Consider the following 45,466-nt stretch of genomic DNA (forward strand, 5'->3'; position numbering starts at 1 on the left):
GAATAAGGCATGGCCGCGATCAGGTGTGCGCCAAACGCGTAGAGCCACGCCCTGCGTGGCTGGGACGTTCCCGGTGCGCGCGCAGCCACGCAGGGCGTGGCTCTACGCTGCATGGATCAGCCAGCCACCGAACAGTGGGCCAGCGGTATCGCCATGCTGGGGCTCGAACCGGAACCTCAATGGCTGCCCCCCACGCGTAAGCGCATGGGGCAACACGTAGTCGTGGTCCACAAAATCCAGCACCTGCCCGCGCTCGACCTCCACCTTCACGGCAAGGGCACCGTTCACCAGGATGTTGAAGCGCCCCTTGTCGCTGCCCCAGAAGCGCAGGCGCAGCGCCAGCGGCTGGGGGCTGCCCTGCATCACGAATTCCACGAAGCCCTTGCCGCGTACGTCCCGGCACTGCTGTCGCCGGTAGGCCGCTGAGAAAGAGGTGTCACTGGTCAGGCCGTGTGCCTTCTCGGAGGCCTCGTTGCCGAACTGGATCATATCCACCGCACTGGCCTGCAGCTGCGCGCGCTTCGCGATCACCTGTTCGCGGCGTTGCGCTTCAGCGGTCCATTGGGCGGCATCCATGCGCTTGAAGTACAGCGCGCTGCGTCGGTCGTGCTGGGCGAAGAAGGGAGAGAACTCCAGCGCCTGCGGTCGCGTCGTGCTGGCAAGGTAGCGGCCCGGCTCAGGCAACGCGGTGAAGCCACCCAGCGGCGACGTATCGGCGACCAGTGCGGGATCGGGCGCGTCCCAGGGATCGCTGACCGGGCCAAGATCGGCCGCAAGCGCCAGCGGACCGCGCATCACCACCACGGTATCGGTGTCGCCGGCGGCGTGTTCCAGGCGCAACGGCGTGGCCAGGTCCAGCTCAACGACATCGCCGGTCTTCCACCGACGCTCCAGCAACGCGTAACCGTCCTGCAGGGTGCCTGATGCCTTTCGGCCGTTTACCTTCAGCGCGAAGCGTCCTTCCGTCCAGGCCGGAATCCGCAGCAGCAGCCGCTGCGGTGCAGCGGCGTCCGCGCGCGTCACCTGCAGGCGCACCTGTCCATTGAGCGGGACGCCGCTGTCCAGAGTGAGAGCGAGCCCGCCCTGCTTCCAGTCCAGCGTGGACGGGATATAGAGATTGACGTACAGCGACTGCCCATCCTGCCAGTAGATGGAATCGCCGAACTGGGCATGCGCCTCCATGCCGCTGCCCACGCAGCACCAGAACGAATCGAACTTGTCGGAGAAGCCGCGCTCGCCCCCCGTGATCATGGGCGTCATGTAGGTGAACATGCCCGTTTCCGGATGCTGCGCTGACATCGTGTGATTGAGCAGGGTCCGCTCGTAGTAGTCGAAATACCGCGCTTGCGGCGTCCATTGGTACAGGTGCCGGGTCAGCTTGAGCATGTTGTAGCTGTTGCAGTGCTCGCAGGTCTGTTCGGTGAGGAACGCCGCAATGGTGTCGGGCTGCTGGAAGTACTCGCGGTCGGCATTGCCGCCGATGACATAGCTGTAGTGCGCGGTCACCGTTTCCCAGAAGAAGCGCGCCGCAGCGGCGGAATCGAGATCGCCGGTAACCTCGAACTGGCGGGCCTCGCCAATGAATTTGGGCACCTGGGTGTTGGCGTGATGGTGCGGCAGGTTGTCCCGGGCAGCGATGGCCGGGTCGACGATGCCTTCGTGGCGCAGCCGCTTGCCGATGGCGATCCAGCGCGGGTTGTCCGTGCGCGCGCCGAGCTCGATGTACGATTCGTTGAGGCCGCCGAACTCGGTGGCCAGCAGGGACTGCATCTGATCGTGATCGAGCGCGTCGAAGACATCGGCCAGGTAGCTCGCCAGCGGCAGCAGCACCGGTAGCGCCTGCGTGTTGCCTGCCAGCGCGTCGGCATCGAGCAGGCCCGCGAACAGCTTGTGCACCGTGTACAGCGGTGACCAGCTGCCATTGATGTTGAACTTGCTTCCGGTCACCGCGCCCGCGCGGATCTGTTCGAAGACCTGCTTGCCCCCTTCGATGTTGCCAGCATCGGTCTTGCGGGTCAGGCCGCCGACGTAGCCATCCTTGTCCTGGGCCTGCGCACGGGCCAGCTCGGAGACGATGTAGTCGATGCGTTGCCGGACCTGCACATCGCGGGTCTGCGCGTACAGCTTGGACAGTGCGCTGAGGTAGTGCCCCAGCGTGTGGCCGGCGATGGTGTCGCCTTCCCACCCGCCGTACACCGCACCCTTGGGCGGCAGACCGGCCTGCTGCAGGAAGTTGTGCAGCAGGCGATCCGGCTCCAGCTCGAACAGATAGCGGCGGTTGACCTGCAGCGAATCCAGGAACATCGAGGGTTTGAGCGTCACATCCTGCAAGGGCAGCGCGGTGACCCGGCCGGCGGTGGACGCGGCCACGTCCAGCGGGAAGCGCAGCATGCCGGCGGCGATAGCCAGTGCGCTCCACTGCAGGAAACGACGGCGGGACGGGTCAGTCATCAAAACCTCCTCGATGGATTCAGCCATAGCGGGCCTGCACGTGCACGGTGGCTCCGGCGGCAAAGGGCAGCGGCACGCGATCGTGGTGGGGGCCGCCAAGCTTGGCCGCCTTGCCATTCACCGATACGTCCAGCAGCCGGGTGCCCGCCGGTACCCGCAGAGTCAGCCACGTGTTGGCGGGTTGATTCGGAGGCAAGGTCACCTCGGCCTCGATGCGCTGCTGCGCCGGCTCCGCCCACAACCTCAGGCCAACCCGGCCCCAGGGCGTAGGCGCGTCCTGCAGCACGATCGGCTGCCCGGTGGCCAACCAGTCGCGCGGCACCGCGCGGGCTAGATGCAGATCCTGTTCCTCGTCGAAGACCAGCATCCAGCGCAGCAACAGCGGTACCGTCATCTGCGCGGGCATGCAGAACAACGGCATGCCGCCGGTGATGCCGGCCACTTCGCCTGCGGTCCAGCTGCCGCGCGTATGTGCCTGGTAACGGTGGGCATACAGGAACAGCAGATATTCCTCGATCCGATCGAGCCGCAGCAGCTGCTGGGCGTAGCCATAGGAAATGAAGCCGAGGATGTCGCGCCCCTCCGGCGTGGGCTTCCAGATGTTGGAGACGATGCCCAGCGTGGTGCCACCATGGCCGCGCAGGCAGTCGATCACCAGGTTGGCAAGATCCGGCGGCAGCACGTCGGCCTGCAGCAGTTCGGCATAGGAACGATGCGACCACAGCTGTTCGCTCTTGCTGGGATCTTCCTGCGACATCGCCTGGCGGAAGGTTTCGGTGGTGCCCGGCAGCGGGCCCAGGTAGGCCGGCTGCAGGTCCTGTCGGATATCCGCACGGATGCTTTCCAGCAGGCGCTGGCGCAATTGCCGGGCGCGGCGTTGCCAGTGGCGGCCGGTTCCATCGTTGCCGGTCAGCGTCGGCCACACCGCGGCGATGTCCTCCCAGCCCCGGATCGTCAGCGCGCTGTTGCCGAAATACGGCTTCCACCACAGTGTGGGATCGGGATACAGGCAAGCGTCCGACTCACTCCAGCCGTGGATGAGACCGTAGCCTCGATCACTGCGCGGCAACGCCAGGCTTGCGTCGTGCAGTTCGACCAGCAGCGCGGCGGTCGCTTCGACCTTGCTCTGGTGCCGACGCAGCAACGCCATGTCCCCGGTGTAGCGGACGTAGCGCGCCAACAGTGACAAGGTCAGACCGAACTGCCCGACCTGTGGGCCGCGCATGTTCACCAGACCGTCGTCCTGGGTGTACTCGCTCAGATAGTTGTCCAGCACCGCCCTCGCCTGCGCGAAGCGGCCCCACTCCAGGTTGGCATACAGCGAACTGGTGAAGGTGTCCTGGAAGCCGTCGTACTCGTTGCCGGCGTAGTCCCGGTCCACCGCGCCGTATTTCGGATACACCCCGCCCGGACGCACCACCAGCTCACGCGCGAACGCGAAGCGGGCCAGATCGGACCAGCTCGCATCGGGGAGCGTTGCGGGGCTGGCTTCGGCCAGCTGCGCCTGCCAGCTCGCCGCGAAGTCGATCAGCCCACGGTAAAAGTCCTCGGCGCTGGCACCGTGGCGGCGCGGTGGGAAATCGGGGTAGCTGTAGCCCGTGACCGTACGCACCGCCTTGCCGTGCTCGACCAGCACGGTGCGATGCCAGGTCTGCACGATGAAGCGGTCGTGCGCGTTGACATCGGCGAACACCGACACGTCATACCAGCGCCCCTCACCGGCATGCACCACTTTGTGCACGGCCGGCATCCAGCCGCCCAGCAGCCCCTCGTCGCGATGCGCCACCTTGTCCGCGTCGGCCAGCTCCGGGAACGCGTGAATCGGCCGGTAGGTACGGCTGCGCCCGTCAGGGTAGATCTGCATGGTGTCATTACCCTGCACCGTGCCGACGAAGGTGGTCCAGGGCAGTCGCCCGTTGTGGTCTTTTGGATCCAGCCGGGACCCGGGCGGCGGGGCGACATCGCGCACGGCGGCCTCATTCGGGTCTCCCCCGCGCAGCAACCGGTCGGCCAGCAGGTCCGCCTCGGCCATCGCCAGCTCGGCCAGCGGCAGCCCGAGGTACGGCGGTGCCTCGCTGCCCCACACCGCCTCGGTGCGCTTGCTGAGATTCAGCACGCCCGCTGCGCAGGTCAGCACCAACGCCCCCTGCGACGTGCGCAGATCTTCATGTACGGTCCAGCGCGCACCACGATGCTCGAACGTGGTCAGCGCCGTGAAGCCGCTGAGATCAACCGTCGCCGCAGGCTCCAGCAACGGTGCCGGTGGCGCGGCCACGGCCGGGGTGGAATCTCCCGGGGCAACAGCGCTGGCAAGGGACGGCAGCAGGCTCATGCCGGCGGTAGCCACCGCGCCCTGACGCAGGAATGTTCTGCGATCCATTCAACCCCACCTGTGGTGACGAGTCTCCATGCTGCGCGGTGCGACCTTTGCCGTCTTGTTGCCGAGCGATGACATCGATGCGGCTTTCCGCATACTTTCAAGCGTTCAGTAGGTGCCCACGGTCACGCGCAGCACCGGAGGATCCTCGCGTACGAAGTTGAGGCCGTAGTCGGTCTGGTCGCCATTGAGCAGCCGCTCGAACTGCCACTTTCCGTCTACGTAGTGGCCCTGTTCCACCCGCAACAGCTGCCCATGCAGCGCATCGTTGGCGACGCGCACGAACTCCGCGCGGGCAGAGAAACCGGTCAGCAGGAACTGGTCCGCGGCCGTCTGCACGACCAGCAAGCGGCCACCATGGTCGGCATTGCCGGGCAGAATCGGATCGGCATCGCCCCAGTACGGCGCGCCGTAGGACACACGCACCTCCCAGTCGCCGAAACGCAGGGTGCGCCGGGGTTGACCCGGCTGCTCGGCCACGGCCTGCAGCCGGCCCTCGAAAGCGGCCTTCGCAATCAGCCGCTGCAAGGGCGCGAGCTGGCCGAAGTTGGCGGCATGCACGGTGGTCGCCGCGCGCTTTTCCGGCGAATCCAGCCCGTCCATGCCGAACACCGAGAAGCCGATCCCGCCCTGCCCCAGCACGTGGAACAGGTAGGGGGCGGTGCCCGGCTCGAAGCCGGTTTCCGACACCCAGGCCGGATTGTCCGGGCGCGCAAATTGGCCGATGACCTTGGTGTACTCGGTGTAGTCGGTGGTGTAGATGTCGGTGCCGATGAAGTCGATCGACGGGGTGGCCGCACGCCACAGGTCGAATACGTTGACCGTTGCCCCGCCGGAGGGATAGTCCACACCCGGATAGCGCTTGCCCTTGTAGCGCAACCACGTGTTCACATACATCGGCATGTCGTAGGCGCGCTTGCCAGCCGCCGCCACCTGTTCGATGTAGTGAGCGGTGGCGTATGCGTTGAACGCTTCATCGGCCTCCGGTCCGAACACCTCCCGCCAGCTGCCGGTCGGCTTACCCAACCGGGTGGTGATGGCCGCCGGCACCGGCTGGGCGAACGCGGCGTTGGCGGCAGCGCCGTGGTCGCGCACCGCGCCGATCGCGCCCGGTTCATTCTCCACCTGGACCAGGATCACGGTGTGGCGCTGGCCGTCGACCTTGCGAAGATGCTGCATCAATGCAGTGAATGCGCGCGCATCCGCCTCGACATTCGCGCGAACGTGTGGCGACAGCACATCCACGGGCTCGCCACGCTCGTCCAGAGTTCGCGGGTACGTCACTGCATCACGCTTGATCCACTCGGGCACGTAGTGCATCTGTCCGTTCTTCCAGCTGCCGAACCACAGCAGCGCGACCCGCAGGTTGCGCCGGCGGGCCTGCTCGATCAGCGCGTCCACATTGGTCGTGTCGTACTGACCCGGTGCCGGCTCGAACTGCTCCCAGTAGATCGGGGCCTCCACGGTATTGGCGTTCAGTGCCACCACCTGGTCCAGCGCCCCGGGCAGGACGGCGGGCCAAGCGCTGGAGTTGTGCAACTGGGCGGCCAGCACGGTATACGGTTCACTGTCGACCAGCAGCGCGTGCCGCCCGTTCTCGGTGACGAAGCGTGGCATCTGTTCAGCCGCGAGCGCAGGCAGGCACAGGCACGCCAGTAGCAGGCCGATCACGCGCAACGCCAGGTGCCGGCGCAAGGAGATCAGGGAGACGGTCATCGCGGTGCGTCCTTTTCTGCATTCCAGCGCGGCGTGGGCGCGCGCATCAGGTGGCGTACGAAGAAATCAAACTGGCGCCGGGTGACGTAGTCGATGGGCCCCGTGGAACGGCCCACGGAATGCTCGCCACCGGGGACGTTCAACAGGTCGAAGTCCTTACCGGCCTTGATCAGCGCATCAACCACCTGTGCAGTCGAGGCCGGATCGACATTGCTGTCCTGCTCGCCGACCACCAGCAGCAGGTCGCCACGCAGGTTGGCTGCATGGGTCACGCCGGAGGCGCGCTCGTAGCTGGCATCCACCGGCCAGCCCATCCACTGCTCGTTCCAGCTGATCTTGTCCATGCGGTTGTCGAAGCAGCCGGCCAAGGCCACACCGACCGTGTACAGCTCGGGATGCCGCTCCAGCGCGCCCAGCGTGCTCTGCCCTCCGGCCGATGCGCCATAGATGCCCACACCGCCGGAGATGTCATAGGACGGATCTTTGGCCGCCAGCGCCTTGTGCCAGGCGATGCGGTCGGGGAAGCCGGAATCGCCCAGGTTCTTCCAGGCCACGTCATGGAAGGACTTCGACCGGTGCGCGGTGCCCATGCCGTCGATCTGCACCACGATGAAGCCGAGGTCGGCCAGCGCCTGCATGCCGATCTGCTTGTCGCCACCGGAGTGGTAGCCGAACGGCCAGAACGTCGTGGGCACGAAGGCGTCGTGCGGGCCGGCGTAGATGTTCTCGATCACCGGGTAGCGGCGCTTCGGATCGTAGTCACGCGGCCGCACCACCATGCCCCAGATGTCGGTGCGGCCGTCGCGGCCCTTGGCCACGAAGCTTTCCGGTGCTTTCCAGCCGGCCGCAAGCAGCCGCGAGATGTCGCCGCGCGCCAGCTCGCGGACCGGTGTGCCGTCGATCCGGTGCAGCGCCGCGACCGGGGCAATGTCCGGGCGCGAGTACACGTCGATGTAATAGCGCCCATCCGAGGAGATGGAAACATCGTGGTCAGCCGGTGCGTGGGTCAGACGGGTCAGGTTGCGGCCGTCGAAGTCCACGCTGAACAGATGCCGCTGGTACGGGTCCTGGCCCGCGTCCATGCCACTGGCGCTGAACCAGATCCGCCGTTGGGCATCGTCGACGTGCAGCACGTCACGTACCACCCAGTCGCCCCGGGTGATCTGCTGACGCACGCGTCCATCAGCGCCATCGATGAGGTACAGGTGCCGCCAGCCGTCGCGCTCGGAGATCCAGAGCAGCTCCCTGCCCTGCCCTCCAACGTCGTGCAGGAAGGTGCGATCGGCATACACAAAGGTGTCTGCCTTCTCTTCAACGGCCGCGTGCGCCTTGCCGGTGTCCGCCTCAACCGCGACCACGCGCACCGTCTGGAAGCCACGCGCTACGTACTCGAGACCGAAGCTGCTGCTGTCGGCGCGCCATTCAATGGGTGACAGCGAATATGGGTTCGACAGCAACGGCGTGTCGATGATCCTGCGATTGCCCGCCAGGTCGAACAGGACGGGTTGCTCGACATCGACCGCGTCCCCGGGCTTGGGATACAGCTGGGTCTTCAGCACAGGCTGCACCTGGCCGGCTGGTGCACTTTCAACACGTGTCACCAGGCGCGGGAATCCCGGCGTCACCCGGTACAACGCCAGATGCCGGGAGTCCGGCGACCACGCGATGGTTTCCGGATCGTAGAAGCCATCGCCGCGTCCATCGTGGGTCAGCCGTGTGATCTTGCCGTCGGCCACATGGCGCAACACCAGGTTGAAGCCCTCGGCATAGGCTTCCCACTGACCGTCCGGCGAACGACGCGGCGTGTTGTCGGCCGGCACGCGCAGATCGCGCACCACGCCGAAGCCACGCGGGCGGCCTGCACGCGTGACCGGCGCGCAGACGTAGTCGGTCAGGGTGCAACGCCACGCCGCATAGGTGCTGTCCAAAGTGAAGCGGATCGCACCATTGGGGTTGGAACCATCCGCCACATAGCTGAACTGCGAGAACGGCAGCTTCAAGGGCGTAACGACCTGGCCACTGGCGGTGGACAATCCCTGCGCCAGGCGCACCGCGTCGAAGGCCGGCTGCAGCTGCGGGCTGTCCGGCGTACCCAGCACGAATGCAAAGCCGCCTTCAACTGTGTGCCGATAGTAGAAGTGTCCATCGCCGCGCCACTGCGCCGGGAAGGCCACGTCGCGGGTCAGCCCGCTCCAGACGTCGCGCAGCCCCAGCGAGCGGCGATAGTCATCAACACCCGGAGCGGCCGCCACCGTGGCACTTGCGTAGACCAGGCCGACCAGCGTCAGCACCCGCACCACCCTATTCGCCATCGTCTTCGTCCAGCTTCAGTTCACCGGGGGTCAAGCCACTGCGCGCGCCCCATTGGTAGATGAAGAACGCAATCACCGCCACGCTCGCGGTGTCCCATGGATGGGTGATGGCGGCGATACCGCCGAAGGTACCCAGGTACGACACGGCCATCACCAGCACGAAGAATGTGATCAGCCATGCGGAGCTGCGTACCTGCCGCAGTACCCGTACCCGCCGCTGCGGATTGGGCAGCTGCGAGAGCACATAGACAACGTAGATCCCCACCTGCAGGCCCAGCAGCCACGACACCGTTTTCCAGGTCGACCAGTAGACGATCAAGGCTGCGATCATGAACGACAGCGGCCCCAGCACGCCCAACGCCTTTACCCGGAACGGACGCTCGAGATCGGGGGCACTGCGGCGCAGTGCGGCTACCGTCACCGGGGCGATGGCATAGCTCAGCACCAGCGCTGCCGACACCACACCGATCAGGGTTTCCCACGACGGGAACGGCAGGGTCCAGAACACCGAAAGCCCAAAGCTCAGCCACAACGCCGGACGGGGAATCCCCGATTTCGCATCCACGCGGGTCAGCGCCGGCAGGAAGCCGCCGCCACGGGCCCAGCCATACACCACACGCGGCGTGGCATTCATGTAGATGTTGCCGGTACCGCTGGGCGAAACCACCGCATCGGCCACCACCATCGTGGCCAGCCAGCCCATGCCGAGCGCCACCGCGATGTCGCGATACGGCAGCGAGTACAGCTTGTCCATGCCGGCCCACCCCTTGGCCAGCACGTCGCCCGGCACCGCGCCCAGGAAGGAGACCTGCAGCATCACGTAGATCACCGTGGACAGCGCAACCGACAGGATCAGCGCGAACGGAATGGTGCGCTGAGGGTTACGCACTTCGCTGGCGACCGAGACGATGGGGGTCAGACCGAGGTAGGCGAAGATGATGCCGCCGGCGGAGATCGCCGCTTCCACACCGGCCATGCCCGAAGGCGCGAAGCCCTGGCTGGTGAGGTTGTCCGGATTGAAGTGCGCGAGCAGCAGTACAATCACCAGCAGCGGCACCAGGAACTTGAACACGCTGATGATGTTGTTCGCCCGCGCGAAGGTCTTGACGCTGAAGTAATTCAGCAGGAAGAACACCACCAGCAGCGCGAACTGCAGCATCCAGCCCAGCAGCGTGGGATGCGTGCTGTTCGGTTGGGTGAGCGACGGGAACCAGGCCGCGGCGTACTGCCGGCAGGCTTCCACTTCGATCGCGATCAGGCTGGAGAATGCGATCAGGGTGATGAAGCCGGTCAACCACCCCAGCAGCGTGCCATGCGAGTACTCCGGATAGCGCACCACGCCGCCGGCACGCGGCAGCGCCGCGCCCAGCTCGCAGTACACCAGGCCGAGCAGGAACACCGCAATGCCGCCGATGATCCACGACAGGATGCCGGCCGGCCCGGCAATCGACGAGACGTGGCTGGCGGCGAACAACCAGCCCGAGCCGAAGATGGAGCCGAGACCGATGAAGGTGAGATCGGTCAGGCTCAGACGCTTCTGGAACTTTCCTGCAGATGCCATGGGGTTCCCCGGTTGGTGCATGGAAGGCAAGCCAAAGTGGTGCGAGTGGCCTCAGTGCTTGGTGTCGCTCCAGGGCGAGGCACCGCCTTCAGCGATGAAACGGTCGATCCGTGCCTCCAGCACCGGCAGCGGCACCGACCCCAGCGACAGCACCGCATCGTGGAAGTTGCGGATGTCGAACTTGTCCCCCAGCGCGGCCTCGGCCTTGCGGCGCAGCTTCAGGATCTCCAGTTCGCCCAGGTAGTACGAGAGTGCCTGGCCTGGCCACGCGATGTAGCGGTCCACCTCGGTGGTGATCTCGTGTTCGCTCAACGCGGCGTTGTCGCGCAGGTAGGCCAGTGCCTGCTCGCGGGTCCAGCCCTGGCTGTGCACGCCGGTATCGATCACCAGCCGCGCCGCCCGCCACATCTGGTAGGTCAGGTAGCCGAAGCGCTCATAGGGCGTGGTGTACATGCCCATCTCCAGCCCCAGGTATTCGCAGTACAGCGCCCAGCCTTCGCCGTAGGCCGAGATGTAGGTGTAGCGGCGGAAGTCAGGCAGCGCCGTATCTTCGGCCGCCATCGACATCTGCAGCGAGTGACCGGGGGAGGATTCATGCAGGGTCAGCGCCGGCAGCACGTACAGCGGCCGCGACGGCAGGTTGTAGGTATTCAGCCAGTAGGTGTCCAGCCCACCGCGGCCGCCGGTGTAGAACGGCGCGAGGTCATCCGGCACCGGCTTGATCGTGAAACGCTGGCGCGGCACGCGGCCGAAGTAGCGACCGAGGTTGCCATCCATGGTCTTGGAGATCCACGCGGCGCGGTCGAGCAGTTCCTGCGGGGTCTTCGCGTAGAACTGCGGATCGGTACGCAGGAAGGTAAGGAAATCCGCAAAGCTGCCCTTGTAGCCCACCTCGTCCATGACCTCCTGCATCTCGCGGCGCAGGCGGGCGACTTCGTCCAGGCCAATCTGGTGAATCTGCGCGGGCTCCATGTCGCGGGTGACGAACTCGCGGATCTGCGCGCGGTAGTAGGCCTTGCCATCGGGCAGTGCTTCGCCGGCCAGCGTGGTGCGGGCCTTGGGCAGGTACTCCTCACGCATGAAGTGCAGCAGCTTTTCGTATGCGGGAATGACGCTGGCATCAATCGCGGCCAGCGCCTGCCGACGCAGCTCCGCCTGCTGTGCGGCCGGGATGCTGGCCGGCATCTTTTTGAACGGCGTATAGAACAGGTTGGCCTCGCCCTTGGCCTCGGCCACATCGGCGATGGACTGGTCGCGGCCGGTCAACGTCACCCGCGGCTGGCTGAAGCCCCGCGCCAGGCCTGCGCGCATGTTGCGGGTCTGGTCGTCGAAGTAGCGCGGGATGTCGGCCAGCTGGGCCAGGTAGCGGCGGTAATCGTCGGCCGAGTGGAAGGTGCCGCGCGCCGTGAAGCCGAGGTTGGTCCAGAACGCCGTGTCGCTGTTGAACGGCATCTCCCAGGCGCGGTAGCGCTGCTGGTCCAGCAGCACTTCGATCTGCTGCCGGTACACCTGGTAGTTCACCTGGTCGGCGGCGGACAGCTTCGCCTCCGGCACCGTGTCGAGTTCCTTGAGCACCTGCGTCCAGTACGCGGTGCGCTGGTCCTGCGTGGCCGGGTCCACCTTGGGCAGGTGGTCAGCGGGTCGGCTACCGCCGTTCTCGTCATCGCCACCTGCGTTCTGCTGCGAGCGCCACGTCCATTCCCGCGTGTACAGCGCCTTGAACCGTGCACCGGCATCGGTATCGGCGGCGGAAGCGCCCGGACTGAGCAGACCGGTGGCGCTGATCCCGAGCATCAGGGCCAGAGAAAGGGGGGAGCGCAGGTTCATGGGGACTCCTTGGAAGTACTGGCGGCAGCGGCTGCCGGTGCGGCCTTGGCCTGGGCGATCCAGGCATCGATGCGAGCATTGAGCAGATCCAGCGGCATCGCACCGCCGCCCAGTACTGCGTCATGGAAGGCGCGGATGTCGAAGCGGTCGCCCAGTTCCTGCTCAGCCTTGGCACGCAGAGCCAGGATGTCGAGCTGGCCGATCTTGTAGCCCAGTGCCTGGCCCGGCCAGACGATGTAGCGGTCGGTCTCGGCCTGGATGCTGGGTTCGTCGTCGGACGGATGGGCGTGGAAGAAGTCCACCATCTGCTGCCGCGTCCAGCGCTTGTAGTGCACGCCGGTGTCGAGCACCAGGCGGTTCGCGCGCAGGAGTTCGCCTGCCAGATGCCCGTACCGGCTGTACGGGTCCTTGAAGAAACCCACCTCCCCGGCCAGCCGCTCGGCATACAGCGCCCAGCCTTCAATGAAGGCGTTGTAGCTGGCCTGCTGGCGGAACGGCGGCAGCGGCAGCGTCTGCGAGAGCGAGATCTGCAGATGATGCCCGGGCACGCCCTCGTGGTACGCAGTGGTTTCGATGTTGACCAGGGTGCGCTCGGTCGCGTCATTGGCGTTGACCATCACGATGGCCGGCTTGGTTCCCTCCGGATTGCTCTGCCAGTACTCCGCGCCTGGTGCCTCGCGGCGGAAGGCCGGCATGCCCTGCACCACCAGCGGTGTCTTGGGCAGGTGACCGAACAGCTTGGGCAGCTCCGGTTCCATGTCGGCGATGTAGCCGCGGTACAAGGACAGAATCTGCTCGCTGGAGGTGGCGAAATGGCGCTTGTCGGTGGCCACCGCCTTGCGGAAGCTGGCCAGGTCCGCGAAGCCCTGTTCCTTCGCGATCCGGGTCATCTCGCCTTCGATCCGGGTCACTTCGGCCAGGCCGATCTGATGGATCTCTTCCGGCGTCTTGTCCGTGGTGGTCTGGGTGCGCACGGCGAACTGGTAGCGCTTGTCGCCATCCGGCAGCGACCAGAGGCCTTCCTGCGCGCGGCCCTGTGCGGCGTACTCGTCCTTCACGAAGGCAGCCAGCTTGGTGTAGGCCGGACGCACCTGCTGGTCGATCGCCGCGATCAGCTGCTGGCGGATATCTGCCCGCTGCGCCGGGTCGGCCACGGCCGCGTCCAGCTTCTTCAACGGCGACGCGAACGCGCTGTCCGCCCCGGACGGCTCGGCAATCTTCGCAATCTGCGTCGGCAGCTTCTCCAGCAGATAGCGCGGCTGCACCAGTCCATCCTTCGCGCCCTGCCGTGACACCTCGACAATCTGGTCCAGCAGCGCCGGAACGGCGTTCAGGCGTGCGATGTAGTCCTGGTAGTCCTTGGCATTCTCGAAGGGGAACGCATCGCCCATGCCGGCCAGCGCCAGCTGGATGCCGCCGACTGGTTCCAGCGGCATCTCATGTGTTTTCAGATCGATTGACGTCAGCCTGTCACGCAGCTGGCGCAGCATCATCTGCAGACTGAGTTGCCGCTGCTCGTCCAACGCGTTGGCGTCCACCGCCTCGAAGCGCGTGAGCAGGTCGGCCGTGGCGGTGCGGTCTGCCGCGACCGCCGCCAGGCTGTAGTCGGTCCAGCGGTCGTTGTAGCGCTTGTCGCCGATGATGCTGGCGAACTCCGGACTGTGTTCCAGCTGGTATTGCCACTGCTCGTCCAGCAGCGCATCGAATGCCTGCGCGGCAGGGACCTGCGCTGCAGCGCCCGCCGATGCATCGGCAGCGCCCGACGTGGGCGTGGACGGCGAGCAGGCCGTGAACAGCGCTGCGGCAAACACGCCGATGACTAGGGGACGGAACGGGGCCATGCGCTTACTCCGGTAGGGGGCGTAGTGTCCTCAGGCGAACGGGCGGTCGATTGCCGGCGACGGCGGCGTGAACCACTGCGCGCCACTTTCGGTCACGTAGAAGTGGTCTTCCAGGCGCACACCGAACGCACCCGGGACCACGATCATGGGTTCATTGCTGCAGCACATGCCCGGCTGCAGGACGGTGTCGTTGCCGCGCACCAGGTACGGGGCTTCGTGGATGGCCAGACCACAGCCGTGGCCGGTGCGGTGCGGCAACCCGGGCAGACGGTAGTCCGGCCCCAGCCCGGCCGCTTCGAGTACCGTACGCGCTGCCGCATCAACGGAGGCACAGGTCACGCCCGGACGCACCGCGTCGAACGCCGCCGCCTGTGCAGCGTGCTCGAGATCCCAGATGCGGCGTTGCTCGTCACTGGGCTCACCGAAGATCCAGGTGCGGGTGATGTCGGAGTGGTAGCCCTGCACCGTGCAGCCGGTATCGATCAGGACCAGCTGACCCTTGCTCAGATGCTGCACACCCGGAATGCCATGCGGGAATGCCGTGGCGTGGCCGAACTGCACGATGCAGAAGGTGGATCCGTTGTCAGCCCCGAGCGCACGATGCGCCTGGTCGATGAACCGCACCAGTTCATCGGTGCCGATGCCCTCGCGTGCGAGGCCCGCCGCGAGCCGGTGCACGTGCAGGGTCATGTCGCAGGCCTGCTGCATCAACGCGAGCTCCGCCGGCGACTTGCACATGCGGCAACCGTCGATGATCGCCGTGGCGTCGCGGATGTCCGTCGCCGCAAGGTGCTTGGTCAGACCGGTGTGCACGCCGAAGGCGATGCCCGGGTCCAGCGCCAGCGTGCGTGCACCGCGCTCCGCCATCAAGGCGGCCACCAATGCGTGCGGGTCTTCGTGTTCTTCCCACAGGCGCTTGTCCGCCGGAATCTTCAGCACGGCGTCCAGCGAGCCCTCTTCGAACACCGGGCAGACCAGCAGCGGGTCGCCTTCCGGGGTGAGCAGCAGGCCGATCAGCCGTTCGGTCGCTCCCCACGGCACGCCGGCAAAGTAGCGCAGCGAGGTGCCGGCCCCCACCAACACTGCGTCCACGCCCTGTTCGCGCATCAGTGAACGCGCGTGCGCGATGCGCGCCTGATACTCCTCGGAAGTGATCGCGGGCGCACGGTGTTCCCACGGTTTGAGCAGCGCCTCGGCGTCGGCCAGGGTGAGCCCTCCAATCTGCCCGCTCACGCGCCAGCACCCACATCGGACGTGTCGGTCACCCCGTCAATCGTGCGCTGCACGTTGCCCGGGTTGCGGTCTCGCAGTTCCACCGGCAACAGCGCGTCAGGCACCGCGTCATAGCTGTGCAGCGCCGCGAAACGGTGGATGGCCGCCGGCATGCCGACCGAGGTGAAACCGGGGTGGCCGGTGCTCGGGAACGGTCCACCATGGTTCTGTGCCGCACTCACCGCCACACCGGTCGGCATGCGTGAATTGATCAGGCGTCCCACACGCGCGCGCAGTACCGGGGCGATACGCTGCCACGCGGCATCGTCGCTGCCGTCAGCCGCGCGGTACAGGGTGCCGGTAAGGTTGCCTTCGAAGGCGGCCGCCACCTGCACCATCGACTCCACATCCGCCACCCTCACAAGCAGGCTGACCGGCCCAAAGGCTTCGGTCTGCAGTGCCCGAGGCTGCGCGAGGAACGTATCGGCATCGACACCTAGCAGGGTGGGCGAATGGCGGAAGCCGCCCTCGCCCGCTGCGCCGCCGGCCAGCACGTCGGCACCGGCCGCGCGCAGGGTGGCGATGCCCTGGGTGAGGTGATCGAGCCCGCCCTGCGAGAACAGCACCATCGGGGCTGCGGCCGCGAAGTGGGCCGTGGCGGCGGCGACAAATGCATCGCCTTCCGCACCGTGCGGCACGACAACAACGCCAGGATTGGTGCAGAACTGCCCACTGCCCAGCGTGCACGATGCAAAGAATTCCTGCGCCAGCGCTTCACCGCGCTCGGCCAAAACACCGGGCAGCATGAAGACCGGATTGACGCTGGACAGCTCGGCGTAGAACGGAATGCCTGCGGCATCCGCAGCCGCCTTCAATGCGAGACCGCCACCGCGGCTGCCGGTGAAGCCGATCGCACCCAGCCGCGCATCGCCAGCCAGCTGCAATCCCAGCGCGTTATCGAACTGGTACAGCAGCTGCACCGTCGCCGCTGGCAGACCGGCTGCCAGCAGCGCGGTGTGCGCCAGCTGCGCCATGCGCTGGCTGGTTGCCGGATGCAGCGGATGCGCCTTGGCGATGACCGGATTGCGCGCGGCAATGGCCGATGCGAAATCACTGCCGGCGATGGCATTGAAGGCGAACGGGAAGTTGTTCGGACCGAACACCAGCACCGGCTTGGACAGCGGTGCCCGGTGTGAGCGCAGTCCGGCCGCTGTATCGATCACCGGCTGGGTCCAGCTGTAGCTGCGCACCGCTGCGGCGGCCTGGCGAAGCTGGCCGCTGGTACGCGGCAGTTCATTGCCGCGCAGCCGCGTGGGAGCGGGCAATGCGGTCTCGGCGTTGGCCAGCGCCACCAGCGTATCGGCGTCGGCATCGAGCGCATCGGCATACGCATCCAGGAACGCGGCGATGCGCTCGACCGGCACCGCCGCCAGCTCGGCAGCGACGGCACTGGCCGCCGCGACCGCCGCTTCAATGTCGTCCGCGCCGCTGACGGGGAATGCCGGTCCAATGGCGTCGCCCGTGGTGGGGTCCGCCGCGCGGAAGCTTCCCTGGGGTGACAAGCTGGGTTGCCAGCGTCCCGCCAGCAGGAGCGGTTCGACGTTGCTCATGTCAGGCCTTCTTGGTTGCAATGGCGTGGTCAATGATCTTCAGTGCCTCGGCACGCTCGGCACCTTCCACCACCAGGCGGGGCGCGCGCACGGTCTCGCTGCCCAGGCCGACCTTCGCCTGCACCAGCTTGATCAGCTGCACGAACTTGGGCACGGTGTCCAGGCGCAGCAGCGGCAGGAACCAGTTGTAGAGCTCGGCAGAGGCCGCATAGCCGCCGTCACGGGCCTGTTCGAACAGCTTCACCGATTCCACCGGGTACGCATTGACCAGGCCGGCGATCCAGCCTTCTGCTCCCATCGCCAGACCTTCAACGATGGCATCGTCCATGCCGACCAGCAGCACCAGGCGGTCGCCCAGCAGCTCCTTGATCGCGGCAAAGCGGCGGATCTCGCCTGAGGATTCCTTCACTGCCTGCAGGTTGGGGAATTCACCGGCCAGCTGGGCGATCTGCGCCGGCAGGATGTCGGTGCGATACGCCACCGGGTTGTTGTAGAGAATGCACGGCAGGTCGGTGGCACCGAGGACCGCGCGTGCATGCGCGGCCGCTTCATGCCAGTCCGAGGTATACACGTACACCGGCAGCACCATCAGGCCCTTGGCACCGGCGGCCTTCACCGCCTGCGCCAGCTTGACCGCTTCATCCGTGGACAGCGCGGCAATACCCGGCACCACCGGTACACGTGCGCCCACTGCCTTGACCAGCGTGGCGACGATGGCGACCTTCTCATCGAAGCTCAGCGTGGCCGCTTCACCCAGCGAACCCAGCGGCACGATGGCGGTGGAACCGGCATCGACCAGCTTCACTGCGTGCTCGGCAAGGAAGGCATGGTCGACGCTGCCGTCGGCATTGAACGGTGTGGTGATGGCGGGCAGCACGCCCTTCCAGAAAGATGCATTGCTCATGGATGGATCCCTTGCGAGTCGTCGGTGAAGGAGTCGGCCAGCGCCGCGAGGCGGACCGGGAACAACGGCGGCCGGCGGCCGCCATCGGTGGAGGATTCAGCGTGGCCAAGACCGAGCTCGGCCAAGGCGGTACCGCAGATACGGCCCTGGCAGGCCCCCATGCCGCAGCGTGAGGTCAACTTGGCGTCGCGGCTGTCGGTGAAGTCGCGCAGCGCGCCCAGCGGCACGTCTTCGCAGCGACACACCAGGGTGGTGTTCTGGGCCAGCGTGTGTACACGGCCGGCGAGTGCGAAGGTGTGTTGTAGCTGCTGGGCGAAGGCGCGCGCCCGTTGCCGCTGGCCCTGCAGCGCGGCGGCGGCCTTCGGGGCGTCGGCGGCCATGTGGCCAGCAAGGGCACCTTCGATCAAGGCACTGTCGCGCCCGCCGATGCCCAGCGCTTCACCCGCCGCAAAAATGTTCGGCACGCTGGTACGCAACTGGGCGTCCACCGCCACCTGCGGGTGTGCCCCATTCTTCACCAGCTGGCAGCCAAGCAGCTGCGCCAGTTCGGTGTTGGGCACCAGGCCATAGCCAACCGCGAGCTGGTCGCAGGCGATGGTGTGACGGCCACGTGGTCCTTCGATCTCAACTTCACGCAAGCGCGCATCGCCGTGAGCCGCCACCACCACACTCCCCGCGTGGTAGCCGACGCCGGCCAGCTGCAGTTGCAGCACCGCTGCCTGTACCGCCTTGGCGGGCCAGCGCGGCAGCTGCAACGCGAAGCGCGTCAGTGCACCGCGTGCGGCCTGCTCATGGATACCGAGTACCTGTGCGCCATGCCGACGCAGTGTGGCCGCACTGGCCAGCAGCAGCGGTCCGCTGCCGGCTACCACCACGCGTTTGCCATCCAATGGCCAGCCCTGCTTGGCCAGCGCCTGCGCGCCGCCTGCACCGGTGACGCCGGGCAGTGTCCAGCCCGGAAACGGCAACAGCAGCTCACGTGCACCGGTGGCCAGCACCAGATGCCGGTAGTGCAGTTGCCGTGCCCCTGATGGGCCATCGGCCAGCAGCCAACCCGGCTGCGCCAGCGTGACCTGGGTCTGCGCCAACCATTCAATCTCGCGCTGGTCGAGCACATCCAGCGCACGACGCGCGATGCCGGGTACGCCATGGGCCACGTCATGCCGCCACACCTGTCCGCCTGCGCGCGGCTGCGCGTCCACGATGCCCACCCGAACGCCGTGTGACGCAGCCGCGCGCGCCGCCGCCAGACCTGCCGGCCCCGCACCCACTACCAGAACATCGAAATGAAGGACGGACTCAGCCATCGGTGAGCACCTCCATGCCTTCGCGCGCGGGCACCATGCAGGCGCGCAACTGGGCCACGCCGTCAATGCGCACCCGACACTCGAAGCACACGCCCATGCCGCAGAGCGGCGCGCGCGGCTCGCCACCGCGCGAGGTCCGGAGGGCTGTGCCTGCCATCGCCACGGCCACCGCCACGGTCGCGCCCTCCGGCACGGACACCGGTTGTGCATTGACCGACAGGTTCAGGAACGCGCTCATGCCGCCCTCCCGGTAATCGCCCGGTCTGGCAGGTACGGCGCGGGATCAATGGCCGGCGTGCTCCCCAGCAGGCCGTCCACGATCAACCGCGCCGTACCGAGCGCGGTAGTGACACCCAGGCCTTCATGCCCGGCGGCCACCCATACATTGCGACGCCCCGGCACCGGTCCGATGTAGGGGCGGCCGTCCGGCGTGGCCGGGCGCAGTCCGGTCCAGATGCGGATCGCCTGCAGCTCGCGCAGCGCCGGCAGAAACGCAAACGCCTGTGCCAGCATCTGCCGCAGCAGCGGCAACGACACCTCGCGGTCGGACACATTGAACTGCCGCGACGACCCAATCAGGATCTGCCCGGTGGGCCGCGGCTGCACGTTGAAGGCCACGCTGGTGTCGGCGTCGCCATGTGCGGAATCGGCGTAATCCAGCGCCAGCAACTGGTGATTCACCACGCCAGGGTAACGATCGGTAATGACCAGCTGCCCCTTGCGCGGCCGCATCGGCAGTTCCGGCAGCAGCTGCGGCAGGTCCACGCCATTGGCCACCAGCACCGGACCGGACAGCGCGGTGCCGTCATCCAGGCGCACGCCGTCCGAGGTCAGCGCGGCCACCTTTCGACCCGCATGTAGATGGCCGCCGCGCTGGCAGGCTTGATGCACCAGGTACCGCGCCACGCGCGGCGGGTACACGACGGCTTCGCGCGCGACGCGCATGCCACCGGCAAGACCGCGCACAAGGTTCGGTTCCAGCTGATACAGCTGCGCGGCATCCACGTAGTCCGCGTGCAATCCGGCCGCCGCCAGCCGTTCAATCTTGGCCGGCACGGCGGCCAGCTCACGCGCGTTGCGCGCCACCCACAAGGTGCCGCACCGGCTGAATTCGGCATCGTCCAGCTGCGCGTACTGTTCCCAAAGCCGCAGCGAGTACGCAGACAGCGCCAACTCCGCCGGGTCATCATCCATTGCCACCAGGTGCCCCATCGCCGCCGCCGTCGCGCCGCCGCCGATCGGGCCTGGCTCGACCAGCGCCACGCGCAGGCCCGCGCCGCTGGCTGCTTCGGCGCAGGCCGCGCCGACAATGCCGGCCCCGACGATGATGAGGTCGTAGGTGGTCATCCGCGCGCGACAGCCTCCGCACCGATGCCCCAGGCAAACGGATCCGCCGGGTCGATCAACAACTGCGCGCGGGCGGTGATGTGGGCGGTGCCGGTAATGCGCGGCGCGATGCCGCGCCCACTCGCCCGGTAGCTGCCTTCGAAGGCGCTGCCCAGAATGCCCTGCTGCACCCAGCGTGCGCCCTCGGCCAGCTTGCCGTCGGCGGCCAGGCAGGCCAGCTTGGCACTGGTACCGGTGCCGCAGGGCGAGCGGTCGTAGGCCAGCCCCGGGCACAACACGAAATTGCGCGCCTGCCCGCTGCCGTCCGGTGCGGGACCGTTGACTTCAATATGGTCGATCTCGCCACCGTCGGCACCGGTGATACCGGCCGCCTCCAGCGCCTGGCGGATGGCTTCGGTATAGGCGGTCAGCTCGCGCTGGTTGGCCAGCTCCAGCGCGCACGGCGACTGGTCGGTGATGTAGAACCAGTTGCCGCCCCAGGCGATGTCGCCGCGCACCGTGCCATGGCCGGCCACCTCCACCTCAACGCCGGCGGCATGGCGGTAGCTTTCCACGTTGTCGACCGAGACGTTGCCGTCCGAGTCCAGCTCAACGCCGACATTCCCTACCGGCGTTTCAATCAGATGCTGCCCGGGGCCGATCTGCCCCAGCTCGGCCAGCGTACGAACAAGCCCGATGGTGCCGTGGCCGCACATGCCCAAGTAGCCCACATTGTTGAAGAAGATCACCCCGGCCACCGCGTTCGGGTCGCGCGGCGGCAGCAACAGGGCGCCGACCATGGTGTCTGAGCCCCGGGGCTCGCAGGCAATGGCGCTGCGCCAATGGTCGAACTCACGACGGAAACGCTCGCGCGAGGCGGCAAGGTCACCCTCGCCCAGGCTGGGGAAACCGGAAATCACGACACGGGTCGGTTCGCCGGCGGTGTGGGAGTCGATCACGTCGATGGTGTGCATGGCATCGATGCTCCCACCCGGTCCCTCCCGACGACTAGCGCGGAATGGCGGAAGCAAATGCGGAAATCCGCACAATGCCTCATTGCCGCAGGAGCCGTGCTTTGCGCTAGGATCGGACCTACGTGCCCTCCAGCAGATCGCCAGTGGATTCGATGGACGTCAACCTTTCCGGCAAAGAAATGCAGTCCCTGTTTGATGAACTCCCTGAAGTGGTGTTCTTCATCAAGGACCAGGAGGGACGCTACACCCACTGCAACATGACCCTGGTGAGACGCCTCGGGCGAAAGCAGCGCAGCGACGTAATCGGCAGAACGCCACTGGAACTTTTCCCATTGCCCCTGGGCGGCAGCTACACCATCCAGGATCGGCGCGTACTGTGTGGCGAGGTGATCGACAACCAGTTGGAAGTGCATCTTTATCCCAACCGCATGCCGGGTTGGTGCCTCACCTTCAAGCGGCCGGTATGTGACAGTGAAGAAGTGTCCGGCGTGATCGGCATTTCCCGCGACCTGGGACAGCCGGACAACAAGCACTCCGCGTTCGAGCGCCTGAACCGGGTGCTGGAGCACATGCAGAACCACTATGACGAGCAGCTGCGCGTGCAGTCCCTGGCCAATCTGGCCGAACTTTCCGTGGCGCAACTGGAGCGGCACTTCCGGCGCGTGTTCCAGGTGACGCCGCAGCAGCTGTTGACCAAACTAAGGATCGAGGCGGCGATGCGGTTGTTGCATGGCGAGGAAAGCATCGCCAGCATCGGCCAGCAGTGCGGGTTTGCGGACCAGAGCGCGTTTGCCAGGCAGTTCAAGGCGACGGTGGGGATGTCGCCGCGGGATTACCGAGGCATCAAAGGCAAGCTGTAACGAAGGATGCAGACCTCAACCGCGTAGGGACATGCCATGCGTGTCCACACTATCCTTGACCGGGCGTAGAGCCACGCCCTGCGTGGCTGAACCACCTCCCGCACGCGCCAAATCCCAAAACCCGCCATGAACCTTTCCCACCCCAACACCGACTACTCCATCAACACATGACAGGAGAGCGCAGGTGGATGCCCCGGGCCAAGCCCCCAACCCGCAAGACACTCTGGTCGTCGTCCGCTGCCAACTAGGCGAACGGGCAGCCTTCGATGATCTGATCGCCCGCTGGACTCCGTCCCTCCACCGCTACGCCCTGAAGCTGGCCCAGGACCGCGACTTGGCCGACGACCTGGTTCAAGACGTCTGGGTGAAGGTGCTTCGAGGCCTGGGTCGCCTCCGCGAACCCGAGCGCTTCCGCCCCTGGCTGTTCGGAATAGCACATCGCACCTTCGTTGACCGCCTCCGCATCCGTTACGCGCTACCTGAAGACGCGCAGGTAGACCTCAATGCCCTGCCCGATCCGCGCGCGGGTGAGGATCCGTTCGCATTGCAATTTGCAGTTCACCAAGGACTGGACGCGCTTCCCGTGATCGAGCGCGAAATTCTGACGTTGTTCTACCTCGAAGACATGCCACATGCCGACATTGCGACGGCGCTGGCCATACCGGTTGGCACCGTGAAGTCGCGACTGCATCGCGCCCGAACACTGTTGCGTCACCACCTCACTGCACTGGAGACCACGCCATGAATACCATGATCAACCATGCGGAACTGGAAGCTCGCCTTCGTTCGCTCACCCAGTGCACCCTGTCATCGCCCGCACGCTACTTCCATGTGGCGGTGCTGGTGCTCGCTTTGATCATGTGCTCGCTGCTGAGCGCGTTGCTGGTCACTGAAACTGCCCTGCCTGGGCGTACGCAGATGGCCTTCTCTGGCTTGCTGGCACTGGGAGCGGGTTGGGCGGTATATGCCGGATGGGCGCTGACCCACAGGAACACGCTGCTGGTGCATCAGCAGGTGGTGGCCGGATGGATGGCGGTGGGCGGAACCGGTGCGTTCTTCGTGTGTTGTGCGGTTGCTGCGTGGGTTACTAACGGCGCGTTGGCGATGGCAGCGCTGGTAACCGCTACAACTCTGCTGGGCGGGGCGGTATGGCTGCTGGCGCGCTCGACACATCGTCTGGGGCAGTTGAAAGCACTGCGCCGAACATTGGAGCGGGCGTGAGCGCATCGGTTGACACCTGAGCTGTGTGCCAGCGACGATGACGCATGAAATTTTCACCCAATGAAAGGCAACGTCTGCTGGCATTGAAAGGTGTAGGGCCTACCGTTGTCGCTCGACTGGAACAGCTGGGATTTTCGTCGCTGCACGCGTTGGGTGCGGCAGATGTCAGTTTGATTCTGGAGCAGGCTTCAGCTGCTGTGGGGTCTAGCTGCTGGAAGAACAGCCCGCAGGCTAGGGCGGCGATTGAGGCGGCGGTGGCGTTGGGTCGAATGTCTGCTCATCGACCGCCTGACGGCCCTCCCGCCCCGATCTGAACGGCAGTAGGAGAAACCAGAGAAGTTGATTAGAAGAACGGCCGCCGTTGGCGGCCATTCTTTCAGCGAACCTTATCCTTGGGTGGGCTAGGGTCGCTCCCATAGCTATCGGAATCGCGAATCTTTCCGTCGCGACCATGGATTACTACTTCGACTTTGTCTCGCCTTCCTTGGTCACGTGCCTGCTCCAATGCATCTGCCTGGGTTCGGTGAACGGAACTTGCCCGCTCTCCCCCTTCTTTCTTCACCGCCCAGCCTCCGGTATGGGGCACGACATGAATATCTTTCTTAGTCATAGCGCATTCCCTCAGATGACAGTGCGAGACCACGGCAAGATCGCTTCTTCGCGGCCAGAGCCAGCATAAACCCTGGCAGGCTACGCCTGCCAACGACACATTGTTCAGCATAGAGGTATCCGGCCAAGTTCGGCCTCCAGTGTCCAATGTCGACCCCAAGTTATCGGTGCGCCCCGTACGTGAATGCGGGGCTAGGACATCGCACAATCTCCAGCCTGAATGCGGAATCAGTCGCACTCATGGCCGGCAGACATAGTTAGTACTTGACTGTGAAAATTCTGCCACCCGGTCTACGCAACGACCACTCCACAGAGTGGCTTTGCCCAGTACCAGACTTGCAAAAGAGCGTCAACGGAGGAAGGACTGTCGCGCGAAAGCGACACGTCCGTTGAAGCTTTGTCAGACGCCGCTTGAATGGGTAACGAGGCTGGCTCGCAATGAAGTAGACGACGCCTCAAACCCATTCAAAGAGGCTTGAAGCGTTATGCAAAAGAAGCGAAAAAGAAGGCCATCCAACTGCCGTATTCGCGGGGCGTCCCCAGTGGAACGCCCAAAGAGAACCTCAGCAACAGAATGGCTTAAGACTATCCGCGCACTCGCTCCCGTTCTTGCTGAACTGCTGCGACTTATTTCATAGGATTACGAGGGTGTAGCCCCGCATGAATTTTTCGCGAACATCAAGACATCACTACTCGGATGCTAGTTCGACAGAAGCACCTGGAGCCGACGCTTCCGCTCCGGATTTTCCAGAGCTGGCACGAAGTGCGTTCCTGGCCGCTTTGGCGATCTTCTTACGCGCCTCATCTGCCTTCTCGCCTTCAGTGACTTCGCGCTTGATCACCTCATTCACCAGGACGGCCTTGATCTGATCAGCATCGATCCTGACATCTGGCGATACCCTCCGAAGCTCGCGTCGAATGACATCGAGTACGGGTTGCGTTTGAAGCAAGCATGGCCCCCACAAAAAAGCGAGAAAGCGCCTGCTTCTGGATGTGATACTCGCCCAGCACTGACCGCTGCCATCCCTCTTTGCACCAAAGGTAAAGCAACTCCACATCCCCTTCGGAACGCGGATTCAGCGCACAGAAATCAATCTCCAGCACCAATTCCTGATCGATCGGTTTCGCAAAGATAAGGTGGTAAACGCGCCACACGACACCATTAGTGAGCAGCACCCAATCCACACCTTGATTTGCAGCGTAGTCAATCGCCTGTTTGACGTGCTGATCCTTCAGCTCGATCCCAATCGCCTTTACCTCTATGAGGGTTTGCAGCTGTCCTTCTGCTTTAATCGCAAGATCGCAGTAGGTACCTCTGATTGCGTGTTCAGAAGTGACATCCGAGTACTTGTCGTAGCCGAATATGTCAGCGAGCATATCCTTGATGATTGTTACCGTATCTGCCTCACCCACATCTCTCGCCTTGGCAGCCGCGAGAATGGGCTGGTAACGCTTGATCCCTGCAACCAGACGCTCTGCAACCTTCTTCGGAACGGACGCCATTTCCTTCCCCTGGATTGTTTGCGTGGGCTGACTTTATATCCAGAATTCAACCGGCACAATCACGCAGCACTTGAAGAATGTCCGCGAGGGTAACTTTGGGGCTGTCCCCCTCCCGGGGTCCGGAAGGCCAACCGGGCTAGACGATTACCCGGGGCCAGCGCTATGACACGCATGGCGTGTCACTACAGCCAGATACGCCAAGCGCCCCTTTCGGGGCGCATGGCGTATCTGCTTGACGAACTGATGATTGGCCGGCGGCCTGGGATTGTTGGGTGCATCCATGCACCCAACCCCTCCGCTGCGCTGCGGGGCCAGCCATTCGGCTGTCCGGATTCGCTCCGGGCGAATCCGTCGAACCCGCGTGGGGTCGGCAGCCATCTCTCTCCGCCAGATACGCAAAACGCCCCGTTCGGGGCGCTTTGGGTATCTGGCGGAGAGAGTGGGATTCGAACCCACGGAAGGTTTGACCCTTCGCCGGTTTTCAAGACCGGTGCCTTAAACCGCTCGGCCATCTCTCCGTTCGGGCGGGCATTCTCGCATTTCCGGGGCAATTTTGCGCGCCCGGTTGGCGGAATCAGCCTGCATCCACCGCCAGGGCACCCAAAGCGCTGGCTTTGATCTTCTCTTTGGCGCGCTCGCAGGCTCCGCCGCAGTCCAGGCGCGAGGCCTCCAGCTGGGGCGGCAGGTGCTCGGCCAGGAAGTCGATGAACACCCGCACCGCCGGCAGCAGGCCGCGGCGCGAGGCGAACACGGCGTGGCAGATGCCCTGCGGCAGCGACCAGTCCGGCAGCACCACTTCCAGCTCGCCGTTGCGCACGGCTTCGGCGCAGACGGTTTCCGGCAGCATGGTGATGCCGAAGCCGTCCTTGACCATGCTCTGCAGCAGCGGGAAGTCGAATCCGGCCACGCGCGGCTGCAGGTCAACGCGGCGCACCGCACCTTCGGGGCCGTGCAGCTCCCAGCGCTGACGGGCTTCGTCTTCGCTGATGCTCAGGGTGACGTGGTTGGCCAACTCATCCGGGTCCTTGGGGCGGCCGGCGCGGTCCAGATACTTGGGGCTGGCAACCAGCAGTTCCTGCACCTGGCCGAAGCTGCGCATCACCAGGCTGCCGTCGTCGTCCAACCGCGAGCGCACGCGCAGGGCGACGTCGTAGCCTTCATTGATGATGTCCACCCGGCGGTTACTGATATTCAGCTGCAGGCGCACCTTCGGGTACTGGGCCAGGAACTTCGGTAACAGCTTGGGCAGCTGCATCTGCGCCAGCGAAACCGGCACACTGGCGCGGACCACGCCGCGCGGCTCGGCGCTCAGGCGATCCACCACCTCACGCGCGGCCTGAGCCTCGGCGAGCATGGTCTGGGCATGGCGGTGCACACTGGTGCCGACGTCGGTGACCGCGAAGCGGCGCGTGGAACGCTGCAGCAGGCGCACGCCCAGGTCGGTTTCCAGCTGGCTGATGCGGCGGCTCAGGCGGGACTTCGGGATGCCCAGAGCGCGCTCGGCGGCGGCAAAACCACCATGGTCAACGACCATGGCGAAGTAATAGAGGTCGTTCAGGTCGTGCATGGTGGCAGTTCCACATGTAGAACAATACGTGGCATTCAACCACCTTTATTCCAAATTGGCAACAACCTATCGTTCTCTCCGTCGGCGGCGCTGCCGCCTCCTCCCAGAATATAGGTGATTGCCATGAAGCTCCTGCATCTCGACGCCAGCGTCCTTGGCGACAACTCGGTTTCCCGTCAGCTGTCGGCCGCTGTCGTCGCACGATTCAATGAGACTGTCGAGAATCTCGACGTCAGCTACCGCGACCTGGATCGTGACCCGATCCCGCACCTGCGCAGCACCTCGCTGGCCCAGGCCGATGCGGCCGAAGCCACCGATGCAGAAAACGTGATGCAGCAGTTCCTGGCCGCAGACGTAGTTGTCATCGGCGCGCCGATGTACAACTTCAGCATCCCCTCCACGCTGAAGGCCTGGATCGACCGCGTGGCCGTGGCCGGGCGCACCTTCAAGTACACCGAGAATGGCCCGGTCGGCCTGGCCGGTGGCAAGCGGGTGATCATCGCCAGCGCACGTGGCGGCATCTACACCGATTCGCCGGCGGACTTCCAGGAGCCCTTCCTTCGCCAGGTGTTCGCCTTCATGGGCATCACCGATGTGGAATTCGTGCGCGCTGAAGGCATCGCCTATTCGCCGCAGCACCGTGCAGACGCGATTGCTGCTGCGCTGGCCAGCCTGCCGGCGGCCGAGTTTGAAGAACTGGCGGAAGCCTGATGTCTCCCCAGGGCAGGCGTTAAGTCCTCGTCGGACGCCCTGCCCGGGCCGGAACTCCCCTCCCCCTTCCGGCCCACCCTGCGGCCCCGCTTCGGCGGGGCCGTTTCTTTAAAAAACCCGCCTTGCGGCGGGTTTTTCGTGAGTCAGGCGATGGTGTCCAATCCGCCCATGTAGGACTTCAACACGTCCGGCACGGTGATGCTGCCGTCGGCGTTCTGGTAGTTCTCCATCACCGCGATCATCGCGCGACCGACCGCCACGCCGGAGCCATTGAGCGTGTGCAGCAGCTCCGGCTTGCCGGTTTCCGCATTGCGCCAGCGCGCCTGCATGCGGCGGGCCTGGAAGTCGCCGCAGTTTGAGCACGACGAAATCTCGCGGTAGGTGTCCTGCGAAGGCAGCCACACTTCCAGGTCGTAGGTCTTGATCGCCGAGAAGCCCATGTCGCCGGTGCACAGCAGCACCTTGCGGTACGGCAGGCCGAGCTTTTCCAGCACCACTTCCGCGGCGCGGGTCATGCGCTGGTGTTCGGCTTCGCTGTCGGCCGGTGCACACACGGTGACCAGCTCCACCTTCTCGAACTGGTGCTGGCGGATCATGCCGCGCACGTCGCGGCCGCCGCTGCCGGCTTCGGCGCGGAAGCACAGCGAATGGGCGGTCATACGCTGCGGCAGGTTTTCAGCATCCACGATCTCATCGCGGACAATATTCGTCAGCGACACTTCCGAGGTCGGAATCAGGTAACGCGGGGAGTCGCCGACGGCCGTCTTGAACAGGTCTTCCTCGAACTTCGGCAGCTGGCCGGTACCGCGCAGCGAATCCGGGTTGACCAGCACCGGCACGTTGGTTTCTTCAAAACCATGCTCGCCGGTGTGCAGGTCCAGCATGAACTGGGCCAGCGCGCGGTGCAGACGGGCGACGGGGCCACGCAGCACGGTGAAGCGCGAGCCCGACAGCTTGGCACCGGCCTCGGCATCCAGGCGCTGATGGCGTGCGCCCAGCTCCACGTGGTCCAGCACCGGGAAGTCGAAGCTGCGCGGGGTGCCCCAGCGGTGCTGCTCGACGTTCTCGCTCTCGTCCTTGCCCAGCGGCACATCGTCGGCCGGCACATTGGGAATGCCCTGGGCGATGGCGTCGATCTTCTCGCGCAGCTCATCCAGGGCCACTTCCGAAGCCTTCAGTTCGTCGGCGAACGCGGCAACCTCGGCCATGATGGCCGAGACGTCTTCGCCCTTGGCCTTGGCCTGGCCGATGGCCTTGGAGCGGCTGTTGCGCAGGCTCTGCAGTTCCTGGGTGCGCACCTGGATGCGCTTGCGGTCGGCCTCCAGAGACGCCAGCCCGGACACGTCCAGCTCGAAGCCGCGCGAGCTGCGCAGGCGGTCGGCAAGGTCGGCGGGGTTCTGGCGAAGCAGGGCTGGATCGAGCATGGCAGTCGGTTGGTTACAGGGTTGGAGGGGGATTATCGCCTGTTATGCACTTTTCTGCCGCCGGTTCATATCTGGCATGGCAGAATCGGGGGGTTCATACCGGTATGGCCCATGTCTGCGTCCCGCTCCTCCTCTGGCAAGACCCTGACCCTGCATCTGCCCGCGCACAGCCTGAAGATCGCGGGCATCGCCTTTGGCGTCGGCCTGCTGCTGTTCGTGGCGGTCTGGGCCACCAACCGCAAGAAGGACTTCTACACCGCCGGCCCGGCGCAGACCCCGCAGCAGGTGGCCGAGGTGGAGCCGCTGCCCGAACCGCTGGCGGCGGCGGCCGGTTCCAGCGACATGCCCGATGCCAAGGATCCGCCGGCCGTGGAGGAAAAACCGCAGTTGGTGGAAACCGCGCCGCCACCGCCGGCCGCCGTCCCTGCCCCGCTTCCCGAGGCCGCGCCGCAGGCCCTGGCACCGGGCGATCGCCCGCAGCCAATTGCCGACCAGTCGCCGCCGCCGACCTACCCGCCCGCCGCGCTGCGCCGTGGCGATTCCGGCAGCGTCGTGGTCCGCGTGGACGTGGATGCCACCGGCATGCCCTTCAACGCGACCATCGTGCAGCGGAGTGGCTCACGCGACCTGGATCGCGCTGCGGTGGATGCCGTGCGGCGCTGGCGCTTCGTGCCAGCACAGAGCAATGGACAGGCGGTTACCGGCAGCATTGAAGTGCCGTTTGATTTCAAAACCGATTGATTCATCGCCGCGTCATGCTCATGTGCAGGCGCGGCTCATCTAGCTGAACCTCATCGGGAATGCAGTCGCCGCGTTGACGCAGCGGTGACACCCACGCAACCGGAAGCGGGCAAGACTGCGGACGTCAACTCGACACGAGGAGTCCGCCATGAGTGTTACCCATGCCCACGACATGCACAGCTCGCCGCAGCAGCAGCGCGACATCACCGATGATCCGTCGCGCCGCCGCGCTTCTCCCTGGCTGTGGATGGCACTGATTGTCGCGATGTTCGCCGCCGCGCTGGTGTGGCTGCGCTATGCCAATCCCAGCGACACCATGAGCGCCCCGGTCGGCGAGCGCATGCTGCCGGCTACTGAAACGCCGGTCGCCACCACGCCCGCTCCAGCCGCGCAGCGCCAGGCTGCGCCAGCTTCCGAACGTCGCGCGGTCACCGCAGTGCGCAACCGCGATGCCCGTCCTCTGGCCAGCAATGCCAAGCCGGATTACCCGGCCAGCGCACTGCGTAACGGCTCGGAAGGCAGCGTGGTGGCCAGTCTGAATGTCGATACCCGCGGCCAGGTGACCGACGCCAGCATCGTGCAGCGCACCGGTTCGCGTGACCGTGATCTGGATCGTGCGGTGCTGAGCACCGTGCGTGACTGGAAGTTCGAGCCGGCCATGCAGAACGGCCGTGCTGTGGCCAGTGTGGTGCGCGTGCCGGTGGATTTCCGTACGCAGCGTTAAGTGCGATATGGGTGCGATGAAAAAGGAAGGGGCCATTGGCCCCTTCCTTTTTTGATCACGCCAGCGCCAACCCGAAACCCGCGCCGGTCGCCAACCCATCAAAATACGGGAACGACGTCGCCACATTGGCAATGTCATTGACCCGCACTTCGCCGCTGCTGAGCTGACCGGCAATCGCAAACGCCATCGCAATGCGGTGATCGCCATGGCTTTCGATGGTGCCACTGCCGATGTTGCCGCCGCCGTGAATGGTCGCACCATCCTCGGTCTCGTCGACCTGCACGCCCAGCGCGCGCAGGCCAGTGGCCATGGCCGCCAGACGGTCCGATTCCTTCACCCGCAGCTCGGCCGCGCCACTGACAACAGTGTTGCCCTGTGCAGCCGCAGCGGCGACGAACAGCGCCGGGAATTCGTCGATCATGTCCGGCACCAGTGCTTCGGGAATCTGCGCACCGTGCAGCGGCGCGTAACGCACCACCAGGTCCGCCACCGCTTCCCCGCCCTGCTCGGCATGGTTCTCCTCGGTGATGTCGGCTCCCATCAGGCGCAGCGCGGCCAGCAGGCCGGTGCGGCGCGGATTCAGGCCGACCTGGCGCAGGCGCAGCTCCGAACCGGGGATGATGCTGCCGGCGACCAGGAAGAACGCGGCCGAGGAAAAGTCTGCCGGCACCGCGATATCCGTCGCGCGCAGCCGCTGGCCACCGCGCAGACGGGCCTTGCCGGGCGAGAATTCAATCTCCACGCCGAACGCACGCAGCATGCGCTCGCTGTAATCGCGGGTGGGGTGCGGTTCGGTCACCGCAGTTTCGCCCTGCGCGTACAGGCCGGCCAGCAGCACGGCGGATTTGACTTGGGCGCTGGCTACCGGTGACACGAAATCGATGCCGTGCAGGGTCTGTCCCCCGTGCACACGCAGCGGCGGCGTGCCGTCGGCCTCGGTGTCGATCTTCGCGCCCATCTGTGCCAGCGGACCGGTGACACGACGCATCGGGCGGCGCGACAAGGATTCATCGCCGACCATCACCGAGTCGAAGGGCTGCGCGGCCAGCAGACCCGCGAGCAGACGCATGCCGGTGCCCGCATTGCCGCAGTCCAGCTCCGCAGACGGCGCTTTCAGTCCATCCACGCCCACACCGTGCACCACCCGCTGCGACGGCGACGGGGTTTCAATGCGCACGCCCAGCTGGCTGAAGATGGCCGCGGTGGCACGGGTATCTTCGCCTTCCAGAAAGCCGTCGATGTGCGACACGCCGTCGGCCAGCGCGGCGAACATCACCGCACGATGGGACACGGACTTGTCGCCGGGAATGGTCAGGCTGCCCTGCAGGGGCTGGCCCTTGCGGGCGATCCAGGAAGCGGAAGCGGTCATCGGAAAATCCTGTAAGGCCGCCCCGATGGGCGGCAGTCGTGCGAAGTTCGTAAGAGGCGGAAGATCAGGGCACAGCCACCGGGTACGAACCCAGCACCTTGATCTGCGCCGAATGCGCCTTGAGTTCGGCCAGCGCGGCCTGCATCGCTTCATCCTCGACATGGCCGGCCAGGTCGATGAAGAAGCCGTATTCCCACTTGGCGTTGTGCGACGGACGCGACTCGATGCGGTTCATGCTGATGCCGTGGCGGGCAAACGGGCTGAGCACGTCGAACAGCGCACCGGGCTTGTCGTGGATGAACACCAGAACCGAGGTGCGGTCATGACCGGAGCCGGGGAAGATGTTCCGACCAATCACCAGGAAGCGCGTGGTGTTGTCGGCATCGTTCTGGATCGGCTTGGTGACGACCTTCTTCAGACCGTACACGTGACCGGCACTTTCGCCGCCGATGGCGGCGGCGTCATCAGCATTGCGGGCGCGGCGTGCGCCTTCGGCATTGCTGGACACGGGAATCTTCTCGGCCTTGGGCAGGTTGGCGCGCAGCCACGACGAGGTCTGCATGAATGACTGCGGATGGCCGTACACCCGTTCGACATCTTCCAGCCGGCCACTGCGCGACATCAGGTACTGCTGCACGCGCAGCTCCACTTCGCCGCAGATCTTCAGGTTGGAGGTGAGGAACATGTCCAGGGTGATCTGGATGGTGCCCTGCCCCGAGTTCTCCACCGGCACCACGCCGAAGTCGGCATTGCCGGCTTCCACTTCCTGGAATACCTCTTCAATGCTGGCCAGCGGCAGACCCAGCGCCGAGCGGCCGAAGTGCTTGAGCACGGCCTGCTGGCTGAAGGTACCTTCCGGACCGAGGTAGCCGATCTTCAACGGCTCCTGCTGGGCCAGGCAGGCGGACATGATTTCGCGGAACACGTGCACCAGCAGTTCGTCGCTGAGCGGGCCTTCATTGCGGTCCACCACCATGCGCAGCACCTGTGCTTCGCGCTCGGGGCGGTAGTAGTCGACGGCCGCCGCCAGCTTGCCCTTGGCCTTGCCGACCTGATGGGCGAACTGGGCGCGTTCGGCAATCAGCGCCTGGATGCTGCGGTCGATCTGGTCGATCTTGGCACGCACATCCGACAGCACCGGAGCGGCAACGGAGGTAGAGGGTTCAGCCTTGGTCTTCTTGGCCGGTTTGACGGCGCTGGCCTTGGGCTTGGCAGGTTTGTTGGCCATGTCGGCTCCAGGTACGGTGGGGCCGCACGGGCCCCGATCAAAACGTAAAGTGTCAGCCGTTGCGCTGCTGGAAGTCGCGCATGAAGGCCACCAGGGCCTGCGCGCCTTCCACCGGCATCGCGTTGTACAGCGACGCGCGGATGCCGCCCACCGCCTTGTGGCCCTTCAGCGCCAGCAAGCCGGCCGCCTTGGACTCACTGACGAAACGGGCGTTGAGGGTGTCGTCGGGCAGGAAGAACGGAATGTTCATGCGCGAGCGCACCGCCGGCACCACCTCGTTGCGGTAGAAGCCGCCGGAGGCATCGATGGCGTCGTACACCAACGCGGCCTTGGTCGCGTTGCGGCGGGCGAATTCCTCCACCCCACCCTGCGCCAGCATCCACTGGAACATCAGCCCGGCCAGGTACCAGTTCCAGGTCGGCGGGGTGTTGAGCATGGAGTCGCGTGCCACGTGCGAGCGGTAGTCGAAGATATCCGCGCGCGGCTGGCCGGCGCGTTCGAGCAGGTCGCGACGCACGATCACCACGGATACACCGACCGGGCCCAGGTTCTTCTGCGCACCGGCGTAGATCAGCCCGTAGCGCGAGACGTCGATGGGCTCGCTGGCGATGGAGGAACTGAAGTCGGCAAACAGGGGCACGTCGCCCACGTCCGGCGTGTCGCGGAACTCCACGCCATGGATGGTCTCGTTGGCGGTGATGTGCACGAAGGCGGCATCGGGCGAAAGCTGCCAGCTGCTGCGTACGGGAATGTCATGGAAGCCGTTGGCTTCGCTGCTGGCGGCCACGTGTGGGGTGACGTAGTGGCCGACCTGCTTGATCGCGGTCTTGCCCCAGTGCCCGGTCACCACGTAGTCGCAGGTCTGGCCGGGTGCGGCGAAGTTCAGCGCCAGCAGCGCCTGCTGGGTGGTGGCCCCGCCCGCCAGGAACAGCACCGCGTAGTCGTCAGGAATGCCGATCAGCGTGCGCAGGTCGGCTTCGGCCTGGGCCGCCACCGCCATGAATTCCGGGCCACGGTGGCTCATTTCCACAATGGAGGCGCCGGCACCGTTCCATTCCAACATTTCCGCCTGCGCCTGGCGCAGGACCGATTCCGGCAGGGTTGCAGGGCCGGCACTGAAATTGAACGCGCGCGTCATGTGACACCTATGGGGCAAGATCCCTAGTATGCCGCAGCGCACCAGCCTTTAGGCCTTGCCGCACAAGGTAAAATTGGTTGCGTTTGAATCTATCGCGCGCCGAACAACAACAACAGGCTGATCACCCCGCCGAGCAGCAGTGCGCTGCCCAGCAGCCACGGCCAACGGCTCACGCGACGCGGCGCGGTCGGTGCCTCGGTGACGATTTCCGGCTCCAGCTCGTCTTCTTCCTCGCTGACGATGCGCTTGCTGCCGTCGTGCGGCACTTCCAGCACGAAGCGATGCTGCGCGTCGAACACCAGCTGGTCGCCGGGCTGCAGCCAGCAATGACGCACGCTGACGCCATTGACCCGGGTCGATTCACCGGCCCCCAGGTCACGCAGCAGCAGTCGCTCACCGTGCCGCTCGAGCCGGGCGTGCTGTTCGGCAAAGGCCGGGTCATCGACCAGGATGTCCGAATCCGGGCCCCGCCCGATCACCCGCGGGCGGTCCAGGGTGAAGCTGCGTCCATGGTGCTGCCCGCCCACCCCGCGCAGCAGGCGCGGGTCGTCGCCCTGCTCGTCGCTGCGCGCCGGGGCATGCTGCAATGCCTCGCACGGCCCCTGGATCAGCATTTCCACGCCGTCGGCGTAGACCGCATCGCCGGGTCGTAGCAGCGCCATGCGCCGGACCGGCCGGCCGTTGACGTGAATGCCGCGCATGCCGTTGGCCACCTGCAGCCACAGGCCGCGGTCATCCAGACAGAACTGGGCCAGCAACAAGGTGCCGACCGCTTCGCCGCCGAGCCGGACACTGCCGGAGGCGTGGCGCACGATCCGTTGCACCCCGGGCCGCAGCGGCTGGTCGGGGTGTTGGCGTTGGGTAAAGTGAACTAGCAGGTTCTGCACGCGGCGCAGCCTATCAGGTTGCCTGTCCGGGAAGAAGAAGTGTGACGCGCCTCTTGGCGGGATGGCTGACCCTGCGCACAATGCAGACCCTTCCCCGCCTGCCGCCAGGAGCGCATATGTCCAGGATCGATATCACCCACGCCCACGCCCTCAGCAGCGACGCCGCCCGCCAGGCCATCGACGCCATGGCCGCCAAACTGACCGAGAAGTTCCAGGTCCGCAGCAGCTGGGCCGGCGACGTGCTCAGCTTCAACGGCTCCGGCGTCGACGGCGCGATCAAGCTGGTGCCGGGTGCCGTCAACGTGGTGGCCGAGCTCGGCTTCCCGGTTTCGATGATGAAAGGCATGGTCGAGAGCCAGATCAAAGACGTGCTGAAGGAAAAGCTGGGCTGAACCAGCGCGCCGCCGTCACGCCGTTCAACGGTGGGGCTGGCTAGGATCAAGGGGTGGCCACTCACAGGAATCGCCCCATGACCTCACACGACGACTTCGACGACCGCAGCACCGACGACAAGCCCTCGCTGCAGGACCAGGCCGAACGTTTCTCGCGCAAGCTGACCGATTCGGCCCAGCAGGTCTGGCTGGCGGGCCTGGGGGCATTCGGCCGCGCGCAGGCCGAGGGCAGCCGCTTCTTCGACAATCTGGTCAAGGAAGGCGAAGCCATCGACGCCCGCAACCGCGAGCGATCCGGCGACGCCCCGCGCTGGCGCGACAATGTGGAAGAACAGCTCGGCGAGGCCCGCGAAAAGGCCGCAGGTACTTGGGACAAGGTCGAGAAAGCCTTCGATGACCGCGTCCAGGGGGTGCTCAAGCGCCTGCACATTCCGACCGCCGAAGAGATCGCTGCGGTCAACGCGCGCATCGATGCCCTCAACGCCCGCTTGAACCGGGCCGAGGCCCGCGCCGCGTCTCCGAGCGACGACCCGGCCCCGGGTTCGCACCAGTCGCCGGGCGGTGCCTGAGCGGCAACCGTACGCCGACGGATTGAATTGTTGCAAAGCAGCAGAACTTTGTTGACAATCGAATCCGACCCGCCAATCCCCGTGCTTGCCGATTGTTCCCTCCCCTCTCGGCTCCGGATTGGCGGGTTTTTTGTTGGGCCGCCCCGGGCGGACACAAAACTGAGACATGCGTCACCCAGGTGACCGACAGGTGCGGAACGGCCCGCAAAAAAAACCGAAAACGACACGACGCAGACAGGTGCGGGCGCATATACACTGTCCCGACGCACTCCGTGTTCATTCTCTAGCACCTCATGTTCTCCTGGATTCTGGCTCTGCTGCTGGCCCTTGTCGTCTGGTCCCTGGCGACCGCTTACTTCTGGCTGGTCAAGCGCCGCCGCAAGGAGGTCAAGCTGGGGCTGAACGCCCTGGCCGGCATGCACTGGCGCGACTTTTCCGAGATCGTCAAACGCGCCATGCGCGAGAAGCGCGGGCTGACCGACGTGCCCGATGAAGACGAGGACCACCGTGAGCCGCGCAGCGACTTCCTGATGGAAGATCCGCAGCACAAGCGCTGGCTGCTGGCCTGCAAGCACGGGCTGGCGTATCGGATCGGCCCGGCGGCCGTGAACGAGCTGGGTACGGCCGCGCGCCTGGCCGGTGCCAAGGGCGGCATCCTGATCACCGAAGGCCAGGTCCAGCGCGATGGCCGCGCCGCGGCTGAAAAACAGGGCGTTGAGGTCCTGGACGGCCAGCTGCTGTGGCCGATGCTGATCCCCTATCTGCCCGGCGACATGGAGTCGGCGGTCAAGAAGGCTGCGCGTCGCGAGGCAATCCGCCGCATTTCCATTGCCGCGCTGGGCTCGCTCACGCTGGGCCTGCTGGTGGGCATGAGCTATCTGACCACACGGATGGACGACGCCCCGGCTGCGCCGGCTCCGGCACAGGCCAGCGCGCCTGCAGCCGCAGCGCCGGTCGCGACCGAGACCGCCCCGCCCCCGGTCACTGCAACGCCCGCGCCCGCGTCGGCTCCGCCTGCGGCTGCCCCGGCGACGCCTGCACCGGTTGCCCAGCACCCTGACCACCCCGCGCCCGGCAGCATCCTCGGCACCGACGGCGACCCGGATGCGGCCACCCTGGCCCAGTACCGACGCGAGCTGGCCCAGAACGTGGGCAAGCAGACGGGGGTGCTGAGCGCGTTCTGGCAGACCAGCCAGACCCTCGCGGTGAACCGCAATGAAGAGATCGACGCGGTGTGGCCGCGGGTCTGCACCGAGGTGAAGCGCTATCCGGCGCTGCGCACCGTGCGCATCCAGCTCAACCCACGCCCGGGTACGGAAGAGCCGGTGCGGTGGAGGCAGTGCGCCACGTCGTGATGGTCTCCACGCGGTGTCGTTGATACGCGCCTTTACATTGAATCGCGCGGTTTCGTTGATACGCGCCGTTGCGTTGAATCGTGCGGTTACGTAGAGCGGGGCTTGCCCCGCTGCCGTTCGCGCGCCAAGAGCAGCCGGGCAAGCCCGGCTCTACGTGGCCCCACGACGCGTTGTTGATTAACGCGCGCCGGGCGCGAACCGGGCGACCAGGTCCCACGCATCTCCGAGAAACATCTGCTTGACCCGGGTGATCGGCTGCTCACCCCGCCAGGTGTGACGGTCAATCACCAGGCAGGCCGTACCGGCCTTGACCTTCAGCAGCGCGGCCGCCGGCGCATCCGCCCCCCACGCGCTGATGCGATGCTGGGCCCGCGTCCATGACACGTTCTGCAGCAACCAGCTGCCCGGTGCCATCACCGCGAAATCCACCTGCAGCGCTTCCGGCACGCCGTCTGGATTGATCAGACGGTGTTCCAGCGCAAATGGCTGGCCGTCGGCCAGATGCAGGCAGCGGATGGCCAGCAGCATGCGTCCACCCGATAACGCCATCTCGTCTTCGTTGGCCGGATCCGCGCGGCGATGCGCCCGATCCAGCAACTGATACCCATAGGTATGCCCACGCGCACCGACCGCCATCGCGATGTCAGGAATTTCCAGCGCCACCTGCTCCAGATGTGGCGGCTGGCGGGCCACGAACGAACCCGCGCGGCGACGGCGCTCGATCATCCCGCTTTCGGCCAGCGCGGTGAGCACCTTGTTCACCGTCATGCGCGAGCAGCCGTACTGTTCCATCAGCTCGTGCTCGTACGGGATACGGAAACCCGGCGGCCACTGCCCACTGAGGATGCGACCTTCCAGATCCTCACGAATACGCTGGTTGAGAGTGGGTGCTTTCTTGCCCGTCACGCGGAAATCCTGGTCTATCGAGTCACGGGGCGGGTGTTCAGCGCGCGGCATGCAGTACGCCGCGCAGCGCGGTCGCAAAACGTGCGGCGACCACATCGCGGTGCAGATGACGCCCCTGCCGGACCCATTGCCGGCCGCCACGCCACACCGAGCGCACGGCACCATTACGTGCGGCGAACACCCAGCTGTCAAGCCAGGCATCGCCCTCGCGCGCGATCAGCGCGGGGTGCTGCGGGTCCAGTTCGACCACATCGGCCGGCGCGCCCGGCTGCAGGTCGTGGCCCACGCCCAGCGCCTGCGCCGCGCCCTGCAGCGCCTGCTGGAACAGCCAGCGACCGCTGGAGATGCCTTCCTGTGGAGCCAAAACATTGCGTCCGCGCAGTTGCAGGCGCTGCCCGTACTCGAGCAGGCGCAGTTCTTCAGCCGCGTCGATCAGCACGTTGGAATCCGAGCCCACGCCGAAACGCCCGCCGCCCTGCGCGAAGGCCGGCATCGGGAACAGGCCGTCGCCGAGATTGGCCTCGGTGATCGGGCAGAGACCGACCACCGCCTGGCTGGCCAGCATGCGCTGTACCTCGTCGGCATCCACATGCGTGGCATGCACCAGGCACCAGCGCGCGTCCACCGCCGCGTGTTCGTACAGCCAGCGCACCGGGCGCAGACCGCTCCAGGCCACACAGGCGTCGACTTCCCGGGTCTGTTCGGCGATGTGGATGTGCACCGGACCGGTGTTGAGCGGCAGCAACGCCGCCAGTTCCTCGCCGGTGACCGCGCGCAGGCTGTGCGGGGCAATCCCCAGCACTGCATCGTCCTGGCCGCGCAGCGCCTGCCGGCATCCGGCCAGCAGCTCCGCAAAGCCGTCCACGTCATGGATCAGGCGGCGCTGCGCGGGATTCGGCGGCGCGCCACCGAAGTCCGCATGCGCGTAGAACACCGGCAGCAGGGTCAGGCCGATGCCACTGCCCTGGGCGGCCGCGGCAATGCGCGCGGCCATTTCGGCGCGGTCGGCATACGGGGTGCCATCGGCGTTGTGGTGCAGATAGTGGAACTCGCCCACCCGGGTGAAGCCCGACTCGAGCATTTCCACGTAGGCCTGCTCGGCGATCGCCTGCACCGCCTCGGGTTGCAGATGCGCCAGGAACCGGTACATGAGTTCGCGCCAGCTCCAGAAGCTGTCGCCGCTGCGCCCGCCGATTTCGGTCAGTCCGGCCATGCCGCGCTGGAAGGCGTGGCTGTGCAGGTTGCCCAGCCCGGGCAGCGCGATCGCCAGCGGGATGTCACCCTCCTGTGCCGGCACACCCGCGGTGACCTCCTGCAAGGTAGCGCCGCTGCCGACAATGCGCACATCACGGGCCCAGCCCTGCGGCAGCAGCGCGTGCTCGGCGTGGAAAGCGACGGTGGAAGCGGTGGTATCAGGCATCACTGGACATCCCAGAAGCGTCGCCTATATTGTATAGACATATGAGCTGATGTGGTGGCTGCTGTGCACTGTGACACCGTTTGGTCCCATGCCCATCTGATGACGCTGGAAGGCCCCGGCCTGGGCGTCATCGAGGACGGCGTGATCGCCGCCCACCAGGGCCGCATCGTCCATGTCGGTCCCGCCGGCAGCGACGCCCATCTGCAGCCGGCCCGACGCATCGACGCCGGTGGACGCTGGATCAGCCCGGGACTGATCGACTGCCATACCCATCTGGTCTACGCCGGCAACCGCGCCGGCGAGTTCGAGCAGCGCCTGCAGGGCGTGAGCTACGCCGACATCGCCCGCGCCGGCGGCGGCATTGTCTCCACGGTGCGCGCCACCCGCGCCGCCAGCGACGCCGAACTGCTCGCGCAGAGCCTGCCGAGGCTGGATGCGATGCTGGCCGAAGGCCTGACCACGGTGGAGATCAAGTCCGGCTACGGGCTCACCCTGGAAGACGAAACCAAACAACTGCGGGTCGCGCGGCAACTCGCGCAGTCGCGCGCGGTGGACGTGGTACCCACCTTCCTGGGCGCACATGCGGTACCGCCCGGGCGCGACGCCCAGGACTACATCAACGAAGTCTGCACCGTGATGATTCCCGCCGTGGCCGCGCAGCAGCTCGCCGAAGCGGTGGATGTGTTCTGCGAGAACATCGCCTTCAGCCCGGCCCAGGCCGAGCAGGTGTTCGTCGCCGCGCGCGAGCACGGGCTGGCGGTGAAGATCCACGCCGAGCAGCTCAGCAACCAGCATGGCGCCGCACTGGCCGCCCGCTACGGCGCGCTGTCGGCCGACCATATCGAGCACCTCGAAGACGACGGCATTGCCGCCATGCGCGCCGCCGGCACCGTGGCCGTGCTGCTGCCGGGCGCGTTCTACTTCACCCGCGACACCACCCTGCCCCCGTTGGCCGCGCTGCGCGCCGCCGGTGTGCCGCTGGCACTGGCCACCGACAGCAACCCGGGCACGTCACCGCTGACCAGCCCGCTGCTGGCGATGAACATGGCCGCCACCCTGTTCCGCATGACCGTCGACGAGTGCATTGCCGGCTTCACCCGCGAAGCAGCGCGGGCGCTGGGCCGCGCCGACCGCATCGGCCGGCTGGCGGTGGGCATGGACTGCAATCTGGCGGTGTGGGACATCCAGGCTCCGGCCGACCTGGTGTACCGCATCGGCTTCAATCCCCTGCACGCGCGCGTGATGCGCGGTGAACCTGTCTGAACAACGCTGTGATGTCTGGAGATTCCATGAGCAACACCCTGACCCTCTCCCCGGGCCACGTCACCCTGGAACAGTGGCGTGCCATCTACGCCGGCGCGCAGGTGCGCCTGGACCCAGCCAGTGCCGAGGCCGTCGCGCGCAGCGCAAAGACCGTGGCCGATATCGTCGCCAAGGGCGAGCCCGTGTACGGCATCAACACCGGCTTCGGCAAACTGGCCAGCGTGCGCATCGAGCGCGATGACCTGGCCACTCTGCAGCGCAATATCGTGCTCTCGCACGCCGCTGGCGTCGGTGAGCCGATGCCGGCACCGGTCGTGCGGCTGATGATGGCGCTGAAGCTGACCAGCCTGGCCCAGGGCGCTTCCGGCATCCGCCCGGAAACGCTGGCGCTGCTGGAAGCTTTCCTGCAACACGACATCGTGCCGGTGATTCCGTGCCAGGGCTCGGTCGGCGCGTCCGGCGACCTGGCTCCGCTCTCGCATCTGGCCAGCGTGATGATCGGCGTGGGCGAGGCCTTCGTCGGTGGCGAACGTCTGCCGGCTGCCGACGCCCTCGCCCGCTTGAAGCTGCAGCCGCTGGTGCTGGGCGCGAAGGAAGGCCTGGCCCTGCTCAATGGCACCCAGTATTCCACCGCCTACGCACTGGCCGGCCTGTTCGAGATCAGCACCGTGTTTCATGCGGCACTGGTTGCCGGCGCGCTCTCGGTCGAAGCGGCCAAGGGTTCTGACACCCCGTTTGACCCGCGCATCCATCAGATCCGCGGCCAGCGCGGGCAGATCGCTACCGCCGCGACGCTGCGCGCACTGATGCAGGGTTCGGCCATCCGCGAATCGCACCGCGACAACGACGTGCGCGTGCAGGACCCGTACTGCCTGCGCTGCCAGCCGCAGGTGATGGGAGCCGCGTTCGACGTGATGCGCCAGGCCGCCACCACGCTGGTGATTGAAGCCAACGGCGTGTCCGACAACCCGCTGGTCTTCACCGATACCAACGAAGCGCTGTCCGGCGGCAACTTCCACGCCGAACCGGTGGCCTTTGCCGCCGACATGCTGGCGATGGCCGTGTGCGAGATCGGCTCGATCAGCGAACGCCGCACCGCCATGCTGGTCGACCCCGCGCTGTCGGGCCTGCCGGCCTTCCTCACCCCGAAGCCCGGCCTCAATTCCGGTTTCATGATTCCGCAGGTCACTGCCGCCGCGCTGGTCTCGGAGAACAAGCAGCGCGCCTATCCGGCCAGCGTCGATTCGATTCCGACCTCGGCCAACCAGGAAGACCACGTCTCGATGGCCGCGCATGGCGCGCGCCGCCTGCTGGCCATGGCCGAAAACGCCGCCAATGTGGTCGGCATCGAACTGCTGGCCGCTGCGCAGGGCTGCGACTTCCACGCCCCGCTGCGCTCCAGCGACGCATTGGAAGCCGTGCGTCAGCGCTTGCGCGCGCAGGTGCCCACGCTGCAGGACGACCGCTACTTCCATCCGGACATGCTGGCCGCCACCGAACTGGTGCGCAGCGGTGCGCTGGCCGAAGGTCTGGCAGCGCTGCTGCCCGCCGTGGAGCCCCTGGCATGACCGGACACCCGGACTGGCTGCAGGTTCACCGCGGAGATGCGCCGCTGATTGTCAGCTTCCCGCATACCGGCACCGACCTGCCGGATGCGCTGGCCGACCGCTTCTGGTCGCCGTGGCTGGCACGTCGTGACGCCGACTGGTGGGTGCATGAGCTGTACGACTTCGCACGCGACATGGGCGCGACCACGGTGCGGTCGGCGATCTCGCGCTCGGTCATCGATCTCAACCGCGACCCCAGCGGGGCCTCGTTGTATCCCGGCCAGAACACCACCGGTCTCTGCCCGCTGACCACCTTCGACAACCAGCCGCTGTATCGCCCCGGGCAGGAGCCGGACGCGCAGGAAATCGCGCAGCGCCGCGCCACCTGGTTCGACCCGTACCATGCCGCGCTGGCCGGCGAGATCTCGCGGCTGCGCGCACGCCACGGCACCGTGGTGGTGTACGACGCGCATTCGATCCGCTCGCATATTCCGCACCTGTTCGACGGTGAACTGCCGCAGTTCAACCTCGGCACCGCCGGTCCTTCCGGTGTGGTGGACACCAGCTGCGACAACGCACTGGCTGACGTGGTGGAAAACCTGTGCCGTTTCAGCGGCATGCCGCATGTGCGCAACGGCCGCTTCAAGGGTGGCTGGATCACCCGCCACTACAGCGACATTCCCGCCGGCGTACACAGCCTGCAGATGGAACTGGCCTGCCGTGGCTACATGCACGAACCCACCGACGTGGACGTGCACAGCTGGCCCACCCCGCTCGACCCCGACCACGCCGCACCGCTGCGCCACACGCTGCAGCAGGTGCTCAACGCCTGCCTTGAATTTGCGAACGCCCGGAGTGCTGCATGAGCCGTCACGATTCCACCCGCACCATCATTGCCCCCACCGGCACCACGCTCACCGCCAAAAGCTGGCTGACCGAAGCGCCGCTGCGCATGCTGATGAACAACCTGCACCCGGACGTGGCCGAGCGCCCGCAGGAGCTGGTGGTGTACGGCGGCATCGGCCGCGCCGCGCGTGACTGGGCCAGCTTTGATGCCATCGTCGAAACGCTGAAGCGGCTGGAAGACGACCAGACGCTGCTGGTGCAGTCCGGCAAGCCGGTCGGCGTGTTCCGCACCCATGCCGACGCGCCGCGCGTGCTGATCGCCAATTCCAACCTGGTGCCGCGCTGGGCCAACTGGGACCACTTCAACGAACTGGATAAGAAGGGTCTGGCCATGTACGGCCAGATGACCGCCGGCAGCTGGATCTACATCGGCGCGCAGGGCATCGTGCAGGGCACCTACGAGACCTTCGTGGAAATGGGTCGGCAGCACTTCGGGGGTGATCTGGCCAGCAAATGGCTGTTCACCGGTGGTCTCGGCGGCATGGGCGGCGCGCAGCCGCTGGCTGCGGTGATGGCTGGCGCTTCGTGTCTGGCGGTGGAATGCCGCCAGAGCAGCATCGACATGCGCCTGCGCACCGGCTATCTGGACACCTGGACTGACAACCTGGACGAAGCGCTGCGCCTGATCGAGGAATCCTGCGCGGCCAAGAAGCCGTTGTCGGTCGGCCTGCTCGGCAATGTCGCCGACGTGCTGGCCGAGCTGCTGGCGCGCGGCGTCAAGCCGGACCTGCTGACCGACCAGACCTCCGCGCATGACCCGGTCAACGGCTACCTGCCGCAGGGCTGGACCGTGGAGCAATGGGACGCAAAGCGCGTGAGCGCCCCCAAGGAAGTGGAGAAAGCCGCACGCGCGTCGATGGCCAACCACATCCGCGCCATGCTCGGCTTCCATGCGCTGGGCGTGCCCACGGTGGACTACGGCAACAACCTGCGCCAGATGGCGCTGGAAGAAGGCGTGGCCAACGCGTTCAACTTCCCGGGCTTCGTGCCGGCCTACATCCGCCCGCTGTTCTGCCGCGGCATCGGCCCGTTCCGCTGGGCCGCGCTCAGCGGCGACCCGGAGGACATTGCCAAGACCGACGCCAAGGTCAAGGAACTGATTCCGGACAACCCGCACCTGCACCGCTGGCTCGACATGGCCGCCGAGAAGATCAAGTTCCAGGGCCTGCCCGCGCGCATCTGCTGGGTCGGCCTGGGCGACCGCGACCGGCTGGGCCTGGCCTTCAACGAGATGGTGGCCAACGGAGAACTGAAGGCCCCGGTGGTAATCGGCCGCGACCATCTGGACAGCGGCAGCGTGGCCTCGCCCAACCGCGAGACCGAAGCCATGGCCGACGGCTCGGACGCCGTGTCCGACTGGCCGCTGCTCAACGCCCTGCTCAACACCGCCAGTGGTGCCACCTGGGTGTCGCTGCACCACGGCGGCGGCGTCGGCATGGGCTTCTCGCAGCATGCCGGCATGGTGATCGTCTGCGACGGCACCGAGGCGGCGGCGAAGCGGATTGCGCGCGTGCTGTGGAACGACCCGGCGACCGGCGTGATGCGGCATGCGGATGCGGGGTATGAGATTGCGGTGGCGTGTGCGAAGGAGAAGGGGTTGGATCTGCCTGGGATTCTTGGCTGATTGCCTGCGGGCGGATCGTCTGCAGGAACCGACATCGGTAGCGGCGGGGGGGGGGGGGGGGCGGGGCGCGGGGGGGGGGGGGCG

37 protein-coding genes and 1 tRNA gene are annotated in these 45,466 nt (G+C 66.3%); 13 read left to right on the top strand and 25 right to left on the bottom strand.

Annotated elements, in window-relative coordinates:
* Nucleotides 1-102: 102 nt before the first annotated feature.
* From QMX83_RS04170 to QMX83_RS04235, 14 genes are all read right to left on the bottom strand, one after another.
* Nucleotides 103-2,451, bottom strand: a complete 2,349-nt coding sequence (locus QMX83_RS04170; protein ID WP_282295396.1) for a glycoside hydrolase family 127 protein — start codon at nt 2,449-2,451, stop codon at nt 103-105.
* 19 nt (nt 2,452-2,470) lie between these two features.
* Nucleotides 2,471-4,831, bottom strand: coding sequence for a Tat pathway signal protein (locus QMX83_RS04175; protein WP_282295397.1), 2,361 nt, complete (start codon nt 4,829-4,831; stop codon nt 2,471-2,473).
* Nucleotides 4,832-4,936: 105 nt separating this feature from the next.
* Nucleotides 4,937-6,445 (bottom strand): DUF5597 domain-containing protein, encoded by a 1,509-nt coding sequence (locus tag QMX83_RS04180; protein WP_282295430.1) that lies wholly within the window; start codon nt 6,443-6,445, stop codon nt 4,937-4,939.
* Nucleotides 6,446-6,540: 95 nt separating this feature from the next.
* Nucleotides 6,541-8,856 (bottom strand): S9 family peptidase, encoded by a 2,316-nt coding sequence (locus QMX83_RS04185; RefSeq protein WP_282295398.1) that lies wholly within the window; start codon nt 8,854-8,856, stop codon nt 6,541-6,543.
* Complete coding sequence (locus QMX83_RS04190) at nt 8,846-10,417, bottom strand: APC family permease (RefSeq protein WP_282295399.1); 1,572 nt, start codon at nt 10,415-10,417, stop codon at nt 8,846-8,848. The genes QMX83_RS04185 and QMX83_RS04190 overlap by 11 nt, the downstream gene beginning before the upstream one ends.
* Nucleotides 10,418-10,468: 51 nt before the next feature.
* Nucleotides 10,469-12,244 (bottom strand): DUF885 family protein, encoded by a 1,776-nt coding sequence (locus QMX83_RS04195; protein WP_282295400.1) that lies wholly within the window; start codon nt 12,242-12,244, stop codon nt 10,469-10,471.
* The gene (locus QMX83_RS04200; RefSeq protein WP_282295401.1) at nt 12,241-14,085 is read right to left on the bottom strand and encodes a DUF885 family protein; all 1,845 of its coding nucleotides are present in this window, start codon (nt 14,083-14,085) and stop codon (nt 12,241-12,243) included. The genes QMX83_RS04195 and QMX83_RS04200 overlap by 4 nt, the downstream gene beginning before the upstream one ends.
* A 30-nt stretch (nt 14,086-14,115) precedes the next feature.
* Nucleotides 14,116-15,318: a Xaa-Pro peptidase family protein gene (locus QMX83_RS04205; RefSeq protein ID WP_282295402.1), complete on the bottom strand. Its 1,203-nt coding sequence runs from the start codon at nt 15,316-15,318 to the stop codon at nt 14,116-14,118.
* Nucleotides 15,315-16,907, bottom strand: coding sequence for an aldehyde dehydrogenase family protein (locus tag QMX83_RS04210; RefSeq protein ID WP_282295403.1), 1,593 nt, complete (start codon nt 16,905-16,907; stop codon nt 15,315-15,317). The genes QMX83_RS04205 and QMX83_RS04210 overlap by 4 nt, the downstream gene beginning before the upstream one ends.
* Nucleotide 16,908: 1 nt before the next feature.
* A complete protein-coding gene (locus QMX83_RS04215) occupies nt 16,909-17,811 on the bottom strand; it encodes a dihydrodipicolinate synthase family protein (RefSeq protein ID WP_282295404.1) in 903 nt (300 codons plus the stop codon).
* Nucleotides 17,808-19,118 (bottom strand): FAD-dependent oxidoreductase, encoded by a 1,311-nt coding sequence (locus tag QMX83_RS04220; RefSeq protein WP_282295405.1) that lies wholly within the window; start codon nt 19,116-19,118, stop codon nt 17,808-17,810. The genes QMX83_RS04215 and QMX83_RS04220 overlap by 4 nt, the downstream gene beginning before the upstream one ends.
* Entirely contained in the window at nt 19,111-19,356 is a 246-nt protein-coding gene (locus QMX83_RS04225; RefSeq protein ID WP_282295406.1) for a (2Fe-2S)-binding protein, read from the bottom strand. The genes QMX83_RS04220 and QMX83_RS04225 overlap by 8 nt, the downstream gene beginning before the upstream one ends.
* Nucleotides 19,353-20,465, bottom strand: coding sequence for an FAD-dependent oxidoreductase (locus QMX83_RS04230; RefSeq protein ID WP_282295407.1), 1,113 nt, complete (start codon nt 20,463-20,465; stop codon nt 19,353-19,355). Before QMX83_RS04230 ends, QMX83_RS04225 begins: the two co-directional genes overlap by 4 nt.
* A complete protein-coding gene (locus QMX83_RS04235) occupies nt 20,462-21,418 on the bottom strand; it encodes a proline racemase family protein (RefSeq protein ID WP_282295408.1) in 957 nt (318 codons plus the stop codon). Before QMX83_RS04235 ends, QMX83_RS04230 begins: the two co-directional genes overlap by 4 nt.
* Before the next feature lie 143 nt (nt 21,419-21,561).
* On the opposite strand from QMX83_RS04235, the gene QMX83_RS04240 reads away from it, so the two are divergent.
* The 3 genes from QMX83_RS04240 (at nt 21,562) to QMX83_RS04250 (ending at nt 23,499) form a co-directional block, all read left to right on the top strand.
* Nucleotides 21,562-22,278, top strand: a complete 717-nt coding sequence (locus tag QMX83_RS04240) for an AraC family transcriptional regulator (RefSeq protein ID WP_282295431.1) — start codon at nt 21,562-21,564, stop codon at nt 22,276-22,278.
* Between the two features lie 184 nt (nt 22,279-22,462).
* Nucleotides 22,463-23,023, top strand: a complete 561-nt coding sequence (locus tag QMX83_RS04245; protein WP_282295409.1) for an RNA polymerase sigma factor — start codon at nt 22,463-22,465, stop codon at nt 23,021-23,023.
* A complete protein-coding gene (locus QMX83_RS04250) occupies nt 23,020-23,499 on the top strand; it encodes a hypothetical protein (protein WP_282295410.1) in 480 nt (159 codons plus the stop codon). The genes QMX83_RS04245 and QMX83_RS04250 overlap by 4 nt, the downstream gene beginning before the upstream one ends.
* A 376-nt stretch (nt 23,500-23,875) precedes the next feature.
* On the opposite strand, the gene QMX83_RS04255 is transcribed toward QMX83_RS04250, so the two are convergent.
* The 4 genes from QMX83_RS04255 to QMX83_RS04270 all read right to left on the bottom strand — a co-directional run bounded on the left by QMX83_RS04255 (nt 23,876) and on the right by QMX83_RS04270 (nt 27,178).
* Nucleotides 23,876-24,109, bottom strand: coding sequence for a DUF2188 domain-containing protein (locus tag QMX83_RS04255; RefSeq protein ID WP_282295411.1), 234 nt, complete (start codon nt 24,107-24,109; stop codon nt 23,876-23,878).
* 869 nt (nt 24,110-24,978) lie between these two features.
* Complete coding sequence (locus QMX83_RS04260; protein ID WP_282295412.1) at nt 24,979-25,611, bottom strand: type I restriction enzyme HsdR N-terminal domain-containing protein; 633 nt, start codon at nt 25,609-25,611, stop codon at nt 24,979-24,981.
* 428 nt (nt 25,612-26,039) lie between these two features.
* Nucleotides 26,040-26,129: transfer RNA gene (locus QMX83_RS04265), tRNA-Ser, on the bottom strand.
* 56 nt (nt 26,130-26,185) lie between these two features.
* Nucleotides 26,186-27,178: a LysR family transcriptional regulator gene (locus tag QMX83_RS04270; RefSeq protein ID WP_017357441.1), complete on the bottom strand. Its 993-nt coding sequence runs from the start codon at nt 27,176-27,178 to the stop codon at nt 26,186-26,188.
* 123 nt (nt 27,179-27,301) lie between these two features.
* On the opposite strand from QMX83_RS04270, the gene QMX83_RS04275 reads away from it, so the two are divergent.
* Nucleotides 27,302-27,889, top strand: a complete 588-nt coding sequence (locus tag QMX83_RS04275; protein ID WP_282295413.1) for an NAD(P)H-dependent oxidoreductase — start codon at nt 27,302-27,304, stop codon at nt 27,887-27,889.
* A gap of 143 nt (nt 27,890-28,032) precedes the next feature.
* On the opposite strand, the gene serS is transcribed toward QMX83_RS04275, so the two are convergent.
* Complete coding sequence (serS, locus tag QMX83_RS04280) at nt 28,033-29,313, bottom strand: serine--tRNA ligase (protein WP_282295414.1); 1,281 nt, start codon at nt 29,311-29,313, stop codon at nt 28,033-28,035.
* A 111-nt stretch (nt 29,314-29,424) separates the two neighbouring features.
* Here serS and QMX83_RS04285 point away from each other — a divergent pair, with 111 nt between their 5' ends.
* Together QMX83_RS04285 and QMX83_RS04290 are read left to right on the top strand one after the other, a co-directional pair.
* A complete protein-coding gene (locus tag QMX83_RS04285) occupies nt 29,425-30,054 on the top strand; it encodes an energy transducer TonB (RefSeq protein WP_282295415.1) in 630 nt (209 codons plus the stop codon).
* A 148-nt stretch (nt 30,055-30,202) separates the two neighbouring features.
* A complete protein-coding gene (locus tag QMX83_RS04290; RefSeq protein WP_282295416.1) occupies nt 30,203-30,778 on the top strand; it encodes an energy transducer TonB in 576 nt (191 codons plus the stop codon).
* A gap of 55 nt (nt 30,779-30,833) precedes the next feature.
* On the opposite strand, the gene aroA is transcribed toward QMX83_RS04290, so the two are convergent.
* The 4 genes from aroA to QMX83_RS04310 all read right to left on the bottom strand — a co-directional run bounded on the left by aroA (nt 30,834) and on the right by QMX83_RS04310 (nt 35,400).
* Complete coding sequence (aroA, locus tag QMX83_RS04295; protein ID WP_282295417.1) at nt 30,834-32,147, bottom strand: 3-phosphoshikimate 1-carboxyvinyltransferase; 1,314 nt, start codon at nt 32,145-32,147, stop codon at nt 30,834-30,836.
* A gap of 64 nt (nt 32,148-32,211) precedes the next feature.
* A complete protein-coding gene (pheA, locus tag QMX83_RS04300; RefSeq protein WP_282295418.1) occupies nt 32,212-33,375 on the bottom strand; it encodes a prephenate dehydratase in 1,164 nt (387 codons plus the stop codon).
* A gap of 52 nt (nt 33,376-33,427) precedes the next feature.
* Complete coding sequence (gene serC / locus QMX83_RS04305) at nt 33,428-34,513, bottom strand: 3-phosphoserine/phosphohydroxythreonine transaminase (RefSeq protein WP_282295419.1); 1,086 nt, start codon at nt 34,511-34,513, stop codon at nt 33,428-33,430.
* An 89-nt stretch (nt 34,514-34,602) separates the two neighbouring features.
* Nucleotides 34,603-35,400: an FHA domain-containing protein gene (locus QMX83_RS04310; protein ID WP_282295420.1), complete on the bottom strand. Its 798-nt coding sequence runs from the start codon at nt 35,398-35,400 to the stop codon at nt 34,603-34,605.
* Nucleotides 35,401-35,516: 116 nt separating this feature from the next.
* On the opposite strand from QMX83_RS04310, the gene QMX83_RS04315 reads away from it, so the two are divergent.
* The 3 genes from QMX83_RS04315 (at nt 35,517) to QMX83_RS04325 (ending at nt 37,716) form a co-directional block, all read left to right on the top strand.
* On the top strand, nt 35,517-35,792 hold the full coding sequence (locus QMX83_RS04315; protein WP_282295421.1) for a polyhydroxyalkanoic acid system family protein: 276 nt from the start codon (nt 35,517-35,519) through the stop codon (nt 35,790-35,792).
* A 77-nt stretch (nt 35,793-35,869) separates the two neighbouring features.
* A complete protein-coding gene (locus tag QMX83_RS04320) occupies nt 35,870-36,361 on the top strand; it encodes a phasin family protein (protein WP_282295422.1) in 492 nt (163 codons plus the stop codon).
* A 293-nt stretch (nt 36,362-36,654) separates the two neighbouring features.
* Nucleotides 36,655-37,716, top strand: coding sequence for a restriction endonuclease (locus QMX83_RS04325; protein WP_282295423.1), 1,062 nt, complete (start codon nt 36,655-36,657; stop codon nt 37,714-37,716).
* A 177-nt stretch (nt 37,717-37,893) separates the two neighbouring features.
* Here the strand turns inward: QMX83_RS04325 and hutC are convergent, their stop codons facing one another.
* Nucleotides 37,894-38,622 (bottom strand): histidine utilization repressor, encoded by a 729-nt coding sequence (gene hutC / locus QMX83_RS04330; protein ID WP_282295425.1) that lies wholly within the window; start codon nt 38,620-38,622, stop codon nt 37,894-37,896.
* 37 nt (nt 38,623-38,659) lie between these two features.
* Nucleotides 38,660-40,042, bottom strand: a complete 1,383-nt coding sequence (locus QMX83_RS04335) for a formimidoylglutamate deiminase (RefSeq protein ID WP_282295426.1) — start codon at nt 40,040-40,042, stop codon at nt 38,660-38,662.
* A gap of 63 nt (nt 40,043-40,105) precedes the next feature.
* Here QMX83_RS04335 and hutI point away from each other — a divergent pair, with 63 nt between their 5' ends.
* From hutI to hutU, 4 genes are read left to right on the top strand one after another with little or no spacing between them, the layout of a single operon-like run.
* Complete coding sequence (gene hutI / locus QMX83_RS04340) at nt 40,106-41,305, top strand: imidazolonepropionase (protein WP_282295432.1); 1,200 nt, start codon at nt 40,106-40,108, stop codon at nt 41,303-41,305.
* 26 nt (nt 41,306-41,331) lie between these two features.
* Entirely contained in the window at nt 41,332-42,873 is a 1,542-nt protein-coding gene (gene hutH, locus QMX83_RS04345; RefSeq protein WP_282295427.1) for a histidine ammonia-lyase, read from the top strand.
* Nucleotides 42,870-43,718 (top strand): N-formylglutamate deformylase, encoded by an 849-nt coding sequence (gene hutG / locus QMX83_RS04350; RefSeq protein ID WP_282295428.1) that lies wholly within the window; start codon nt 42,870-42,872, stop codon nt 43,716-43,718. Before hutH ends, hutG begins: the two co-directional genes overlap by 4 nt.
* Nucleotides 43,715-45,382 (top strand): urocanate hydratase, encoded by a 1,668-nt coding sequence (gene hutU / locus QMX83_RS04355; RefSeq protein WP_282295429.1) that lies wholly within the window; start codon nt 43,715-43,717, stop codon nt 45,380-45,382. The genes hutG and hutU overlap by 4 nt, the downstream gene beginning before the upstream one ends.
* The last annotated feature ends 84 nt before the right edge of the window (nt 45,383-45,466 follow it).

Source organism: Stenotrophomonas sp. PS02289 (assembly GCF_029960115.1).
GTDB lineage: Bacteria > Pseudomonadota > Gammaproteobacteria > Xanthomonadales > Xanthomonadaceae > Stenotrophomonas.

Bases quoted from the DNA above. Each gene is read 5' to 3' on its own strand.
- QMX83_RS04170 (WP_282295396.1), bottom strand. From the start codon at position 2,451: ATGACTGACCCGTCCCGCCGTCGTTTCCTGCAGTGGAGCGCACTGGCT.
- QMX83_RS04175 (WP_282295397.1), bottom strand. From the start codon at position 4,831: ATGGATCGCAGAACATTCCTGCGTCAGGGCGCGGTGGCTACCGCCGGC.
- QMX83_RS04180 (WP_282295430.1), bottom strand. From the start codon at position 6,445: ATGCCACGCTTCGTCACCGAGAACGGGCGGCACGCGCTGCTGGTCGAC.
- QMX83_RS04185 (WP_282295398.1), bottom strand. From the start codon at position 8,856: ATGGCGAATAGGGTGGTGCGGGTGCTGACGCTGGTCGGCCTGGTCTAC.
- QMX83_RS04190 (WP_282295399.1), bottom strand. From the start codon at position 10,417: ATGGCATCTGCAGGAAAGTTCCAGAAGCGTCTGAGCCTGACCGATCTC.
- QMX83_RS04195 (WP_282295400.1), bottom strand. From the start codon at position 12,244: ATGAACCTGCGCTCCCCCCTTTCTCTGGCCCTGATGCTCGGGATCAGC.
- QMX83_RS04200 (WP_282295401.1), bottom strand. From the start codon at position 14,085: ATGGCCCCGTTCCGTCCCCTAGTCATCGGCGTGTTTGCCGCAGCGCTG.
- QMX83_RS04210 (WP_282295403.1), bottom strand. From the start codon at position 16,907: ATGAGCAACGTCGAACCGCTCCTGCTGGCGGGACGCTGGCAACCCAGC.
- QMX83_RS04215 (WP_282295404.1), bottom strand. From the start codon at position 17,811: ATGAGCAATGCATCTTTCTGGAAGGGCGTGCTGCCCGCCATCACCACA.
- QMX83_RS04220 (WP_282295405.1), bottom strand. From the start codon at position 19,118: ATGGCTGAGTCCGTCCTTCATTTCGATGTTCTGGTAGTGGGTGCGGGG.
- QMX83_RS04225 (WP_282295406.1), bottom strand. From the start codon at position 19,356: ATGAGCGCGTTCCTGAACCTGTCGGTCAATGCACAACCGGTGTCCGTG.
- QMX83_RS04230 (WP_282295407.1), bottom strand. From the start codon at position 20,465: ATGACCACCTACGACCTCATCATCGTCGGGGCCGGCATTGTCGGCGCG.
- QMX83_RS04235 (WP_282295408.1), bottom strand. From the start codon at position 21,418: ATGCACACCATCGACGTGATCGACTCCCACACCGCCGGCGAACCGACC.
- QMX83_RS04250 (WP_282295410.1), top strand. From the start codon at position 23,020: ATGAATACCATGATCAACCATGCGGAACTGGAAGCTCGCCTTCGTTCG.
- QMX83_RS04255 (WP_282295411.1), bottom strand. From the start codon at position 24,109: ATGACTAAGAAAGATATTCATGTCGTGCCCCATACCGGAGGCTGGGCG.
- QMX83_RS04260 (WP_282295412.1), bottom strand. From the start codon at position 25,611: ATGGCGTCCGTTCCGAAGAAGGTTGCAGAGCGTCTGGTTGCAGGGATC.
- QMX83_RS04270 (WP_017357441.1), bottom strand. From the start codon at position 27,178: ATGCACGACCTGAACGACCTCTATTACTTCGCCATGGTCGTTGACCAT.
- QMX83_RS04275 (WP_282295413.1), top strand. From the start codon at position 27,302: ATGAAGCTCCTGCATCTCGACGCCAGCGTCCTTGGCGACAACTCGGTT.
- serS (WP_282295414.1), bottom strand. From the start codon at position 29,313: ATGCTCGATCCAGCCCTGCTTCGCCAGAACCCCGCCGACCTTGCCGAC.
- QMX83_RS04285 (WP_282295415.1), top strand. From the start codon at position 29,425: ATGTCTGCGTCCCGCTCCTCCTCTGGCAAGACCCTGACCCTGCATCTG.
- QMX83_RS04290 (WP_282295416.1), top strand. From the start codon at position 30,203: ATGAGTGTTACCCATGCCCACGACATGCACAGCTCGCCGCAGCAGCAG.
- aroA (WP_282295417.1), bottom strand. From the start codon at position 32,147: ATGACCGCTTCCGCTTCCTGGATCGCCCGCAAGGGCCAGCCCCTGCAG.
- pheA (WP_282295418.1), bottom strand. From the start codon at position 33,375: ATGGCCAACAAACCTGCCAAGCCCAAGGCCAGCGCCGTCAAACCGGCC.
- serC (WP_282295419.1), bottom strand. From the start codon at position 34,513: ATGACGCGCGCGTTCAATTTCAGTGCCGGCCCTGCAACCCTGCCGGAA.
- QMX83_RS04315 (WP_282295421.1), top strand. From the start codon at position 35,517: ATGTCCAGGATCGATATCACCCACGCCCACGCCCTCAGCAGCGACGCC.
- QMX83_RS04320 (WP_282295422.1), top strand. From the start codon at position 35,870: ATGACCTCACACGACGACTTCGACGACCGCAGCACCGACGACAAGCCC.
- QMX83_RS04325 (WP_282295423.1), top strand. From the start codon at position 36,655: ATGTTCTCCTGGATTCTGGCTCTGCTGCTGGCCCTTGTCGTCTGGTCC.
- QMX83_RS04335 (WP_282295426.1), bottom strand. From the start codon at position 40,042: ATGCCTGATACCACCGCTTCCACCGTCGCTTTCCACGCCGAGCACGCG.
- hutH (WP_282295427.1), top strand. From the start codon at position 41,332: ATGAGCAACACCCTGACCCTCTCCCCGGGCCACGTCACCCTGGAACAG.
- hutG (WP_282295428.1), top strand. From the start codon at position 42,870: ATGACCGGACACCCGGACTGGCTGCAGGTTCACCGCGGAGATGCGCCG.
- hutU (WP_282295429.1), top strand. From the start codon at position 43,715: ATGAGCCGTCACGATTCCACCCGCACCATCATTGCCCCCACCGGCACC.